The organism is Nitrobacter sp. TKz-YC02 (assembly GCF_049852135.1).
Taxonomy (GTDB): domain Bacteria; phylum Pseudomonadota; class Alphaproteobacteria; order Rhizobiales; family Xanthobacteraceae; genus Nitrobacter; species Nitrobacter vulgaris.
On the sequence record NZ_CP180728.1, the window covers coordinates 1178874 to 1235692 of the forward strand.

The window sequence follows — 56819 nt, forward strand, 5'->3', positions numbered from 1 at the left end:
GGAAGTCTCATATCGGGTTTCTATAGGACCTGAATTCGGGTGGTGTGATCCCCCCGCAACCGAGGAGGGCGTGTCATGGATGTCAGGAAATACGCGGCCGAACTGATTGGCACTTTCTGGCTGACGTTTATGGGATGCGGCAGCGCGGTTATCGCGGCCGCGTTTCCGCAAGTCGGCATCGGGCTGCTGGGCGTGGCTTTTTCTTTCGGTCTGAGCGTTGTCACCATGGCCTACGCGATCGGGCATATTTCAGGTTGTCATCTCAATCCAGCGGTCACAGTGGGTTTGGCCGCCGGTGGCCGGTTTCCTGCAGGGCAGGTGGTGCCGTACGTTATTGCGCAGGTGATCGGGGCGGTCGCTGGCGCGGCGCTGCTCTATGTGATCGCCAGCGGTGCGGCAGGATTCGACGTAACCAAAGGTTTCGCATCGAATGGCTACGGCGAGCACTCGCCCGGTCACTATAACCTCATGGTTTGCTTTATCACCGAGGTGACAATGACGGCCATGTTTCTGTTCGTCATCATGGGATCGACCCATGGCAAGGCTCCGGCGGGTTTCGCGCCGCTGGCGATCGGACTTGCGCTGGTGATGATTCACCTTGTCAGCATTCCCGTGACCAACACGTCGGTGAATCCGGCGCGCAGCACCGGTCCCGCACTGTTCGTCGGCGGCTGGGCTCTGGAGCAGCTCTGGCTGTTCTGGGTAGCACCGCTGATCGGCGGCATCATCGGCGGCGTGGTCTATCGCGGGCTGAGCACTGAGCCGGAAGGCGTCGTCGCGGGAAAGTAGCGGGTTATTCCTGAGCGTCATTGCCGGGCTTGGCGCGGCAATCCTCTCCCCGGTGAAGATTCTTCTCCGGGCATGATGAGCGTTTCGGCGTAAGCACCGTTGTCAGTCGCGGCCCTTCACCTCTGTCACATGCCCCATCTTGCGACCGGGGAGCGGGAGGCCCTTGCCGTAAATGTGAACGGCAGTGCCGGGCACGGTGAGCCACCGCCCGTAATCGAGGACGTCCTTGCCGATCAGGTTTGTCATGACGGCGCTACCCTGCCGGACTGGCTTGCCGAGCGGCCAGCCGGCGACTGCGCGAATATGCTGCTCGAATTGCGAGACCGAGGCGCCATCGAGCGTCCAATGACCGGAGTTGTGGACTCGTGGTGCGATCTCGTTGACGAGCAGCGTTGGCCCGCTCGCGCCGGGTACCACAAACATTTCCACGGCCAGTACACCGACATAATCAAGCGAAATGGCAATTTTCTCTGCCGTGTCGCGAGCCTGCGCGGCGAGCGCATCAGGAATCGCGGCCGGCGCGCGCGAATATTTCAAGATGTGATCGTGGTGCTCGTTCTCGGTTACGTCGAAACATTCGACACGCCCATCGACACCGCGCGCGGCGATTACGGAAATCTCACGCTCGAACGGCACGAAGGTCTCGACGATTGCGGACTTGGTGCCGAGATCGTCCCACACCTGATCAAGATCGTCGCCCGCGCGAATGATGGCCTGTCCCTTGCCGTCGTATCCGAAGCGACGGGTCTTGATCACGGCGGGAAGGCCGATGACGTCGATTGCTTCGCGAAGACCCTGCGCCGACGCCACGTCGGCATAGGCGGCGGTACCGATCCCAAGACCCGCGACAAATTTCTTTTCAAGCAAACGGTCCTGCACCGTTTCCAGGATACGATGATCTGGCAGCACCGGCCGGCGTGCGGCGAGGATCATCGCGGTGGCCGCCGGGACGTTTTCGAATTCATAGGTGATCACGTCGACATCGGCTGCGAACAGTTCGAGCGCCTCGACGTCGGCGTATTCTGCGCAGGTGGCGTTCTGCACAACGTCGAACGCCGGGGAGTCCGGGTCCGGCGAGAACACCTGACACTTGAGGCCGAGGCGTGCGGCCGCCAAGACCAGCATCCGGCCGAGCTGACCACCGCCGAGAATTCCGATGGTGCCTCCCGGTTTGAGCGTCGGCCGCCGAGAACCAATCACGCTGTTTCCTCCGGGCGCTCGGCTACCGCATCCGTCTGCCGCTTGCGCCAGGCGGCAAGGCGGCCAGCGAGCGATGGGTCATTGAGCGCCAGCACGCTTGCCGCCAGCAGCGCCGCATTGATGGCGCCGGCCTTGCCGATCGCGAGCGTTCCCACTGGAACGCCGGCCGGCATCTGCACCATGGAATAGAGCGAGTCGATCCCGGCAAGCGCCCTGGACTCGACGGGCACGCCAAGCACCGGAAGTTCCGTCAGCGATGCAGCCATGCCGGGCAGGTGCGCCGCGCCGCCCGCGCCCGCGATGATGACCTTGAACCCCTCGGCCTTGGCGCCCCTGGCGAATGTAAACAGTCTTTCAGGTGTGCGGTGCGCGGAGACGATCCGGCTTTCACTGGTGATGCCGAGCGCGGCCAGCGTTTCCGCGGCGTGGCGCATGGTCTCCCAATCCGACTGGCTTCCCATGATGATGGCGACAACGGCGGTCATTTATCTATTTGTTTGTTCGGGAATCCAGAAATCGATCCGAATTATAGGAAGGCGTCTTGACGAGGCAAGCAGCTGGGAATGAACTATCCTTTCTTGGTGAACGGCGGCAAGCCTTGCGACGATGAAAAAGACACCTAAAGCGGCTCGGTCCCCGACCGTCAAGCGGAAGGCTAGTCATCGCAAGGCAGCGTCTGCCGCGCAGCTGGCAGCGCTCGGACCCGAGCGCCAAACGGCAAAACCTGATCTGGCGGTAGATGCTAGGGCGGCCGTCCGCCGCCTCAAATCCCGGCTCGCGGCGGCCCAGGCGCGGATTGCGGATCTCGAGGCCTCTGCGGATACCGATCATCTTTTGGGCGTTCTCAATCGCCGCGGCTTCGAACGCGAGGTGCACCGCTCGGTAGCCTACATCCGACGTTATCATGCAAGCGGTGCGTTGTTCGTGCTCGACGTTGATCGCTTGAAGCCCATCAACGACGCCTTCGGTCATGCGGCGGGAGATGCGGTGCTGAAAGCCGTGGTCGGGGCACTGTCGCGAGACGTGCGATCCTCCGACCTGATAGGGCGGCTCGGCGGCGACGAGTTCGCGGTGCTATTGTGGAATCTCAGCGAGACCGACGCCAAAGCGAAGGCGTCGATGCTCGAAGAAACCATCGACCGGCTGACACTGACTTTCCGTGGAGAGGCGATCACAACCGGAGCCTCGATCGGGGTCGCCATGCTCGGACCGCACATCGACGCGGCGAGCGCGCTGGAGCAGGCCGACTGCGAAATGTATGTTCGCAAGGCGCAGCGGCGCTGTCGTTGAACGGGTCATGCCTTGCGGCCGGTTGGGGAGTCACTGACGTTTATCTCCGACGACCGCAGCGTTCAGGCAATAATATCCGGCGTGATCTGGTCTTCGATGAAGGAGATGCGGTCACGCAACTGCAGTTTACGCTTCTTTAGCCGCTGTAGCCGCAGCAAATCGGGTGCAGGCGATTGATGCAGCGCATCTATGGCGGCATCCAGGTCGCGGTGTTCCTGTTGCAGACGGGCGAGCTCGGCTCCGAGTTCACGCTCTTCTTCGTCGGTCATGATGACGTACTGACTTGAATCGCGAAGAGTTTGCGAAGGGTTGGGGGAGTTTCTACTCCGCGAATTATCTCCCGTGCCCGCGCTGCGCGCAAGTCGCCGGGTTCCATGCGGGCGGGTTCATTTTGGAATCTCACAAATATGATCGACGGGCCTTTCTGCCCCATCGACAGTCGTCGCCATTCATGTAGACTTTACTGTTCGGAGCGAATCTGGGGGTCTAATCTCACCTAGGAGGTTCGAATGGCAATTCAGGCGCATCTCGCTGAACTGGAACGGAAACATCGAATCCTGGAAAGCGAATTGCACGATGCTCTCAGGCACCTTTCCACCGACGACACGAGGATTGCCGAGTTGAAGCGCCGAAAACTGATGCTCAAGGACGAGATCGAACGACTCAAGTTCTCCACAGCCGGGACCGTCCACTAAACTCTCGACCTCTCCTCTCACTTTTAGGGTCATGGAGTCAGTAGCCGTTTTGCTGCTGCCGGTTCGCGCGGGCGGAGCCCCAAACGATAGTGCCAGCTATCGCCTAAAGGGGAGACGCTCCGCTCGATAACTGTTGCCTGTTTTCAATCAGCCTTGTTCGCTATTTCACGGCCAAGGCAGCGACATGGTCGGCAATCGCAAGTGACGAGGTCAGGCCGGGCGACTCAATCCCGAACAGGTTGATCAGCCCGGTCAGGCCGTGGTCTGCGGGTCCCTCGATCATGAAGTCCTGCACCGCAACCGCCGGCGGCACGATCTTGGGACGGATTCCAGAATACGCGGGGATCAGGGCACCATCAGGCAGGTCAGGCCAGTAGCGCCGGATTGCCGGGTAAAACTGGGTTGCCCGCCCCGGATCGACGTCATAGTTCGGTATCTCGATCCATTCCACATCGGGGCCGAAGCGGGGCTGGCCGGCAAGGTCGAGCGTGAGATGCACGCCAAGGCCGCCGGGCTCCGGGACCGGATAGATCAGGCGCGAAAACGGCGCACGGACGCTGCAACTGAAATAGCTTCCCTTGGCGAGATAAGCGGGTGGAATCCGGTCTACGGGCATGCCTTCGATACGGCGTGCCACCGCCGGAGCGCCCAAGCCAGCGGCATTGATCAGCAGATCGCAGCCGAGTGTCATCGGCGAGTCGCCGCCGGTTTCGATTTCCAGCCCATGAGGCGTCGCCTTGGCGCCCAACAAGGGGGTAAGAAATGCGAACGTCGCACCGTCCCGCTCGGCGTCACCGCGCAAGGCAAGCATAAAGGCGTGACTGTCGATAATGCCTGTCGACGGAGATAGTAGCGCGGCCACGCAGTGCAGCGCCGGTTCGAGCGCGCGGGCATCGCCGCCGCTCAGGAACTCTAGGTCTTCGACGCCATTGGCCTCCGCGTGAGCTCTGATGGCCCGCAGCCTGTCGACCTCACGTTCGGTGGTCGCAACCACCAGCTTGCCGCAGGTGCGGTGTGGAATCCCGTGTTCCCGGCAATAAGCGTAGAGGGCGGGGCGTCCGCTGACGCAAGTCCGCGCCATCAGACTGCCGGCGGGATAGTAGATACCGGCGTGGATCACCTCGCTGTTGCGCGACGACGTTTCCGTTCCGATGTTGTCCGCAGCTTCGAGAACGATAACCTCGCGGCCGGATCGCGCGAGCTGTCGCGCGATCGCAAGCCCGATCACGCCTGCGCCCACAACCACGCATTCAACCCTGTCCATTTGTAATCCGGACGTTTTCTGATCGCCCCGCGTAATTCCCGCTGGTCCGTCGCCTGGAATCCGATTCAACGTCTCCACGTTTCGGCATCATGCTCTAGCGGGGCCATTAATCATGAGAGATCTATTGTGGCAATCCAGGACATATTTGCCAACCAATCTCAATCAGGCGCGATGATGCAGGTTTGTGCCATCGGATCTGTAACGACCAATATTCCGATCTATGGGTTACATCGAGGAGCATTGCTAGCGCGAGTGCAATCTCCGAGCCCGAATGCCGCATCCAAAACTCTGCCGACAACGTGTATTGCCGTTGGTCGGTTGATTTCGACATTCGCAAGCAGATGATGCGATCACTGCAATCGGATCACTAGAGCCTTTCCGCTTTTGATGGAATCAGAAGCGGGGTTCTATCTTTGTGTTTTGATGCGTTTCTTGACGCGAACCGGTATCCACCTCGAAAACGCTATAGCCTTCATCGCGAAACGAGACGGGATGGAATGACGAAAGAAGCGAGACCTACCTCCGATGCGGCCGCGCCGTCCGACCTGCCGCTGTTGCAGGTCGATGCGGTCGTCAAGCGCTTTGGCGGGTTTACCGCTGTTGATCGCCTGTCACTCGACATCAAGGCGGGGGAGTTTTTTGCGCTGCTGGGGCCAAGCGGCTGTGGCAAGACCACGCTGCTTCGGATGCTGGCCGGGTTCGAGACACCTGACAGCGGGCGCATCCGTCTCGGTGGTCAAGACATATCCGGCGTTCCGCCGCATCGGCGTCCCGTCAACATGATGTTTCAGAACTATGCGCTGTTTCCCCATCTGTCCGTGCGAGACAACATCGCGTTCGGGCTGAGGCGGGCGAGCCTGTCGCGCGCCGAGATCGATGCCCGCGTCGCAGAGATGGTGGCACTGGTGAGTCTCGAGGGCATGGATAAGCGCAAGCCGGAGCAGCTTTCGGGCGGTCAGAGGCAGCGCGTGGCGCTGGCGCGCGCGCTCGCGCGGCGCCCGCGGCTATTGCTGCTCGATGAACCGCTGGCCGCGCTCGACATGAAACTGCGCGAGAACACTCAAACCGAATTGATGCGGCTGCAGCGCCAGCTCGGCATGACCTTCATCATCGTCACTCACGATCAGGAGGAGGCGATGATGATGGCGGATCGCATCGGGGTGATGAATGCGGGGCGTCTGGAACAGGTGGCGACGCCGCGCCAGCTCTATGAAGCGCCGAACTCTCGCTGGATTGCCGAGTTCGTTGGCGGAATCAACATCATCGATGGCGAAGTGGAGTCGTGCGACGCCGGCCGCGTAACGGTCGCAACGCCAGCGGGACAGGTGACGGCTGCGGCACCCGTGCAGGCGCTAACGACGGATCAGGTCTGCGTTGCAATACGCCCGGAGAAGGTTCGCTTGTCGCGAGGCGAGGCGACATCCGATGCGGGCCACGCGGCCGGGATCAACCGCTTGGAAGGCGTCATTTCCGGCATCAGCTATCTTGGCGGTCAGACTCGCTATCAGGTCAGGCTTGATCGTGGCGCGCTGCTGTCCGCGTCGGTTGCTAACAACGTTCGGCGGGAGGTTGACGCCTACGATAAGGCGGAGCGTGTGGTGGTGTGTTTCGCGTCAGACGATTGCATGGTGCTTGACCGATGAACGGGCGAGGTCTTTTCTCCGTTCCCGCGCGCAGGGCGGCGATTGCGCCGTTTCTGTGGATGTTGCTGTTTTTCTTGCTGCCGTTCGGCTTCGTGCTCAAGATCAGCCTGTCACACACGGTGATGGCGCAGCCGCCGTATCTGCCCGTGTTTGATCCAGCTGAGGGCATAGCTGCCCTTAAGGCCGCCATCGCGGCGCTGTCGCCTGAAAATTTCAAGCTGCTTGCGTCGGACCATTTTTACGTCCTGTCTTACCTGCGAAGCGTTGTCGTCGCCCTGATATCGACGTCGATCCTGCTCGCGGTCGGCTATCCCATCGCCCACGGCATGTCGCGCCTGCCGGCACGCTGGCAACCGATTGCGATGATCCTGGTGATCGTGCCGTTCTGGACTTCGTTTTTGATCCGCGTCTACGCGTGGATCAACATTCTCCAGCACGATGGCATCCTGAACAACGTGCTGATGGCGCTGCACCTCGTCAGCGCTCCCGTCGTGTGGCTGTCCACCGATGCGGCGATGTATATCGGGATCGTCTATTCCTATCTGCCGTTCATGATCCTGCCGCTCTACGCGACATTGGCCAAAATGGATCCCGCGCTTCTTGAGGCTTCCGCTGACCTCGGCGGTTCGCGTCTGACCACGTTCTGGCTTGTGACGGTGCCGTTGTCGCTGCCGGGTATCGGCGCGGGCGCGCTGCTGTGCTTCATTCCGATTGTTGGCGAGTTCGTGATTCCGGATCTGCTCGCGGGGTCAACCTCGCCGATGATCGGGCAGACCTTATGGCTGGAATTTTTTACCAACCGCGATTGGCCGGTGGCGTCGGCGATCGCCGTCGTGCTGCTGGTGCTGCTGCTGGCGCCGCTTCTTATTAACGAGCGAGTGCAGCGTCGCCAGCTGGAAGAACTGCGATGATGGCAAGGCCCGCGCTCGCCAGACTGTCGCCTTTCAACATTACCGCGCTCGCGCTCGGGTTGGGGTTTCTGTATCTGCCTATCGTCGTTCTCGTGATCTATTCGTTCAACGCCTCGCGGCTGGTGACGGTCTGGGGCGGATGGTCCGTGCGCTGGTACGTTGAACTTTTCAACGACGAAGCGATGTTGTCCGCGCTTGCGATGAGCCTGCGGGTTGCCGCAGTGTCGGCCACGGCCGCTACCGTTCTGGGAACGCTGGCTGCGGTCGCTCTGACGCGCGCCGGCGCCTTCCATGGACGCGCGCTGTTCTCGGGAATGCTGTACGCCCCGCTGGTGATGCCCGAGGTGATCACCGGACTGTCCTTGTTGCTGCTGTTCGTTGCGGTCGATGCGCAGCGCGGGTTCTGGACGGTCACGATCGCGCATACGACGCTGACCATGTGCTTCGTTGCCGTGGTGGTGCAGTCGCGACTCGGATCGCTCGATCGAAGCCTGGAGGAAGCTGCGATGGACCTGGGCTGCGACCCCCTCCGGGCGTTCGTCAAGGTGACGTTGCCGCTGATCCTGCCGTCGGTCATCGCGGGCTGGATGCTTGCCTTTACGCTGTCGATGGACGATGTGGTGATCGCGAGTTTCACCACTGGTCCCGGGTCTACAACGCTCCCGATCCGGATTTATTCAGAGGTGCGTCTTGGCGTGAAGCCGGAGATCAATGCGATCTGCACGCTGATCGTCGGATCGATCGCTGTGGTTATCGTGGTCGCTTCGCTGGCTTCGAAACTCTCGAGCCGGCAAGGCGAAAACGCCGCACCCCTGTAGACGTTGGTTGAAGAAGGGCTTGGGATTGAGGAAGAGGCTTGCGGACGATGTCAGTTTGTACGCGACGTTCCGGACCCGGTCGGGGTATCCGGAACGGTCGCCTCGGGAACTGCCTTCTGATCCGTTAGATGCTCGATCACCGAGCGAACCGCGTCGCGGGTTTTGCGGTCCCTGACCGCGTCGAGCAGCGGTGCCGACGCCTTGGACCGCCGTATCAGGCTTTCCGGATCGGGAAAGACCAGCGGATCGTCCCATGGTCCCTGGACCACGAACGGTAACTCGAAATTGTCGGCACCCGCTGACGACGTCAGGCTTGCGACGCCCTTGAGATCGTAGTCTCGCGAAGGCACCGAGGCAGTGCCGGTCAGGGTGAGACGCGCTGCCGGCCCTTCGACGCGCACGTCCGTCGCAACGGCGACCCCGTCGTCGAAATCGAGGGCGATATTCAGCTTGTCGAATGGTGTCTTTCCGTTGCGGAAATTTCCGCCGCCGGAGAGCGGCCGCCGCTCCAGCCGCTTCAGCAGTTGCTCGACATTGAATCCGCTGATCGCGCCGTCATGGCCGGTCAGAACCGCCGTCCCGTCGAGCGATTGCGCCAGCCCGTACGGACTCGATCCCTTGGCCTCAAGCGAAATATTCAGGTTGCCGCGCCCGGAGAGCCGACCGGTGCCGAACAGATCGCTGACGCAGGCTTGCAGATCGACGTCGATCAGCTGAAACTGCGCCTTCACATCGGCGGCCGCCTCGGCGTGCGAGATGCCGAACGATCCCTTCGCGATACCGTCATAGATTTGCGCTTCGCCGATGCTGAGCGCGAGCGATCCATTGCGGAGGTTGGCGCCGAGTGCGGTTTTGCCAAGCCTAGTGGAGCCGACGATGACCTTTGCTGCCGAAAGCCGCATGTCGAGGTCGGTGGCGGACAGCGCGTGCAGATCGAACAGTTGCCGATTCCAGTCGCGGGCTCCGCCGGCGAGCAGCCGGATCGTCTTGACATAAGGGGTGAAATCCAGCGTTCCGGCGGCAAGCGTGGCCTGCAGGGTCTGCCGTCCGTTATTGGCGTAGGTCATTACGCCCTCGGCGACATTACCATCGATTTCGACGTTGACGTTCGTGAGCGCGATCGACGAGCCGATCATGCTGGCGCGCGCCTTGAGCGCGAAGCGATCGAACCCGCCGTCGCCGGGAGGAGGCTGTCCGATCCAGCGCAACGCCTCGCGCAAGGAAGTGCTATCGGCGGAGAGCGTACCTTCCATCATCCAACTGATCGGGTTGGCGACCGTACCGTCAAACGCGAATTTCAGCGGTGCGCTGGCGACCTTGATCTTCAGGCCGGATCGATCGCCCGATAGCGCTGCGAGAAAATCACTGAGGCTTATGCTGCCGTCGACGCGTTCGCCGCGCCAGTCGAACTGTCCTGTCGCCGCGAACGAGCGGGAAATCGAGGGCCACGCCAGCGACAGATCGAGGTCGCGGAGGTTTTCGGAAATCTCACCGGCCGTATCCTCATAGCTGAGTTCGCCATTCTGGATTTGGATTTCCGAGAACGAGACCGGGCTGTCGGCTCCGGGTCTCATATTTCGCGCAATCGTTTCCACGAAGGGAGTCCAGTTGCTACGGCCGTCGGCAGCGCGCTTAACGCGGATGTGAGGGTGCAGCATCATGACGTCGTCGATCTGGAAATGCTGCATGAGAAGCGGAATCAGGCGCAGATTGGCGGTCAGCACATCGACGCTGAGTGCGGGAGCCTCGGCGTCGCTACCCTTGATGCGGACACCATGGAAGGAAACATAGCTGCCGGGAAAAACCGAGACGTCGATGCGGCCATCTGCGACGAAGTCGAGTCCCGTCACCGTGCGGATCTGACTTTCGACGGCGTCTCGCAAGGCGTCGTGGTCGAGCAGTCGCGACATGGAGATCAGCCCCGACAGGCCGATCACCGCAACTCCCAGAATGGCCGCGACCGATATTCCCAGGCGCTTCATTCCTTGGGCCATCGTCAATGACATGTCCGGGGTTGGTTGACGCTTTGCCGACCGGTCGAACGTCGTCCGGCAGCGCCCGCAACTTGATTGGTTTTCTTGACGCTTTCAAGGCCGCCGACAGTCCGATTTTGACATTTACATGCCACTACGGCGAGAGTTTTGCTGGTGCAAATGTGAATAGCGAATGTCAAATTCGCTCCGCCAAGCCGACCATAGCTCCAATTGACGCCCCACGAGGATTTTGCCTAATACTTCCCTTTAACCCTGCCCGCGCGCCGTTAAGCGGCGCCTTCCTCCTTGCAGGTCGCAGCTCATGGACAAAGTCTACCCCGACGCCAAATCGGCCCTCGATGGTCTTCTCAGGGACGGCATGATGATCATGTCCGGTGGATTCGGCTTGTGTGGCATCCCGGAAACGTTGTCCGATGCCATTCGTGACTCTGGAGTCAAAAATCTGACCTTCGTGTCCAATAACGCCGGCGTCGATGGCATCGGACTGAGCCGTTTGCTCGAAACGCGGCAGATTAAGAAGATGATCTCGTCCTACGTCGGCGAGAATAAGCTTTTCGCCCAGCAGTATCTTGCCGGCGATCTGGAACTTGAATTCAATCCGCAGGGCACGTTGGCTGAGCGCATTCGCGCGGGCGGCGCCGGCATTCCGGCGTTCTACACAAAAACCGGCGTCGGCACCCTCATTGCCGAGGGCAAGGAGGTGAAGGAATTCGACGGCCAGAAATATCTTATGGAGCGAGGGCTATTCGCCGATCTCGCCATCGTCCACGCTTGGAAGGGCGACACCGCTGGCAATCTGGTCTATCGCAAGACTGCGCGAAACTTTAACCCAATCATGGCGACCGCCGCGAAGGTTACCATCGCAGAAGTCGAACATCTGGTACCCGCTGGCGAGATCGATCCCGATCACATCCATACTCCCAGCATCTTCATCAAGCGCATCGTCGAGGTGGGGAGCGCCAGGAAGCACATCGAATTCCGCAACACCCGTCCACGCCCGGTGGCATAGGCGCTTCTAGGCTCAGAACAGTGCTGGATCGCTTCCGATAAGCTCCTTGCAACGACAACAATATGACAGGAGAGCCCCATGGCCTGGACCCGCGAGCAGATGGCAGGGCGTGCCGCCAAGGAATTGCGCGATGGTTATTACGTCAATCTCGGAATCGGTATTCCGACGCTGGTATCAAACTTCATTCCCGACAATATCGACGTTCAGCTCCAGAGCGAGAACGGCATGCTCGGCATGGGTCCGTTTCCCTATGAAGGCGATGAGGATCCCGATCTTATCAACGCGGGCAAGCAGACCGTCACAGAATTGCCGACCTCCAGCTTTTTTTCTTCGGCCGACTCGTTCGGCATGGTGCGCGGTGGCCATATCGACCTCTCGATCCTCGGAGCGATGCAGGTGGCGCAGAACGGCGATCTCGCCAACTGGATGATCCCGGGCAAGATGGTCAAGGGCATGGGCGGCGCGATGGATCTCGTCGCCGGTGTCAAGCGTGTCGTCGTCGTGATGGAGCATTCCGCCAAGGATGGCCCGAAGTTGCTCAAGCGGTGCACGCTGCCGCTGACCGGCGAAAGGGTTGTCGATATGGTCGTTACCGATCTTGCGGTGTTCACCATCGACAAGCACGGCAAGGATGGCATGACGCTGATCGAACTCGCCGACAGCGTCACGCTGGACGAGGTCAGGGCCAAGACCGAAGCCGAATTCGGCGTCGCGCTGCAGAGCGCCTGAGGACGATGCGCGACAGCGGCCAGAAGCCAATACCCGATGGCGTCAGGCGCTACAGACCCAGCCGCAGGGTTTCAGTCATAGAGTCTTTCACCGTTTCGGGGAAACGGTGAAAGACACGCGTTTTCTTCACGCGAACCGGATTCCACTTCGCTCGAAAACGCTCTAGGATAGCGCGTTTGTTTGCGCAAATACCACTTCGATCAGCGTGCCGGAGTGTGGCCCCGTTTTGATGTGGAATTGGGCACGATTGGCCTCCACCAACGCTTTGGTGAGCGACAGGCTGACGTCTGCGCTCTTCGAAGCCTGATCGCTCGGCGCCGGTGTGCGGAATGGCTCCGTCGCCGCGGCCAACTCGTTTTCGCTGAGGCCGTGTCCGGTGTCCCGGACGCGCAATGCCACGTCACCGAAATCATTGATTGTCGTCGAGACGATCACCTGCCCGCCGGCATTGGCCAGATGGATCGAATTTCCGATGAGATTAAGCGTGATCTGACGTAGCGCCTGTGCGTCCGCGACGACCGGCGGCAGCGTGTGCGCAAGCGAGGTTCGTATGATGATGCGCTCGCGATTGGCCTGCGGCTGCATCACGGCGACGCATTGCTCGACGATTTCGTTGAGATTCTGGTTCACGAAGGCGAGATCAAGTTTGCCGGTCTCGATCCGCGACAGGTCGAGCAGGTCGTCGATGAACGCGATGATGCGTTCGCCCGAAGCACGGATGTCCTTCATGTACTCGACATAGCGCTCGTTTCCGAGCGAGCCGAATTTTTCATCGATCATCACCTCGGCAAACCCGATAATGGAGTTCAGCGGCGTTCTGATTTCGTGGCTGATCCGCGCCAGCACGTCGGCTTTTGCATTCGCTGCGCGCTCGGCCTGCCGTCGCGCCTGCGACAACTCGGTCTCGATTTTCTTTGACTGCGACAGGTCGCGGAACACGGCGAAAAAGTTGGGGCCTTCAGTCTGGGTCCGGCCCATCGTCATCGCTAGCGGGATCAGCCTGTCCGCGCCCACGCGGCCCAACACCTCGCGGCCGTGATCGAGCAGGCTTGCGGAATCGTCCACGAGGCCCTTGAGATAGTCGCGCACCGCGCCCTGGCTTTCCGGCGCGAAGAGATCGGCGAGATTGCGCTGCGTGAGACTGTCGCCGGAATGTCCGAACAACGCTTCGGCGCTGCGGTTGCAAGCAGTGATGTGTCCGCCGTCGTCAAACATCAGGATGCCTTCGGCTGCGGTGTCGACGATGGTGGCAAGCTCCTCGGCGTTGGCATGGCCGACGCGAGAGGGCGCCGATGTACCACCGCATATCAAGGCATGCGCGGGCTCGCCATCCCAGGGGACCACGAAAAGACGGGCGGTGATCGGCTGTTGCGGCGCGCCCGACGGTGGCGTTGCCGAGACCGTGACGGGAGAGCCGGTGGGCGGTGTGCTGTCGGTGGCGGGCATGTCGGCTTGGACCAGGAGGGCATCGAGTCCGCCGGCCTCTTGCAGCGCCTGAAGACTGCTGTAGCCGACCTGCGCGAGAAACGCCGGGTTAGCGTACAGTGCGCGGCCAGCTCGGTGGATCATTACACCGCCTGGAAGTAAGTCGAGGATCAGGCTGTCGCGCGCGATGGTGGCCTGCGGAGTCGGTTCGGGGGGTGACAATCCATCCACCTGCGTTTGGGCGACTTCGGACGGCTCCTGCACAACCGGCTGCTCGGCGTTAGTTCCAGGCTCGGCGGCGTCGGGCTCGCCCTCCAGCCGGGCCGAGAGCTGGCGCGCCAGTTCGTTGAAGGCATTGTTCTCGACAGGCGTGAGAGGAGGCGGTTTCAGATCAACCGGAGGCCTGAACGGCAGGACATTCTTGGGCGTTTCCACGGTGGTGTCCGGTTCTGTTGGTTGTTGCAAGAATTCGGAGGGCTCGGCGTCGGCAGAACCCGCTGGGCCCGCCGGCGGTGGATGGGAGGTCTCGCTGAACGAAAATTCGTGGCGTCGATTTGCTGCGAGCCGCGCCAAACCCTCCCGATCACGGCAGACGCCGAAGCCACGATAGCCGACGAAATTGCGTGCGCGGTCGTAGATCGGAAGCCCCGACAATTCGACACGCAAACGTGCATCCGATCCATCGACGGGCCAAAGGAGCGTGATGCCGCTCCAAGTGTCGCGGGTTTCGACCGCTTTCGCAACGCGGCCTTCAGGATCGAATCCGAATACGTCCGTGATCTCGCTCCACAACCGGCCGAATTCTGAGGCTGTTCGCATTCCGATGATGCGGGTGAATTCGTCGGATCCGAACGAGAAGCGGCCTTCGGCATCCATCCGCCACATGAAGCGCAAGGGATGGTGGCGCCTCTGCGGTGGAGGATCACGCGACGGACTATTATCCGGGTCGGGCGGCGACTCGACGGCTTGCGTGGACGGCGGAACGGTCGCGGTGTTCCGCAATGGAAATTCGGCGTCCGGTTCAGTCAACGGTGTCGGGTGAGTCGAAGAGCGATCTGAGACGTTCGGCTCCAGCAGGGCGACAAGTCCTATGTCGTCGCCGCTTCCGACACGTTGCAGCACCAACCGCCAAAGTCCGACCGAGGTCTCGGCACGACCCTCGCGTAGTGCGTTATCGCGCAAGCCATTGAGCCCGCCTTCGGCGAGACTGCCAATGCTGAACAGCGGCCGGCCCCTGTTGCTGGCGGCGACGAACCGGCCGTCGCGCGCGAATGCAGCCACCGGCATATCCACGCCATCCACCAGTCGCTGCAATCGTTCGACCAGCGGCATGCTGCGACCGGCCGGCTCAACAACGGCCCTCACGAGGATGGCGCTGCCGACGCCCCGAATTTCGAGCCGCGAGCAGGCGCAGGTGAGAAGGCTTCCTAGGCCGGCATAGCCCCGCATTCGTTCTAGCTGCACTGCGCCGGTGGGCGGCAGACGGCGCGCGAGCTGAACCACCTGCCGTCGGCGCGGGTCGTCAGGGTCGACGTGTCGTGAAGCAAGAGCGGAGGTGTTGGTTGCCCCGACAATAGAGACGCCCACCGGATTGGCCCACAGGATGCAGGTGCCGTCCAGCGACCACAGCCACGCGGGCAGGGCGCCCGCCGCATGAACGGCCAGCTGTGGGTCGGTCATACCCTGCAACTGGAAATCGGCGCTATTCATGGGCACCGCGTGTCAGATGTCTTGGGCTTTTGTCTTCGGCGGCTGCGCATGTCGGCTTTCATTGGCCGCAGTCCTAACAGATCGTCAGTATCGTGTCCGCCATGTCGGAGGTCCACGGCCGCTCTCCTGAAATCCCCGGCAAAGCCGAGATAACCTTAATTTGGCCGTTGTCATGGGACCTCCGCGATCGGTGGCACGTTGAGGTGGTGGGGACCGGAGGACCGGGACCCATGAAAGAGCCACCACAGGGAGCGGCGACCATGAGCAACCAGGGACGGCATTTTGAAGTTTCGAACGAGATGCAGTCGCTAGCGGAGGCAGGTTTCGAGCAGGCACGCAAGGCGCTTGAGAGTTTTCTCGACGGCGCCCAGCAAACCGCCAATTCGATCGAGGGTCGCAACGAGGCGGTTCGCGACAGCGTTCGAGATATCAGCAGCAAGGCAATCTCCTTTGCCCAGCAGAATATGACCGCATCACTGGACTATGCCGAGCAACTTCTCCGCGCGAAGGATCTCGCGGAGGCGATGCGGCTGAATACGGAATATGTGCAGGGTCAAATGAAGGCCTTGACCGAGCAGGCCAGCGAAATAGGGCAAAGCATGGGCCGGGCCGCCTGGGGAACCCGCAAGCCTCAAGTCTAAGGGGCCCAAGGCCGCTATTCGAGTTTTCGCGCTCGGCGGGGTAAGTTTTGCGTCGCAATATATTGTTGCGTCGCACAAGGAAGTCATGGTAAGAGTGGATCAGATGCTGGCCCGATCAGTTCGCAATCAAGCTACGTTGCAGGACGATCGTCGTTGCAGGTCACACTGCGTTCCCAACTGCAAAGGATGACTGCCATGGCTAATCCAACCGAGGCTTTTGAAGTTCCCGAGGAAGTGCGTGCATTCGCCGAAAAGGGCGTTTTGCAGGCGCGCGATAACTACGCGAAGTTCAAGGAAGCCGCGCAGGACGGCAACGGCGCTGTTGAGGCCGTGTTTAACGCTGCAACTAAAGGGGCGCATGCTTATTCCGCTAAGCTGCTCGATTTCGGTCAGGCCAATACCAATGCCAGCTTCGATTTTTTGCAGGCCCTGGTCGGCGCGAAGTCGTTGTCTGATGCGACCGAATTATGGAGTACCCATACCCGCAATCAATTCGGAACGTTCGCGGTCCAGGCCAAGGAATTGACCGAACTGACCCAGAAAATTGCGGCGGAAACTGCCGAGCCGATCAGGACTGGCGCGTCGAAACTGTTCCAGCCGACCGTCTGATAAACGCCCGTTCGCGTTAAATCTATCAACCCGGGCCCCTCGGTCCGGGTTTGTTATTTTCAGTGTCGTCTCCGCCGCGATCAGATCCGGCCTGTGCCCACGCTCGACTGCCGTGGAGCCAAAGCTCGCGATAAGATGCAAAGACCAAAGGATTGCTGTCCGAAACGACTAAAGCGGCGCGATAACGGACCGTTGTGGCCTTGCCAAAGCGGGGCGTTGCACCTAGTTTCCGCCCCGTTCGCATTGCGTTTTGGGCGCACGAGCATGATGCAGTTGTAGCTCAGTTGGTTAGAGCGCCTGTCTGTGGAACAGGAGGTCGGTGGTTCGAGCCCACCCAACTGTACCATATTTTTATCATTAAAATCAGATAGTTGAATGGCGGCTGCATATCGGAGGCTCGCCTAGTCACATCTTTGTGCAAGCATAATGCAAGCACGCGAACGAATTTCGAGGCCTGATCTACTATTCCCACACCCTCACTTCACATCTCTCCGCACGGATGGCGGGGGCTGGCGCCGCCAGCGCGTCATGCATTCAAGCATGACCCTACGGTCATACAATCCGTCTTTCCTGCTATTTTTTCTCAATAAGAAATTGAGCCGTCCGAGCCGTCCGGGCCGTCCGAAAATCAATAGGCATGCGGGTTTGTCATGCGTGTGGAGAGTCGTCCGCTAGTGTCCGGCCGTCCGCTCTTTTCTGGTTGCGATTGCGCGACCTGACGGACGAAAGCGACGTTCGATCCGAGTTCGTCAACCTCGTCAGGCCGGATTTTCAAATCTGTGGCTAGCGGCTTTTCGGGAGCCCTAGTGCCCGTAGGGGGCGGGGTACCGGGAAGGACCCATTGCCAGGCCATCCTCATCGTCCGACCGAGGATCACCCGATCGCGAACGCGACGCGCAACGGAGCACCCAAGGCGGTGGCCCATCAGCGGACAGCGTGCGGTCGGAAAGCGAAAGGGGACGGGGGCGTAGCGCGCATACCGCCTCGGTAAGGATGCCCCGCCGCAGCGACACAATCCACCAAGGCCAACACCCGCATCTGCGAACGTGATTGCCACTGTTTCCATCACACACAGGAAAACGCACGCTAACGCGGTATGATCAAGGGATCGAACGATGCGTCTATCGGCAATCTCATTTCAGTTGAACTTCTTTGAAGACGCTTTTTGGTCGGCACCTTTTGCCAGGGCGCTCTTCCGGCTCGCCGAGTACCAATGCTTTCGCGCAACTTCGATGACCTCCGCGACTGCATCCGCACCTGAAATGTATTTCGCTGCCTGCGGCAACGCCAGTTCGTCAAAGCGCTTCTGGTCCTTCTCAAATAGCTCGTAGATAGCGCGCGCTCTGGTTGCCGAGGTGGGCACTTCGACATTTCCAACCCCATTTTTTCTGGCGTTTATGGCCCCGCTACCACCTCGGGCATCGATATGCCGGTTGATCCGGCGGTGCCGGTCGCGGGGACGCCGCTCAATCGGAACGCGTTGATCTTGTTGTCGACACGCTGATCGACCCTCGCCAAAAAATCCGGAGATGGATCGACGGCGACTCGTACGTCCAACGTCGCGTTACCCTCAACCTGCGCCTTAACGGGCACGTCGCTGTAGTTGAAATGGCCGGCGGCGTTGCCGAGATACCCAAGCACGCCACCGCCGAAAGCTGGCGGTGAGAACCGCTCGAACGATGATGACGCCCCGAATCCGAATGTGCGATCGGACCCGAGCGTGAAATCTCGGCCGCGCCGGAATCGTTCGATGTCGCGCTCGACCTGCCTGTGCAACAGATCGCCTTGACCATCCAACGTATCGCCACCGAGAAACAACGGCGCCGTCAGGGCCGTTACCAGCGGCACCACCGGCATCTTGCGGCCGGTCGATCCGCCGGGCTTAAGATTGTCCGAAAGCGAGCCGCCGCCGGACGCCGCCAGCCGGGCCGCTGCCGCCGTCAGGGCCGCCGCCGATTCGTTGAGCGCAACTGCGCTACCGGACAACGCGCCGGCGCCGGTGAACCACTGATAGGCGCCACGGGCCGCCAGAACGCCGCCAACCGCAGCGCCGCCGGCCAGGACGGTGCCGCCGATCACGCGGCCCGCCTGTTGTCCCGACCGCGTATCTTCCGCGAACTCATTGGTTATACGGCCGACCGAACGGGCGAAGCCGTTCATCAGGTCGATCACCGGCTGTAACCCGATCAGCGCGGTAGCAAAATCTCCCAATTGCTTCTTCACAGCCTCTTGCGCGAGAAAGGCATCCTTGGACTGCAAATCCGGGATGTGATCGAGGTCTTTTGTCCGGCGCTGGCGAGCACGCTCGACAAGCGGCGCATCGAGCAGCATCGAAAGCACCAAGTCGGCCGCATTCTTCGCCGAAAATGTCCGAGTTGCCCAAGCGGCCGTGGTGCGCTTGTCATCTTCCGACATGTGCTCGCTGAATTTCACCCCCTTAGATTCGAGGATCGGCCGAATATGCTGTTGCACCCACTCAAAGGGATTGTTCTGGTACCCGGCCGTATCGACGAGATTGCCATTTTTATCCAACAGCCCCGCCTCTCGCATATGACGCTTCGACGCCTGAGTCGCGCGGGTGCCAATTAATGCGGAGTTCGCCGTCGCTAGCTTCACACCAAAACCGGGAGTGTGCGACGCGAGCACTGGAAAATCAGCCTCCATGAAGTCTCGGCCAAACCCGTATTTCGCCGCGCCGGCCGCGCGGAAATCCTTTGCGAATTCTTCGCCCGTGTAGTCCGGATTTGCCGCCTTAGCCCTAGCGAAGGCATTCAGGAACCCGCCGAACTGGCCTGCGGTGTTCGCCGCGCCCGCACCTTCCGCCGCCCGCACAAGCTGTTCCAATTCATGCGCGTCACCACCCGAGATCGCGTTCGCGATCTTGGCGCGCGCATAGATGTCGGCAACCTCCTTAGCTCGATCGAAACCGCCGAGCCGGGCCGCATTCTTGCGCAGGTCCGCGAGGTGCTCGGTGCGCGAGATCGACGGATAAGCCAGGGCCAACCGATCGGCCGCAACATTGGCGTCGGCCTGTTCCGCCGGATTGAAGCCCATCTGATCGTAACGGACCCGCTCGCGCTGCCGTTCAGCGGCGCTGCGGGCCGACGATCGAATGGCGTGTTCGGTCGCATAGGCGCCGCTGTAGAGGCCAGCGGCGCCAAGAGCGAAGTGGCCGGCGCGCCGGAAAAATCGGCTCTGGACGCGTTCGGTATCGGAATAGCCGGCCCGCACCTCGCGCAATGCGGAAAGCGTTTGCGATTTCCATTGATCGATCGCACCGAAGTAGGCCGAGGCCCGGATCGGGCCTCGGCTTTTCAGCGCCGCGTCGAACGATTTGAAGCTGCGCGCGATAAGCGCGAGTTCCTTTTCGGTCGCGCGCAGATCGGCAAGTTCGCGTTGAAAGTTTCGGCCCAACGGCGTGATGCCGTCGAGAGCCTTGGCCGCGCTGGCGACGTTCTTGATCTTGCCGGCGACCTGATCGAAGGCGTTGCCGGTCGCATCCTTGCCCTTGATGATGGCAACTGCTTCGAGAATACTACTCATGTTTGTCCGGGATCAGCGCCTATGGCACAGAATTGAAGGTATGATTTAAGGAGAGTTCGGTTCTCGTCGATGACGAAGGAACGAACATGACTACGAAGTCTCGCAGCAGGAAAAGTTCTGCCGAACGGGTTGTCAAAGACATTCGCCGCGCCACCCGGCGCCATTTCTCGGCGGAAGATAAAATCCGGATTGTGCTTGATGGCTTGCGCGGTGAAGACAGCATCGCTGAACTGTGCCGCAAGGAAGGGATCGCTCAGAGCCTTTACTACGTCTGGTCGAAGGAGTTCATGGAGGCAGGCAAGCGGCGGCTGGCCGGTGATACGGCGCGAGCTGCGACAAGTGGTGAAGTGCAAGACCTTCGCCGTGAGGCGCATGCCCTGAAGGAGGTGGTTGCCGATCTGACGCTGGAGAACCGTCTGCTCAAAAAAAGCATGATCGCGGATGGGGGCGAAGGCGAATGAGATATCCCGCATCCGAAAAGCTTGAGATCATCAGGCTCGTCGAGCAATCGCATCTGCCGGCGAAGAAGACACTCGACAAACTGGGCATTGCACGTCGAAGCTTCTATCGCTGGTATGACCGTTACCTTGAGGGCGGGCCGGAAGCGTTGGAAGATCGTCCTTCCCGGCCAGGTCGCGTGTGGAACCGCATCGATGCCGATATCCAGGGTCAGATCATCGAGATGGCGCTGGAGCAATCCGAACTTTCATCGCGCGAACTGGCAGTGCGCTTTACCGATGAGAAGCGCTACTTCGTCTCCGAAGCCAGTGTCTATCGCCTGCTCAAGGCCCACGATCTCATCACCAGCCCAGCCTTCATTGTGGTCAAGGCGGCTGATGAGTTCAAAGACAAGACGACAGCACCCAACCAGATGTGGCAGACCGACTTCACCTACTTCAAGATCATCGGCTGGGGGTGGGTGTATCTGTCCACCGTACTCGATGACTTCTCTCGATATGTCATTGCCTGGAAGCTGTGCTCGACCATGCGCGCCGAGGACGTCACCGATACGCTCGAACTGGCCCTTGCAGCTTCAGGCTGCGACAACACCAAGGTGTTGCACAAGCCCAGACTGCTCAGCGACAATGGTCCCAGTTACATCGCCGCCGAGCTTGCCGAATGGATCGATGCCAACGGCATGAGCCATATCCGCGGCGCACCGCTGCATCCGCAAACCCAAGGCAAGATCGAGCGATGGCATCAAACCCTCAAGAACCGCATCCTGCTCGAGAACTACTTCCTGCCCGGCGATCTCGAGTGTCAGATCGAGGCATTCATCGAGCATTACAATCATCGCCGTTATCACGAGGGCATCGGCAACGTCACACCCGCCGACGTCTACTTCGGACGTGCACAATCCATCATCAAACAGCGTGAAAGGATCAAACGACAGACAATCAAATATCGGCGCTTGCTCCACCGCAAAATCGCCGCTTAACATCAACCAACAAATGAGGCCCGCTCTCCGCTAAATCTCGCCGCTCTTTGCGCCAAATGTTTTGATGACGGACAGGAAAGGTTTTGCCGGGTGCGAGGAAGATTTGACGTGCGAACTCCGCTAGCTCGGATGGAGTCCATGCGTAAGCACTTCGACAAGCAGAGCAGGAAACAGGTAGTGATGAGCTTCAAGACAGTATCAATGATATCAAAGGCCCTGCACCCCGACAGCAAGCCGAGCGATCACGACAGGGCGGAAGCCTTCAAGGCGTTCTCGGGATGGAAGGCCGACAGGAACGCGGCAGAGCGCTAAAGGAAGCGTGCAGCAACGCGAGGACAAAGCGCGCGCTGTCTGGTTGGAGACGGCGGTCTACCGGATAAGTCTGATTTGCCACCGCGCGCACCGATGCTGAATACAGTCAGCGGCCCGACCACGATCTGAGGAATAGACCCCGCTCCGGCGGGGTTGCTATTTCAAGGACGTCGCGAGGCCTGGCAAAGGCCAACAGCCCGACCAGAACAACAAACCGACAGCGATGACGAGCGGGTAGGCAAAACGAAGTAAGGTTAGCCAGTGAGGTTAATCCCTTCGATCAATTGCCGGCTCATTTCCATGGGTTAATCTATCGTCATGTTCGTTCACGACAAAAGCACAAACCGAAAAACCATGCTTGTAGGTCTGCTATTCTGCGTCGCCTTTGTCCTCGTCAGTTTCTTCGCCCGGCCCCAAGTCGGGAATGACCGCGTGCTCGTCAAGGCCGACCGCCTCACGTTGACGGCAGGAAAGCCTATCGCCGCACATTAGTGCTGATCGACTCCTATCTGCACGCACGATCATTACATCTTCAGCGTCGCATGTGGAGTGTCGCGATGCCCCGGACCCCAAGAGACCTGGCGGACCGGGATGGCGGCTCGACGTCGGCAGTCAAAGGCCGATGATGGCTACGTGCGGGAGACTTTCACTCAACCACGAGACAAGGCCCGGCAGACGGCGAGAGCGTTTCTGGATCGCTGGGCCGTCGTTTCGTACATGAGCGCCGTCGAGACAGGAAGCGTGGATTAATGCGCAAAAAGACACTCCGGCGAGGAGATCACCGGCTGGTGGGGTAGAAGCTCGAACAGATGGCCTGGGGTTTCGGAGGAAAAATCAATGACGCGCGGCGATGTCTCGCGTCCTCTAGTAACTCACCCAATATCTCGAAGCGCAGATAGCCAAATACATCGTCCCCGAAAGACCAAAAAGAACACTTGCAAACCAGAGGCCACCCTCAACCAGCAGATCACGGAAAGCTGGCGAAGTGTCTTGTTCTATCGCCAGCAAAATCCGCTTGTGCCTTATGTGAGCAAGTACAGCGAAGGCGCATGAAAGGCCCGCTGTGATAGACACAAATGCAATTTGGCCTATCACTTTGGCTCATCCTTCAACGTGGTTGGCTGCTGGTTGCAATCATCCTAGAACGCCGAATACAGAGATATATTGCGGTTTAAGCTCACCTCTGCGGTTGCGTGTGCGTTGGGCTATTCGGCGCATTCTCGCCGGATTTAGGTGGCGTGCCGCGCCCGGTGAAGACGGAGAGACTGAGTAGCATCACGAGCACTGCACCTCCGATAGCCCAGCCGATCGTGGTGTTGTTGACGCGCCTTATATGGTTCGTCCCCCTAGGGGGATTGTCGTTTGGGGATGCCATGTTGCCTGCGCTCCATACCTGTCTAGGAACAACACTGAGCCTGACGGACTAAGGCGAGAGGACAAAACATCGGTTTCGTGAATCACTTCGGCGGTTGAAGCTCCGGCGAGTTGATCCACTTGTAAAGTTTAGTGGCTTCGTCGGCCTGTGTGATTTTCTTGAGTAGGCGCCTTGTTCCGGCCCGGGCCATCATCCCAGCCTGCTCCCGAACCTCGTTGGCCCAGGCTGAAAGACCATCCTCAAGTGTGAGATGCTTCAAACTATGATGCTCGGCCATTGCCGCACCTCCACCGTTTGAATCGATGGAAATTCTAGCGCCGAAGAAATCTCCCGAGCGAGCTATTTCTTGCCGGTGCGGCCAATCCGGGGGTGCGGTGGATTGTCTCGCTCATCGATTCTGCGGCTTTAAGTGGATCCAGCGCGGATTGGCGTGCGCCGGTTGGAGTCATAGCGGGCCAATTTGGGTTCGGATCACACGGGCGGGAGTGAATCGACCGTTCCGGCGATTCAATACGATTGGATGAAAGTTGTTCCGGCTTGAGCAAAGCGCGGCCGAGTGGACCACACAACGAAAGGCCCACCGGCATAGCGGCTAGCTAAAGGGCCTTGCGACAACCCCGCATCGTCGGGGTTTCATCGATACCGCCTCGTCGGCCTGACTTGGGCGCCTACGACCTACTTCACCTATTGACGTTTACGATCGCGCCGGTGCGCGCATCCACATCAACTTCCATGTAGCTTCCGGCAACGTCATAGCCCTCGACCTGCCACTGGTTGCCCCATTTGTTCGTGTTTGACACGGAAACCAGCCCGATTCCGTTGGCGATATCGACTGCCGCCTGAAGCGGCAGCGGTCCAGCCTGAGTGTAGATCTCGGTCACCGGTTCCTGAACGTAGCCGACGTCGGCTGCCGACGCGGGAACACTGAATCCGATCATGGCCAAAGCGGCGGCGGGAATCAGATTATTTCGCATGATCGTTCTCCAAAGCGCGTTCAGTTGACACACCTCAGCAAAACGCATGTGTCGGAAGACCGTTCCGCATTCATCGCTTCAACCGGGTCGAGGGGCGGTTCCGGATAGCTGATGAGATTGATCTGGGTTGGCCGCGGCCCAGAAGCACCACAGAACCCCGCTCCGGCGGGATTTTATATTTCTGGTCTCGGGGCCGGCCGTTTAGAATTACGCTCCGAAGATCGCTTCGGAGGGGTTTTCTGGCCCGCTCGGCAAAGCCTTATCCACGATCGTCAGGATCATCTTTAAATCGCGCTTCATGACGGCGGTGTCCTCACTCTCTATGGCAACACGGGCCAGTGTCCGGATATCCACCAAGGCTTCCCTGGGATCGAGGGAAGGCTTTTTATCCCCCTGTCGAGAGGGGACTTCCTGCCCACGCGCCTTTATCAGTGTTCGGATGTGAGACAAGTTCTTACGCTTGTTCATCAAACCCTCCTTTTGTCGCGGCGACGTCTGGGGCGACGGCGTCGACCAACTCAGATGTAAATGGCGACGAAGACGACCGTCCCCAAATGCAGAAACGGCAGATGAACCACTAGCGACCGTATCGGAGTCGCCTGCATTCCCGCGGTTTCGGCTTCTCTTTCCGTGCAAAGCCATCGGCGGTGCGGCGAATTGCGTATGTCCTCCCACTTCGATGACGGCTCCGGCACTCAACTCAGGCGTCCTCGAACTCGTCCAGCTTCTTGCCTAAACTCTCGCAGCTATGGTGGCGCGTACACGCGCTCCACCTGGCGGTCGTATCGCCGAGTAGCTTGCCGACGAAGATTGTCTCGACCGCCGTCTTCATGTTGTCGTAGATGCCGCGGCTGCAGGTACCCTTGAACAGTGCGAACGCCCGGTCGTGGGCGTCGAACACCATCTCCTGCGTCTCCCGCGGATAGGCCCAACGTCCAAGCTTGGGCCGTGGCTGGACCGAACGCTCATATTCGAATGATGTCTCTCCCGACCTCAGCACCTTCCGGACCGTGTTTCGCGACACCTTCAGGTCGCGGGCGATCTCCTTGATCGTTTTGCCCTTGACGAAGTGCTCGCGCCGAATCCGCGCAATCGTCTCCACGATCAGCATCCCCGACCACCTGCTTCGTTACAAAGCAGGCAGCCCAACAGACCAATCTATAGGGGGTCCCTTTTGGGCTCTGACTCACATCTGATGATTTTTCTGCCGAGCTTGCGGTTCTTCAACGGGGGAACAGCGCCATGCGAGCCGGTATTCGAATTTCGTCGCTTGTCCCGAGCGGGTTGGTTATCGAGAGCGTAAGCGATTCATCTGACTCGATTATTTTAGCCGTCCGATCCGAAAGCGACGTGGCCGAGTGTCCATTATGCGGGGCGAGATCGCGCCGAATCCATAGCCGATACGACAGACAGGTCGCGGATTTGCCATGTGCAGGCAAGCAAATACGCCTCCGCGTGATCACGCGACGGTTTGTTTGCGAACTACCTCGTTGTCGGCGGCGGATTTTCGCTGAACGGTTCGGGGACGACGTTCTCCCGACCCGGTCGCGCCGGACGGCACGGCTGGAATGCATCGTCCACCATCTGGGGCTGGCACTCGGCGGCAGGCCGGCAGCGAGCTTTGCCAAGCGACTGATGCTGCCGGTGAGCAACGATACTCTGCTGCGGGTTGTTAGGCGACGAACGCGCCCGCGAATGGAGCCTCTGATCGTCGCCGGCATTGACGACTGGGCTTTTCGCAAGAACCATCGCTACGGAACAATCGTGTGCGATCTGGAGAGACGGCGGATCGTAACCCTGCTTCCAGATCGCGAGATTGCAACGGTGCGGGCTTGGCTTTCCGACCATCCGGAGATCAGGGTCGTATCGCGCGACCGTGGCGGCGGCTACGGTGAGGCCGCGGCAAAGGCGCTGCCGGACGCGGTCCAGGTCGCGGACCGTTGGCACCTGATGGAGAACGCAAGCGCGGCCTTCCTCAACGCGGTGCGCCGTTCCATGCAGGTGATCCGCACCTCCATCGGTGCGACGACGATCAATCCAAAACTGCTCACTTGCGCGGAACGGCTGCAGTATGAAGGGTATCTCCGACGCAAGCGGACGAATGCCGCGATCATGGCGCGCGTCGGAGACGCAGTGCCACTCAAGGAGATCGTCCGTCGAACAGGACACAGCCGTAAACTCGTTCGCCAAGTCAGTCGCGGCGAGAGTACGGATGTCTTCCGGACACGGCAGAGCACGCTCGATGCCCACTTGCCCTTTCTGGATGCGCAATGGAACGAGGGCTGCCGTAACGGCGCAGAGCTCTGGCGTCGTTTGCAAAGGCAAGGCTTCCAAGGCTCCTTGCGTGTCGTCAGTGAGTGGACGGCACGGCGACGACGGGCCGAGAAGGCGATCAATCAACAACTGCAAAAAGTGCCATCCGCGAGAACAATCTCACGATTGATGACCACGGCGCGTGACAATCTCAGCAAAGCAGATACGGTCACCATCGCTGCTATCGAGGCGCGCGTTCCCACACTCGTCGAAGCCCGCATGCTCGTCGAAAGCTTCCAGACCATGGTGCGCAAGAAGCTCGTCGCTGATCTCGATCCATGGATCGCCACCGCCAGCTTGAGCCTGATCGGCTCTTTTGCGAGTGGCATCATCAGGGACAAGGCCGCCGTCCGTGCTGCCATCTCCGAGCCTTGGTCCAATGGCCAGACAGAAGGGCAGATCACGAAACTAAAGCTCGTAAAACGCCAGATGTATGGGCGGGCGAAAATCGACCTCCTGCAAGCTCGGCTGATAGGCGCGACCTAGTTGCGGTAAGCCGTCATCGAAGTTGCGTCAGAGCCAATATTGCAGGCCGAATAACAACTCACCGCGCAACCCAGGTGTTAGGCGATGGCCCGCGCGCCCTAGTCTCGCGATGTGATCGACGGTGAAGACTCTATCCCGTTGGACGACGCCCGTTACTTGGCTGGCCTGGCGTTCACTTGCGAGTCCGTTCCCTCGCGGAATTCCACCGTGACCCCTTTCTTCACCATCTGCGCCAGGTGCGCCGCATCCCAATTGGTCAGCCTCACACAGCCGTTGGACTCAGCCTTGCTGACCTTAGAGGGTTCCGAAGTGCCGTGGATACCGTAGCCCGGCTCCGATAGCGCGATCCACGTCGAACCGACGGGATTGTTCGGTCCGGGATTGATGGTGAAGGCGCGGCGTGCTCTTACGCCCTTGAACTTGTAGTCCGGATTGTAGCGGTAGAAAGGGTTGCTACGCACTGCGAGCACCTTCAGCGCCCCGCTCGGCGATGGCTTTTCCTCGCTACCCACGGTCGCAGGGTAAAACGCGACGAGTGCATTGTCTTTGGAGAAAGCCTTGATTGTTTGGAGGTCCTTATTGACCTCAATTCGGGTGACCATGGTGGATGGCTTGGCTTTGAGCACGTTCGCGACCATGAGGGTTGTGCCGGCCTGTGAGAATTCCGCATGCGGGTTAAGCGCCACTAAGAGTGCCTCGCTCATGTGGTGGCGCTCAGCAAGTGCTTCCTTGGCGTCGCGATAAGCGAGGCGTTCGAGGTCCTTCATCTCGTCAAGGCCCTTTGGCTGCCGAGAGAGAAAGGGCCCTTTGACATCGTCCTCGGTGACAGTGATCTCGACGAGCAAGGACTCATTCATGTTCGCGGTCAGCCGTTCGAAGACGTCGTGATTCAGCGTCATCGTCGAAGGTAAGCCGTTGGCCTCCGAATAGGCGCGTAGCGCCTTCTTAACATTCTCGCCGAGCTTTCCGTCGATTTCGCCAGGCGAGAAGCCTGCGCGGTCGAGCAGAATCTGCGTTTTCACCACCAGGGCATCGATGTCGGAATCATCCGGCTGGACGCCCAGGAATTGGGCGCTCTCTATTGCGATACCGTCCAAGGTTTTCGCATTGGCGGATAACAGTGAAAGCGCAAACGCGCCAAACAGGATCAGTGCACGCACGAGATTGAGTGACATGACATATCAAAGCTCAGCGCAGTCGCAAGTTCCCGCGGATTCCGCAAAGGTCGGTCCATCTGTTCCCGTGAAGGGGTCGCAGCAGCAAGCTGCGGGAGTCGCGTCGCTGCGATCGATTGAAATGCCGCCAATCTCATCTGGCCATATTGGGCAGACCTGCCAGACGAAGACGAGAACGAGGTAGTTGGGCCACAATCCAATTCCCGCGCACTCTGTCTTCAATCATACTGACGGCAGCAGGCCGCGCCGCAATTCGCGGGTGCTCCTGAGGATGGGGAATGAGCAAACACCGCGCTAGAAAGGGCCGCGCTTACGCCGCCGGGGCACGTGATGCGCTGGACAGGCTGCGCGATGAATTGCGCTGGGTGAAACCGTCGCCGTCGATCATGTCGAGCATGGATGTGTTGATCAGCCGTACACGCACGAAGTTTCCGATGCCTGAGCCTGATGGAGGGAGAGAGGACAAAACATCGGTCCCGTGAGCCACTTCGGCGGTTGAACTCCGGCGAGTTGATCCGCAACAAATCTCGCCTGAGATCAAGTCCCCCGACGCGCGGTCCTGGGAAGCGGCGCGCCGGGGCCGCACCGGATCGGTTCTAAACCGCCAACACGGAAGTCCACCCTAAAACTATCAACGGGCATCACAAGGCAATTCGATGATCATTCGAACCATTCTAACGCCCGCGCTGCTATGCGTCCGGACAATTCAATACGGCTCAGGCGGAAGAGGCGCTTCTCTCGTGCGTGACTGGTCCGCGGTGGCGAAGAAGAAGGCCGGCAGAAACGCCGGCCTTTAGAACGGTGATCGCACAATCAAGTGAGGAAGATCGCCATCAACGCGACAATGGTAGCTACGGCCGTTGTGGCGGTCGCCCCTACCTTAATGAACGCCTTGTACTGCCGCTCATGAGCCGGATAGTCCATTCCATCCGACGTTGAGTACACAATCTCGCTATGGTCTGACATTTCAAGTCTCCCAAGGCACGTTGAGCTTGCATTGAGAGATTAGCGCAATCTCTACTGCCGTCGATCCTTCGGTTTGTCACGATCATGTGAGGCGTTGGGGTGGAGTTGGGGTGGAAGGCGGCGTGGCACGGCGCAGTATGCGAGATTGGAACAAACCAGCGATAGAGAATGTTTTGCGCGGGGAGGAGGATCTCCAATGCGCAGAATCTTCTCAGAATTGGATGAACATGAGAGGCAATTTTTGCTGATGGTGACGGATTTCGGCATCGCGGTCTGTGGGGCAAAGCTGATGATCCATTTGATCAGCCTTTTCGTCGCGTGAGGAGTGTTCGTCGAAGTCAGCTGTCCTCAGCCGGACCGCCTAAACAATAGTTCGTTGCGAATGGCAGGCGCGTTGTTGACGCTGCGGTCAACCTGGGCAGCTTTGGAGAACTTCGCAGGGTACCCGTTAACGGGATGCCTTGAGGTGGCGCTGGCGCAGGAAACGACCCAGCAGGCGGCGTTTTCCCTTGCGCGGAAGAGGTCAATATCGCTTACTAGCTTCGCGCCACCCTTGCCTCGCTCCAGAACGATTTTTCGAGTATGAAAGGCTTCGAGTTCGACGCGATGCGCCACGCTGACGACGGTAGCATTAGGGAGCTCCTTATTGAGGAGGTCCATCATCTTGTCCTGGCTCTTTGCATCGAGCGCGGATGTTGCTTCGTCCAGCACGACAATATCGGGGTTATGCAAGAACAGCCGGGTGAAAGCGAGCCGTTGCTTTTCGCCCCCCGACAGCGTCTGGTCCCAGGGCGCCTCTTCCTCAAGTCGCTCCTTGAGATGAGCAAGTCCTACTTTGTCCAGAGCAGTGCCAATTTGTTCGAGAGTCCAGTCTTCCGCAGCCGCGGGGTAGGCGGCAGCGCGACGTAACGTTCCAGACGGCACGTACGGCTTTTGCGGGAGCATGAATAACCGGCGGTCTGGATGGAAACTGACACTGCCGCCACCCCATGGCCAAAGACCAGCGATAGCACGCACCAGCGTGCTTTTGCCGGTCCCGGACTCGCCCGCCACCAGCACGCGCTCGCCGGCCTCGATGATCACTTCCGCTTCTCCCACCACTGCGGTGCCGTTGTCTAGCGTCACGGACAAGTCGTTAAGGCTGAGCATCGCGTCGTTCTCGGTCTCACCGCGCTGGATGCGGCCGACGCCGTCGCCACGTTCGGCCCGGTCCAGCCCGTCGATCGACATCATCAGCGACGCAATCCGCCGCGCGCAGGCATTCCAGTCAGCCAGACGGGGATAATTGTCGACAAGCCAGCCGAACGCGCTTTGCACGATGGTGAAGGCCGATGCGGCCTGCATCACTTGTCCTAGCGTCATGCTGCCATCGAGGAATTTCGGCGCGCATAGTAACAGCGGGATGACCGGAGCGATCAGGCTCGATCCCTGCGATACGATGGTGGTGCGCATGTGCTGACCGCAGAGGAGCGCCCATTGCTTGATGACGCTGGCGAACGTTCTGTCGATTCCGCTGCGCTCTTCCTCCTCGCCACCCAATAGGGCGATGCTTTCACCGTTCTCGCGAACGCGCGTCAACGCATAGCGATATTCGGCTTCGGCCTGGTTTTTACTCTCCGAAACCGCGACGAAGTGACGTCCGATGTAAACCATCGAACTGCTGGTTACTCCGGCATAGATCACCGCCGCTACCACCAGGAAGCCGGGCACGGTAAATGTCGACCCGCCGACTGTCAGGGTCAGAGCGCCACCGATGGTCCAGAGCACAACAATAAAGGTTGCAGCCGAGAGGAAGGCGGATATCACGCCAGAGGCGAAATCCACCGGCGCGTCGGTAGCAACTCGCAGATCCTCCGCGATGCGATATTCCGGGTTTTCGTGATCGCCGCCGACAAGATTGAGTTGATAGTAGCGGCCGTTGGTTAGCCACCGCGACACCACTGAATCGGTCAGCCATGCGCGCCAGCGGCGCTGGATGCCCATGCGTGCGAATACCTGAAAAACACCGAGCGCCACGCTGCCGATCGCGAGCGGGAAGAATACCCCCGTTAAATAATAAACCGTGGCCGAGTCGCGCTTCTCGATGGCGTCAAAGATCGCGCGATTCCAGACGTTGATGGCGTATTGAAATGCGACATTTGTAATAATCAAGGCGATCAGGCCGAGAGACAACACCCATGCCAGCTCGCCGCCATTGGCACCCCAAAATCCTTTGGCGCTGATCCAGAATCGCGTGAGCAGATAGTCCCTGCGTGCCTGCTCAATCTCTTCCGGCGAGAGATCCGCGTTTGGCTCCAAGATTTCCGGAGGCGGAGGCTCAACTGCTTGTCCGGTCTCTGCGACAACTTCAAGGATCGGCGGCTTCGGCATTCGCTCACGATCTCGGTTATACGGGTATCGTCAATGTTTGTGGCGTACCGCGCCCGGTCGGGATGGCGCTCAGATGGGTCTGCTCGCAAAAGGAAGCGCACCCAAAAAGCTGCGGTCGTCGCAGCCATGTGCGCGGCTATGATCTCTTGTTCAGGATTTAGTTTTTCGATCATTAGCTAACCTCCCTTGATCGCGGGAGGGTAGCGTCTGGTCAGAAATAGAAAACCCCGCTGGAGCGGGATATGCGGTACCCGGAACACTCACCCCCCATCAGCATTCTCCAGACACCATCCCTTAAGCCCGCCTGCTCGGCGGGCTTTTCTTGGTGAAACACTTTCCGTCCACCAACAGTCGGCGACACGCATACGAAGTTTACATGCCGTGGCTTTGAAAGACTTTCTGACATTTCTGGCTAAGTTTCGCCCGATGCTGCTGAAGGCACTGTTGAACGGCCATGTCATCGCCTAGCAGCTGTCGGCAAAAGCGTGAGGCGTCTCGGGAGCATGCTTTTTGCTCCTGCGGCGTGCCCATATGTTGCGCGCCCTGAGCAAAACAATATGTGCTTGTAAGCATGAGCGAGACAATCAAAAGCATCCTTCGCATTGTGGAGTCCTCTTTCTCGGCCGTTTGCCCGGCGCCATTCCACAACTCGCGAGCGAAGAGCAGGTTCCACCCGAACTGGTCGGTCGCTGCTTCGTCTACACCCGGACGCGGCCCGCATCCGCGTATACCGCAACGCAATTCCAGCTCCAAAGATGGTCTTCTCGTAGATGCGCCACCATTCCAGAACTCGCAAAGTTAGAGGCGTCACTTGCGTACCGCATGCTCGATGAGACGTATTGATCTCGTTATCGCCGTTGAAACCTAAGCTGCTCGTGCGCTGACGCGCATCGGAACCGAAAGATCCGCGTAGCGGAAGCCGTAATTCTTCTGGCTGGAAGATGAATCACGCGAGAGATGAAAAAACCTTCACGAAGGAATGGCAGCTCCGTCGGAACGCATGCCAGAGGCATGGGTTATTTCCCAACGCGAGCAGCAAAGGAGAACGGATATGTCAGACGCTACCGGCGTCAAAACAATATTTCGGGTGGAACGCTTGAGCAGGACGCGAAGAAAAGACTGGCAAAACGATGCAGGAGCTGACCGACGAGAAACGGAAAGAACTCAACAAGAAGGTTGAAAATGGTGGGGACGAAAACATCAAAATCCGCACAAATCAGATCCTGCCTGAAGCAATTAAGAACTCGCGCGAGTGGCCAGTCCCTAATGGGCTGGCGCTCGCGTGCTAGAGCACGAGTCGTGGTTCAATCGCACGAACATGTCTTGCGAGTAAGTCTTTGAATTAAAGATTCGTCCGGTCAGCGTTGTCTGATCTTCTAATCTCGAGAGCGCCTTCCGAATGCTTCAACCGCCTTAGACAACAGGATCTTTACTTCGTTCGGGGCGCGTGTGAAAGGCAAGAAAAATCCCAGCCAGAAGAAAGACAAGCTGAATAGCACGCCCAAGTTCACGATATCCGACTGGTCGGCCCTTCCCAACTGGACGTAGGCAAACGCAAAGTAAAAACAAAACAATACGCCGACGCTTAGAATGAGAAACCTTTTGGGTCGTGGCCTGACGAGCCGGCCAACAAGTTGGCCAGCCTGATATCCCACCATAACTCCAACAGGTGCTAAGAGCCGAAATGCAGAGAGCTCTGGAACAAAAAATCCATAGCTCAGAACAAGTCCGATAAGGCCAAATACGCCGGTCAGCATGAGGTTCATTGGTTTCTTGAGTGCTCTTGTCTCGTAGAGAAGTTTTCGCTGGCTGACCTGCGAACAAGGATCCTAAAATACGGCGTGCGTGATTTGCACGATCGACTCGAGGAGTGGCCCGCAATTTCTACCGCGCCGCAGCTTACCATAAGGCTGGGGCCAGTAACAGCGGTGAGCGGAGCCATTGCTCGTCGTCATAAGCGCGGCTTGTCCCGCAGTCCCTTGAGCGTTTGGAACCATAAGGCCCGCCGCACATTGACAGGCGTCAATGCACGCGGCCCCCAGCGTTCATGGCACGCGGACATAGCTCAACCTCCTGGAAAAGCGAAAGGAGAGAAAGCCATGACTCATCGGCGCCGTTACAAACAGACCAAGCCTTTTCAGGACCGTCTCTTTGATTTCCTTGCGGAATCGCGACAAAGAGCCGACGAAGCCCCAGACGGCATAGAGCGAGAAAAGATAATCAAGAAAATCGAGAGTGCCAAAACGGCAGCAAGAATCGATGCATGGGCGAACTCGCCAAAAATGCAGCGGCCGAAGTAGCGGCCATCAGGCGCGCGTCGCCGGAGCCGTGATGCGTGACGAGATGCAGACGATCTTCGGGCGGCTGACGCCTTGCAGTCCGCTTCAGGTCAAGCGTTGGAAATCGGACTAAATGCGCAATGCACTCCGAAGGAATCGAAGACGCGAAACGACGACCAGCGCGCATCCGAACAGTGTATTGTCTGATTTGCGCTCGGGACACACGCTAGCTACTAATTCGAGCATTCTCCCGGCTAAAACGGATTTCCACTTAGCCGGGAAAAGTCTCGTCCACTTCGCCGGAAAGGGATTCTAATATCCCTGCCAGCGCGGCGGTTCTTTCGTGTCAGGCCAGGACTGCGCCTTCGCATACCAGTTATCGACTTGCTTTTTCGCGAAGTCGTCCTGGTACCCGTAGCGCTCCTTCAGTTTCTTTTCGAGTTGCTCGCGATGGCCGGAGATCTCCCAGAGGTCGTCGAAAGTGAATTTACCCCACTGATCTCTGACCTTGTACTTGACCTGATCCCAGTTTTGTTCAATCCGGTCCCAGTCCATAGTTCCCTCCTTCGCGCGATTTCCGCGAAAGGGAAAAACTTAAAAACTCGAACTTCGTTCCGCCGCTGCGAAGGACGAATGGTCGCACATGGACCGCATGGCCGGTTTATCCAAGGAATCCAAGGAGCAGAGTAGAATAGGGCTGTGCCGCCAATGCCTTGATGGCAATGCGCCGGCGCAAATTCCCGATACGCCGCTGCTGTTGACTTGTCTGGGACCGACTCGAACGGCAATCTGTAGCTGTCTGGTTGAATTCGCGGTTTCACGTTCTGCGCGTTGAAAGCGCCGGGATGTCGTCTGTGGTTGATCAGGCTGCATATTAGGAGGCGTTCGCATGGGACAGAAAGCTGGAAGCGGAACATACAGAACGTCTTTCCCCGATCCTGACTCGACCGAATTCACGCACGACGTTGAGGAATACCGTGCGCCTGATTTTCCGGAACGGTTGAGGGATCCTATGCGGGTTGACCTGGCATTGCTGGCGCGGATTGACGCTGCCCAAAAAGCTCATGGTGGGCTTGGCCAGCTCTCCGTCTGGTCTCGTTGGTATGCCTGCCAGGTCGAGGAATTGCGTGGCCGGTGGACGGAGCTGTTCGACTTCTACAAAATTGCAGCGCGCACGCCGGAGGACGCCTGGATGCAACTGGCGACTTCCCTGGCGCGAGACTTCGTTCCCGGCCTGCTGGTGGACAATGTTTTTCCGACTCAGGATATGCTCGTGGAACAGGCGCGACTGTTTTCCCTGATCACCGAAGTATCGGAAGCCGTGCTCGCCAGGCACGGTGAGGCGGAGGGCCAGGACGTATCGGAACGAATGGTCCTCGAGCAGGATTTTTTCAACGAGGAGCCGTGGAATGACGAGCTGTTTGGCAAGAAACCGGACAGCATCGATACACTCATGGCAAGGTTCGCGCGAGAAAAGGAACGTTTCGCCAGATTGCTCATCGAGCAATATTGGTCAAAGACGGCGGTCATGTCCTTGTTTGCCGACTCTGGTCTTGAGGTGCCCGAATTCGTCGCGAATCTGCCCGCCTGACGAAATGCCCCTGCGATCCAGCGGGAGGGTCAAAAGGGAGGCTGCACACGCCGGGAACGGGTTAGACAAAACGCGTGCCAATGCGTTGGTGCCGCAGCCTGAAACCGGCAAAATAGGCTACGTCCATCATCCCCGTCGCGGCCGGTTGTCACCCGGCGTGTGCCATTGAGAGAAATGGTACGACTCTTCCGCTGGGTTTTCCATCGCTATGATGCACGCCCCACGAAACGTTGATAGGTGGAACCCGCAACGCTGGAATCGATGACAGCGCTCAACAGCCTTGTCGGGTGGGGTTCGAATATGCTCTCAAGCGCGCGGCTTGAAATCTGCGCGCCACCGGTGGCTCCGGCTTTTAGCTGATGTCCTGGGACGTCGCGATGGTTGGGACGGGCAGGCTTTCAAGCAGCGCTCGCAGCGTGGTCAACGTCGATTGATCGGCGACGCCGTCAACCTTTTCAGGCCGGAAGTGGCGCTGAAAAGCTGTGACCACTTCCATGGTCGGGTTATCGAATTTGCCGCTTGCCTTGATGCCATAACCGTACCGCGCCAGCGATTGCTGTAGCGCTCGGACGCTCTCGCCCTCGCTGCCGGTCTTCAGTACGTCGCCGTCCACGATTGGCGCCGGCCGGACCCAATGGCCGACGCCTGAATCCGCCAACGAATGCCATGGAAATTTTTCGCCAGGATCCTTCTTGCGCGCAGGTGCGACGTCCGAATGGCCGACAATGCGATGAGCCAGGATATCCCTTCGATGAATGATGCCGCGACATAGCGCAATGACAGCGGCGATTTGTCGTAGCGGGAAAGCCGGATAACCCCAGTCGTGGCCGCGGTTGACGATCTCGATACCGATCGAGCAGGAGTTGATGTCCTCTTCGCCCGCCCATGAGGAAACACCGGCGTGCCAGGCCCGCTTCGCTTCCTGAACGCATTGCACAATGCGACCGTCCTCGAGCACGACGTAGTGTGCGGACACCTCGGTTCCAGACGTGCATAGCCGCGCCAGCGCGCCTTCAACGTCGGGCATCCCGGTATAGTGCAGCACGATCATATCCGGCCGCCGCCCTTTGGCGCGGTCGCCAAAGTTTAAGGATGGCACCGTGTCGGAGACGAGGGATGAGTCAGGGACGAAGGTCGGCATTCCAACGATGGCCTTGGGGATCGGGAGAGGGCGTCGGCGTTTTAAGTCAAGACTGACGGACGCGAACATGCAACGATCCAAAACAGGCATTAGAAATCGCGGAAAACGGGAGCGCGTGCCCGATTTGTCGACGAATCATTAGGATCATTATCCGGAGGCGCCATGCGGCATGCAATCGAATGCGTGACTCCTTTTCGTTTTTTCCTGTTAACGGCTTTGGCTTTTCCGTTCACTGTGTGGGTGTTGCACCACCCAGGGCCACCACAGGGAAGGGATAGCTCGATTGCCGTGTAGGCTATCAACGCTTTCTTAACGCTAAACGCCGTTACTAAGTGGTGAAGAGCCGAACCGGCATCGGGACGGCCGAGGTCCCATTTGCGTTCGAAATCCCCATGGCAACCCTTCAAATTCCATGCGGAAGCCCGGGTTTGTCAGCTCATCTCCTTGTGGAGAAGCGATTGGGGGCCGGTCCGAGCGGTTTTACGGTGGTGAGCTGGCTCCAGGACCGGAAAAGGCGGAATTCCGGACGGTCGGAGTCGGATGGGCACACACGCGGCGAGAACGAGACATTTGCGGACAGAGGCCCGATCATGACGGCGCAGCCGATTCGTCATGTGCCTGTGCTCGGCCGCGAGGCTGTCGCCATGCTCGAGCCGCGGGCCGGCGGCGTCTATGTCGATGCAACGTTCGGCGCCGGAGGCTATTCACGCGCCATTCTAGCAGCTGCGGATACCCGCGTGATCGGAATCGATCGCGATCGTACCGCCATTGCTGGCGGCTTCGGTCTGGTGGAGGAGTCCGGCGGCAGGCTGACGCTGGTCGAGGACCGCTTCTCCAATCTCGCCGCGGTCTGCGCGGCGCAGGGCACAGCCGTTGTCGACGGCATCGTCATGGACGTCGGCGTATCCTCGATGCAGCTCGACGAGGCCAATCGGGGCTTCTCCTTTCGTCTCGACGGTCCGCTCGACATGCGCATGAGTGGGCAAGGGCCAACTGCCGCCGACGTGGTGGCGCGCGCGTCCGAGACCGATCTCGCCAATATCATCTATATCTTCGGCGAGGAGCGTCGCTCGCGCGCCGTCGCCCGCGCCATCGTCACGGCCCGGCGGCTCGCGCCAATCGCGACCACACGGGCGCTGGCCGATATCGTGTCGAAGGTGGTTCGCGCAAAGCCGCATGAGATTCATCCCGCGACGCGGACGTTCCAGGCTCTGCGGATTTTCGTCAACGAGGAGCTCGACGAACTGATCGCGGCGCTAGCCGCGGCGGAACGCGTACTAAAGCCGGGTGGCCGGCTTGCTGTGGTGTCCTTTCATTCCCTTGAGGACCGTATCGTCAAGAATTTCCTGGTCAGGCGCGGCAAGACGGGCGGCGGTTCGCGCCATCGGCCGGAAATCGAACGGGCGTCACTCAGCTTTGCCATTCTAACCAAACGCCCGCTGACGCCGGGTGAAGAAGAAATGCACGCCAATCCGCGCGCTCGCTCAGCCAGGCTGCGCGGTGCCGAACGCACCGATGCGGCGGCAATCGATGACGGCGCCGAGCGTCCGGCCTGGCCATCGCTTGCAAACGTGATGCGGGGAGGCTGATAGGTGCGGATCATCCATTTCCTCGTCGTCTGCGCGCTTATCTATGCGGCATCGTATGTCTATCGCATCAAGATGGATTCGACCGCCCGTACTGAGCGTGTGTCGCGGCTTCAGGCTCAGGTGCGCGAGCAGCGCGAGGCCATCGCGGTCCTGCGCGCGGAATGGGCAAAGCTCGATGCGCCACGGCGTCTGCAAATTTTGGCCGAACGACATCTGAAATTGAAGCCGATTGAAACCAGACAGTTCGATTCTCTGAAAAACCTGCCGGAGCGACCGCCGAGCCTGGTGCCGCCCGGCACGTCCGATCCGATCGGCGCCATGATCGAGATCATCGATCCCGACGTCGTCACCGGTTCTCTGCCGTTGCAGGAGGCCCCGCAGTGAGTGGTCAAAACAGGCTTCCGCCGGCGTCTTGGAGTCAGCGCGTGATCCGTAACCTGCTCTATGGGCAGAACGTCGATCGCGCCGCCAAGGCGCGGGTGCGCGTCGGCTTCGTCATCATCTTATTCGGGCTGATCTATGCGGTAATCGCAACGCGTCTCGTCATGTTTGCAACATTTTCGGACGACCGGGGAGGGCATCGTGCCGCCTCGCAGGACGCGATCGCCACAGCGCGACCCGATATCATCGATCGTAACGGCCAGGCTCTTGCCACCGATATCAAGGCGCCGAGCTTGTTTGGCGAACCGCGACGCATCATCGACAGGGACGAGGCGGTCGAGTTGCTGACGGCGACGCTGCCAGATCTGGAGACCGCCGAGGTTCGACAGCGTCTTGGCACCCGTAAGGGTTTTGTCTGGTTGAAACGCGAAATCACCGCTGCCCAGCAAAAGGACATTCATGGTCTCGGAATTCCTGGGATCGGCTTTCTGCGCGAGAACAAACGCGTCTATCCAAGCGGGCGGGAGGTTGCGCACCTGATCGGGCTCGTCAACATCGATAACCAGGGCATTGCCGGGATGGAGAAGTGGCTCGACAGCAACGGGCTCGCGGACCTGCACCGCGCCGGCTTCGCCACCGACCGCCTGCAGCAGCCGGTGGAATTGTCGATCGACCTGCGTGTCGAGCACGCGTTGCGCGACGAGCTTATGAATGCCAAGGAACACTATCAAGCCAAGGCCGCCTCGGGTATCGTCTCCAACGTGCGAACCGGTGAGATCGTCGCGATGGTCTCCTTGCCGGACTTCGATCCCAACAATCCGAAAGAGGCGCATGATCCCGATCGTATCAACCGTCTGACAACGGGCGTGTACGAAATGGGATCGACCTTCAAGGCGTTCACGCTGGCGATGGCGCTTGATTCCGGCAAGTACGATCTGAATTCGATGTGGGACGCGCGTGCGCCATTGCATTTCGGCCGCTTCGCGATTCATGATGACCATCGGCTCGGCCGCTTCATCAACATGAAGGAAGTGTTCACCTACTCATCCAACATCGGCGCGGCGCGGATCGCGCTGGCGCAAGGCGTCGAGGCGCACAAGGCGTTCCTGCGCAAGATGGGCCAGATGGATCGCCTGCGTACCGAGTTGCCGGAAAGCGCGTCGCCGATCCTGCCGCGCAAGTGGGGCGAGTTGAACACCGTCACCATCGCTTTCGGGCACGGCATGGCGGTGGCTCCGTTGCAGGCGGTGATGGGGATCGATGCGCTGGTCAATGGTGGCTGGTTGATTCCGCCCACCTTCCTGAAGCGCACCGAAGAGGAAGCACGGGCGGTCGCCAAGCGCGTCATCAAACAGGAAACCAGCGACAAGATGCGCTTCTTGCTGCGACTGAACGCCGAGATCGGAACCGCAAGGAAGGCCGACGTCAAGGGCTACTATGTCGGCGGCAAGACCGGCACCGCCGAGAAGGTGATCAACGGTCGCTACGCCAAGAAGCGCGTGCTCAATGCCTTCACCGCGATCCTGCCCGCGGACAATCCTCAATACCAGCTTCTCGTGATGTTGGACGAGCCGCAGCCGCTCAAAGAAACCCATGGTTTTATCACCTCGGGATGGAACGCAGTTCCGACCGGCGGCAAGGTCATCGCGCGCATCGCTCCGATCCTGGGCGTGCAACCGCGGTTCGATTTGCCGCCGTCCGAGCGCCTCATTCTTGCGGCATCCCGTGCGACGCAATAGAACGACCGGGCCTTTCCGGCGTCTCGAATTGGAAGTTCGCCTCATTTTTAGCGCGCCACGCAGCAACCTTCGGACTTAAAAAGCACACCGGCAACTTGATATTCGCCGGTGGTCCTTTGATGATTCTGACGTTTGCCGGAAACTTGCTTAAATGGGATGTTAGAGTTGAACCACCGGGCTGGGAGACCATGAAACTTCGTGAGCTTTTCGGTGACGATGCCACCATGGACGCGCCGACTGGCGAGCTTGCCGTCACGGGTCTCGCGGTGGATAGCCGCGCGGTGAAGCCCGGAGACCTTTTCTTCGCGCTTGCCGGTACGAAGACAGATGGCGCGCGGTTCATCGATGTCGCGATCGCGTCGGGCGCCGTTGCGGTGGTCGGCGACCACGCGCCCGCGTCCGGGCGCGTTCCGTTCATCGCAACGCCGAATCCGCGGCGCGCGCTGGCGCTGGCCGCCGCTAAATTTTACAAGCAGCAGCCCACAACCATTGCCGCCGTTACCGGGACCAGCGGCAAAACCTCGGTCGCGGCATTCACGCGGCAGATCTGGCAGCGGCTCGGCTATTCGTCGGCGAGCATCGGCACCATCGGCGTGGTCGCACCGTCGCGCACGGTCTACGGCTCTGTGACGACGCCCGATCCGATCGAGTTGCATCGGGAGTTGGATCAGCTCGTGAGCGAAGGCGTGACGCATCTTGCGCTGGAAGCGTCCTCGCATGGTCTTGATCAATATCGACTCGATGGCGTGCGGGTGCGTGCCGCAGGCTTCACTAACCTGTCGCGCGATCACATGGATTATCATCCGACAGTCGCGCACTATCTCGATACAAAGCTGCGGCTGTTCCGCGAGCTGGTCGAGCCGGACGGGGTTGCGGTGATTTCCGCGGATCATGACTGTTCGGTTATCGTGATCGAAGCGGCGAGCGCGCGCAACGTGCCGGTGATGCGTGTGGGCCGCCGCGGCGACGGTGCGCGCATCGGCATTCGTCTGGTCGCGGCCACTATCGAGGGCTTTGCGCAACGGGTGACCCTCGAGCACGCCGGACGCGAGCGTGTCATACGTCTGCCTCTGGTCGGAGAGTTCCAGATCGAGAATGCGCTGGTGTCGGCCGGTCTCGTCATCGGGAGCGGTGGCGACGTGGATGGAGTATTCGCGGCGCTCGAGCATCTCGAAGGCGCAAGGGGACGGCTTGAACTGGTCGGTGAGCGCAATGGAGCTCCGGTCTTTGTTGATTACGCCCATAAACCGGATGCGCTGGCGAAGGCGTTGCAGGCGTTGCGGCCCTATGCCAAGCGCAAGCTCGTGGTGGTGTTCGGAGCGGGCGGCGATCGCGATGCAGGCAAGCGTCCGCTGATGGGCGCAATCGCCGCCGATAACGCGGATGAGGTTATCGTAACCGACGATAATCCGCGCAGCGAAAATCCCGCCGCGATCCGCGCCGCGATCCTCGCCGCCGCCACGGGCGCCCGCGAGATCGGCGATCGAGCCGAAGCGATAAGTGCTGCGATTGCGGGGCTGCAGCCGGGCGACGCCTTGCTGATTGCCGGCAAGGGGCACGAGACCGGACAGATCGTGGGTGATCGCGTGCTGCCGTTCAGCGACCACGAGGCAGCTATCGCGGCACTGACATCGAGGCAGATATGAGCGCGCGCCCGTTGTGGACTTTGGACGCGATGGTTACGGCGATGCGGGCCGAAAGGCGCGGGGCTTTGCCGGCGGTGATTACCGGAATCTCTATCGACAGCCGCACTATCGCGCCGGGCGAGGCTTATTTCGCGATCAAGGGCGACGTGCACGACGGTCACGCTTTTGTCGATGCCGCCTTGAAGGCGGGTGCGGCGCTGGCGGTGGTTGAGGCCGCGCAACGCGATACGTTCGCCCCCGGTGCGCCCCTGCTGATCGTCGAGGATGTGCTTGCCGCTTTGTGCGATCTGGCGCGGGCATCGCGCGCGCGACTTTCCGCGCAGGTGATCGCGGTGACGGGCTCGGTGGGGAAGACTTCGACCAAGGAGGCGTTGCGGAGCGTCCTTGGCGCGCAGGGCGAGACACATGCCTCGGTGGCTTCGTTCAACAATCACTGGGGCGTACCGCTGACGTTGGCGCGCTGCCCGGCGGATGTGCGTTTCGCCATCTTCGAGATCGGAATGAATCACGCTGGCGAAATCGAGCCGCTGGTGAGGATGGTGCGGCCGCATGTTGCGGTCATCACCACGGTCGAACCGGTGCATCTTGAGTTCTTCTCCGGCATAGAGGCGATTGCCGACGCCAAGGCGGAAATTTTCGAAGGCGTCGAGCCGCGCGGCGCCGTCGTGCTCAATCGGGACAACGCTCAGTTCGCGCGGCTGCAAGAACGTGCAAAGAAACTCGACATCGCGAACATCATCTCGTTCGGCTCGGACGAGAAGGCCGATGCGCGCTTGCTCGACGTGGCGTTGCATCCGGCGTGCTCTGCTGTGCACGCCAAAATTCTCGGCCATGAGTTGACCTATAAGCTCGGCATGCCCGGCCGTCACATGGCGATGAATTCGCTGGCGGTGCTGGCGGCGGCGTCACTGGCGGGCGCCGATCTTGCGCTTGCGGGGCTTGCGCTGTCGCAGGCGCTGCCGGCCGCTGGACGCGGCGTGCGCCGTGCGCTGACCGTGCCGGGAGGCGAGGCGACCCTGATTGACGAAAGCTATAACGCCAATCCTGCTTCGATGGCTGCGGCGCTGGGCGTGCTTGGCGGGGCCAGGGTCGGGACGCAGGGTCGCCGCATCGCCGTGCTGGGCGATATGCTGGAGCTCGGCCCCAAAAGTGCGGACCTGCATCGTGGCCTGACCGAGGCGATCAATGCCAATGCGGTCGACATGATTTTTTGCTGCGGCCCTCTGATGCGCAACCTGTGGGACGCGCTTTCCTCCGGCAAGCGGGGCGGTTATGCAGAGGACTCGGCCGCGCTCGAATCGCAGGTGGTGGCGGCGATCCGCGCCGGCGACGTCATCATGGTCAAGGGCTCGCTCGGATCGCGAATGAAATTGATTATAACGGCGCTTGAAAAGCGATTTCCCGACAACGCCGCGCACGACGGAGTCGCGGTTTAGGGTTTCATGAAATGTTTTACTGGCTGATCGATCTTTCTAACACGGTTCCGGGGCTCGGCATTTTCAAGCCGCTGCTGAACGTCTTCCGCTACATCACCTTCCGCACCGGCGGCGCGATGGTGACGGGCGCGTTGTTCGTGTTTCTGTTCGGCCCCTGGATCATCGACAATCTTCGCCTGCGTCAGGGCAAGGGACAGCCGATCCGGACCGACGGGCCGCAGTCGCACCTCGTCAGCAAGAAGGGCACGCCGACCATGGGCGGCCTGATGATCCTGTCGGGACTTGTCGTGTCGACCGTGCTGTGGGCCAATCCCCTCAATCCGTATGTCTGGATCGTGCTCGCGGTGACGCTCGGTTTCGGCTTCATCGGCTTCTATGACGACTACCTGAAGGTGACGAAGCAGACCCACGCCGGATTCTCCGGGCGCACCCGCCTGCTGCTCGAACTGTTGATCGCGCTGGCCGCGTGCTATGCGCTGACGCGGCTCGGCCGCGAGCCGTTCTCGACGGCGCTGGTGATCCCGTTCTTCAAGGACGTGGCGCTGGACCTCGGCTGGTTCTTTCTCGCCTTTGGTGCTTTCATCATCGTCGGAGCCGGCAATGCGGTGAATCTCACCGACGGCCTCGACGGTCTCGCCATCGTGCCGGTCATGATCGCGGCGGCGAGCTTCGCCATGATCGCCTATCTCGCCGGCAACGCGGTCTTCGCCGACTATCTTCAGATCAACTACATCGCGGGGGCGGGCGAACTGGCAGTGCTGTGCGGCGCGGTGCTCGGGGCCGGCCTCGGCTTCCTTTGGTTCAACGCCCCGCCGGCTTCGATCTTCATGGGGGATACTGGTTCGCTGGCGCTCGGCGGCATGCTCGGCTCGATCGCTGTGGCGGTGAAGCATGAGATCGTGCTGGCCGTGATCGGCGGGCTGTTCGTGCTGGAGGCGGTGTCGGTGATCGTGCAGGTGGCGTCGTTCAAGCTCACCGGCAAGCGCATTTTCAAAATGGCGCCGATCCACCACCACTTCGAGCAGCTCGGCTGGACTGAGCCGCAGATCGTGATCCGGTTCTGGATCATCTCGGTGATGTTGGCGCTTGCCGGCCTTTCGACGCTGAAGCTGCGGTGATGATGGATATGCGCGCTTCGCTCGTCTCGACCCCACATGGGGGAAGGGAACAGGTGTGCGGTGCGTGGAGTGCCTTGCCATGATCCCCGCCACCTCCTTTGCCGGCAAGACGGTCGCGGTGTTTGGCCTCGGCGGCTCGGGTCTTGCAAGCTGCCACGCGCTGAAGGCCGGCGGCGCTGAAGTGATTGCGAGCGACGACAACGTCGACAATCTTGCGAAAGCGGCGCAGGCTGGTTTCATCACCGCGGATCTGCGAAACGTATTGTGGACGAATTTCGCCGCGCTGGTGCTTGCGCCCGGCGTGCCGCTGACCCACCCGGCGCCGCACTGGAGCGTGCTTGCGGCGCGACAGGCGGGTGTCGAGGTGATCGGCGACATCGAACTGTTCTGCCGCGAGCGGAAACGCCATACCCCCGACGCGCCCTTCGTCGCCATCACCGGCACCAACGGCAAATCCACCACCACAGCGCTGGTCGCACATCTGATGCGCGAGGCCGGGCACGATGTGCAGATGGGCGGCAACATCGGCACCGCGATCCTGTCGTTGGAGCCTCCGCGCAGAGGACGCGTTCATGTGATCGAGATGTCGTCGTACCAGATCGACCTCGCCCCCTCGCTCGATCCGACCGTCGGCATTCTGCTCAATGTCAGTCCCGATCATCTCGATCGTCACGGCAGCATCGAACATTATGCGGAGGTGAAGGAGCGACTCATCGCCGGTGTGCAGACGCAGGGCACGGCCGTCGTCGGTGTTGACGATCGCTGGTGTGGAGCAGTCGCCGACCGTCAGGAGCAGGCCGGCCGCAACGTCGTGCGCGTGTCGGTGAAGCGGCCGCTAGCTTACGGCATCAGCGTCGAACAGGATAGGATCGTTCTTGCGTCTGGTGGTGCGCGCAGCGAAATCGCTGACATTGGTGGAATCGGGTCACTGCGCGGGAGGCACAACGCGCAGAATGCAGCCTGCGCTTCGGCGGCGGCGCTGGCGCTCGGGGTTAGCCGGGAGATTCTGCAGCAGGATTTACGCAGTTTCCCCGGTCTCGCGCATCGCATGGAGCAGGTGGGGCGCAAGGCTCACGTACTGTTCGTCAACGACTCTAAGGGCACCAATGCCGACGCCACCGAGAAAGCGTTGTCGTCCTTCACCAATATCTTCTGGATCGCCGGGGGCAAACCGAAGAGCGGCGGCATCGCCTCGCTCGACGCGTTCTTCCCGCGCATCCGGAAAGCTTATCTGATCGGAGAGGCGGCGCAGGAGTTTGCGGCGACGCTGGAAGGCAAGGCGGCTTACGAGATCAGCGCCACGCTGGAGGCCGCAGTGCCTGCCGCCGCGCGCGATGCGGAAGCCTCCGGCCTTGCGGACGCCGTGGTGCTGTTGTCGCCGGCCTGCGCCTCGTTCGATCAGTTCCGCAATTTCGAGATTCGCGGCGACCGTTTCCGCGAGCTGGTTCGGGCGTTACCGGGCGTCACACCCGTCGTGTAGCTCGTGCCGTCACAGGCCTTTGGCGAGCGATGACGAAGATATCGCAACAGCCTTAACTCTCCGGTAACCACGATGAGGGACCAATGGATTATCTCCGCCCGCAGGACCCGCCATGATTTCACGCGAACAACGCACACCGCTCTCGGAATGGTGGTGGACCGTGGATCGGTTGCTGCTGGCGGGCATGGTGCTTCTGATGCTCACCGGCGTGGTGCTGTCGCTGGCGGCGAGCCCGTCGGTGGCGACCCGGATCGGGCTTGATCCATTTCACTTCTTTCATCGTCACGTGCTGTTTCTGCTGCCGTCGATCGTCGTGATGGTCGGCGTGTCGTTTCTGTCGCCGCGTCAGATCCGCCGCTCGGCGCTGATCGTGTTCGCGCTCAGCGTCGTGTTGATCGTCGCCACGCTCGGGTTCGGTCCGGAGGTCAAGGGCGCGAAACGCTGGATCACGATCCTCGGCGTCAACATCCAGGCTTCGGAATCCGCGAAGCCCGCTTTCGTCGTACTGGCGGCCTGGCTGTTTTCGGAATCCGCGCGCAAGCCTGAGATGCCGGCGACCTCGATGGCGCTGACGCTGCTGCTGGGCCTCGTCACACTGCTGGTGATGGAGCCGGACTTCGGCCAGACCATGCTGATTCTGATGGTATGGGGAGCGCTGTTCTTCATTGCAGGCATGCGCATCGTCTGGGTATTCGGTCTCGCAGGCGCGGCGATTGCCGGCTTGTTCGCCGCCTACATGATGGTGCCGCACGTCGCGCTCCGTATCCGGCGTTTTATGGATCCGGCCTCCGGCGACACCTTCCAGGTCGACACCGCGATGGACGCTTTCGCCAACGGTGGATGGTTCGGGCTCGGCCCCGGCGAGGGCATCGCCAAGCGGAGTCTTCCGGATAGTCACACCGATTTCGTGTTCGCGGTCGGCGCCGAGGAATTCGGCATCATCATGTGCCTCGGGCTGCTGGCGCTGTTCACCTTCATCGTCATGCGCACGCTGTCGCGCGCTTATGCATCGGAGGATCTGTTCTCGCGTTTTGCCGCGTCCGGGCTCGCGATCATGTTCGGCGTGCAGGCCGCCATCAATATGGCGGTCAACCTGCATCTGATTCCCGCCAAAGGCATGACGCTGCCGTTCATTTCCTATGGCGGCTCGTCGATGGTCTCGCTCGCCTACGGCGTCGGCTTGATGCTGGCGCTGACGCGCGAACGGCCGCGCACGGAAATGGAATCAATCAGCGACGCCACTGCCGCCGCGAGCTATGCGTGATCTGGTCCTGCTGAAGCAACTTCGTCATTGCTTCGCTACGCTCGCAATGACGTTCGGAACGCAAATCTTATGACCACCACGCCTCTCATCCTGCTCGCCGCTGGCGGAACTGGGGGACACCTGTTTCCCGCCGAGGCGCTGGGCGTCGAGCTGATGAAGCGCGGCTTGCGCGTGCGGCTGGTGACGGATGCGCGTGCGCTGCGTTATAGTGGGCTGTTCTCGAAAGACATGACCGACGTGGTCCCGAGCGAGACGGTGCGCGGCCGCTCGCCGTGGGCGCTGGCGCGCACCGGCCTGACGCTCGCGGTCGGCACAGCCGTCGCTCTCAATCTGATGCGCGTTCTAAAGCCCGCCGCCGTAGTCGGATTTGGTGGCTATCCGACCTTGCCCCCGCTGATCGCGGCGCAACTCAAGGGCATTCCGACGTTGATCCATGATTCCAACGCGGTCATGGGCCGCGCCAACAGTTTTCTGTCCAAGCGCGTCAGCGCCATCGCCACCTCGTTGCCGGGCGTGCTCGACAAGGAGCCGTCGCTGATCGGTAAGACCACGACGACCGGAACGCCGATGCGGCCTTCGATTCTCGCTGCCGCCATGGTGCCGTTCGCAGCACCAGGCTCGAACGATCCTTTGCGCGTTCTTGTGGTTGGCGGTAGCCAGGGTGCTCGCGTCATGAGCGACATTGTGCCGGACACAATTGAAAGACTCGAACCGGCGCTGCGGCAGCGATTGATATTGACCCAGCAGGTGCGCGACGAAGATGTGGCGCGGGTGCGCCTGGTCTATGACCGGCTGAAGATCGAAGCGGAGCTTGCGCCGTTCTTTGCCGACCTTCCGGCGCGGCTGGCGTCGAGTCACATCGTCGTATCCCGCTCGGGGGCGGGTACGGTGGCTGAACTCGGTGCGATTGGGCGCCCCTCTATTCTTGTACCGCTGCCCGGCGCGATCGATCAGGACCAGTTCGCCAATGCCGGTGTGCTCGCTGATGCCGGGGGCGCGATTCGCATCGTGCAGTCCGACTTCACTCCAGACCGGCTCGCGGCGGAATTGTCCGCGCTCGCGGAGGAACCGTCGCGGCTCGCGGCCATGGCGGCGGCGGCGCGCAAGGTAGGCCGCCTCGACGCAGCCGAACGGCTGGCGGATCTGGTGATGAAGGTGGCGCGACTTGATTCGCCGGCGTGACGGCTTGACATTTGCCATCATGCCCGGACTTGTTCCGGCCATCCGCGTTTTGCATGAATCGGTTCGAAAGCAAGACGTGGATACCCGTGACAAAGCCATGTGCCGGCGAGTGCCGGGTAAGTGGGCATCAGGACTTTTGCGAGAAGACGACCCATGAGATTGCCGCGCGAAATCGGCCCTATCCACTTCATCGGCATCGGCGGCATCGGCATGAGTGGCATCGCCGAGGTACTGTGCAACCTCGGCTACACGGTGCAGGGCTCGGACGCTTCCGAAGGCGCTAATGTGGTGCGTCTCCGTGAGAAGGGCGTCAAGGTCACGGTCGGCCATAAGGCCGAGAACGTAAACGGCGCCGACGTGCTGGTCGTTTCGACCGCGATCAAGCGCGACAATCCCGAGCTGATGGCGGCGCGCGCGCAGCGCATTCCGGTCGTGCGCCGCGCCGAGATGCTTGCGGAACTCATGCGGCTGAAAAGCTGCGTCGCCATCGCCGGCACTCACGGCAAGACGACGACGACATCGATGGTTGCAGCGCTGCTCGACGCCGGCGATTTCGATCCCACAGTCATCAACGGCGGCATCATCAACGCCTACGGCACCAACGCGCGGCTGGGGGCCGGCGAGTGGATGGTGGTGGAGGCCGACGAGAGCGACGGTACCTTTTTGAAGCTGCCGACCGACGTTGCTATCGTCACCAACGTCGATCCCGAGCATCTTGATCACTTCAAGACCTTCGATGCAGTCCAGGATGCATTCCGCTCGTTCGTGGAGAACGTGCCGTTCTACGGCTTTGCGGTGATGTGTATCGATCATCCGGTCGTGCAGAGCATGGTCGGGAAGATCGAGGACCGCCGCATCATTACTTACGGCGAAAATCCGCAAGCCGACGCGCGGTTGATCGATCTCGCACCGAACGGCGGCGGCTCGCATTTCAAAGTTGTGTTCCGCAATCGCAAGACCGATGCCGCCCACGAGATTTCCGATCTGGTGCTGCCGATGCCGGGTCGTCACAACGCGCTCAACGCCACAGCGGCAATCGCGGTGGCGCACGAACTCGGCATTCCCGACGCGACAATCCGCAGCGCCATCGCAGGGTTCGGCGGCGTCAAGCGGCGCTTTACCAAGACCGGCGAGTGGAACGGCGTCACCATCATCGACGACTACGGTCATCATCCAGTCGAGATCGCAGCGGTGCTGAAGGCGGCGCGCGAGTCCACCGGTGGCAGGGTCATCGCCGTGGTGCAGCCGCATCGTTATACGCGATTGCAAGCGCTGTTTGAGGAATTCTGCACCTGCTTTAACGACGCCGACACGGTTGTCGTCGCGGACGTCTATCCGGCGGGCGAGGTGCCGATCGCGGGCATCGACCGCGATCACTTCGTACTCGGTCTGCGCGCCCACGGCCACCGTGAGGTGGTACCGCTGCAGGAGTCCGCGGCGCTCGCGGGTGTTATTGCAGGCCTTGCGAAGCAGGATGACTATGTCGTGTGCCTCGGCGCCGGCAACATCACGCAATGGGCTTATGCGCTGCCCGGTGAACTCAAGGCCCTGAGATGAGCACGCTCGCACCGAGTTTGCGTCCGTTTTGGCCGGGCTTGTCCCGGCCATCCACGTCTTTTGAGTCATAGCGTCGGGCGGTGGTTTTAATGACCTTCCCCGACATCGTTCCAAAATTGAAATCGCAAATGCCGGAGTTGCGCGGGCGGCTGCTGGCGAATGAGTCGCTGGCGCCGCTGACATGGTTTCGCGTCGGTGGCCCGGCGCAGGTGCTGTTTGCGCCTGCGGACGAAAACGATCTCGCCTATTTCCTGCTCCATCTGCCGCAAGAGATCCCGGTCTATTGCATCGGCGTCGGCTCCAATATTGTGGTGCGCGACCGCGGCTTACCGGGCGTGGTGATCCGCCTGTCTCCGCGCGGATTCGGCGACGTTACGACCGATGGCGACATCGTGCGCGCCGGCGCGGCCGCGCTCGACAAGCGTGTTGCGGAAGCTGCGGCTGCGGCGAACATTAGCGGGCTTGAATTCTATTTCGGCATTCCCGGCACCATCGGCGGCGCGCTCCGCATGAACGCGGGCGCCAACGGCAGCGAGACCAAAGATGTTCTCTTCGAAGCCCGCGCAGTCAGCCGCCGTGGCGAAAAGATGGTCTTCGATAATTCCGGCATGGCGTTCGAATATCGCAGCAGCAGAGTCGATCCCTTCGTCATCTTCACCGGCGCGATATTTCGTGGCCGTATCGCCGAGCCGGAAACAATCCGCGCGCGTATGAACGACGTGCAGACTCACCGCGAGACGGTGCAGCCGATCCGCGAAAAGACCGGTGGTTCGACGTTCAAGAATCCGCCGGGCCAGAGTGCCTGGAAATTGATCGATGCCGCCGGGATGCGCGGCCATCGCGTCGGCGGCGCGCAGGTATCGGAAATGCACTGCAATTTTCTCATCAACACTGGAGAGGCCACGGCGCGTGACATCGAAACCTTGGGCGAATCTGTCCGCGAACGGGTAAAACAGCACTCCGGTATCGAACTGCAGTGGGAAATCAAGCGGATCGGGGTTGGAGTATGACCCCCGACAAAGGAAGCCTGGCTTTCGGATAAGATCATGTTCGATCATAAAGATAAGGCGAGCAGTTGATTCAACGCAGTTGATCAGGCTCTCGAGAAGGTCGATGCGCATCACCATTTTGTTCGGCGGCAGCAACAAAGAGCGTCTCGTTTCGGTCGCGAGCGCGCAGGCGCTGCATCACGCTTTGCCGGAGGCCGACCTTTGGTTCTGGAACCATCGCGACGAAGTCATCGACGTGCGACCCGACGCGCTGAGAAATCATGCTCGGCCGTTCGAGGACGAGTTCATCCCTGTCGGCGCCGGCACGCCGCTTGAACGGGCGCTGGACAGGGCGAAGGCCGAGGGCCGCCTTCTGGTGCTCGGCCTTCACGGAGGTCGCGCCGAAAATGGCGAACTGCAGGCGATGTGCGAACTCCGTCACATTCCTTTTACGGGGTCGGGCTCGGCCGCCTCTCATCTTGCGTTCGACAAGGTTGCGGCCAAGCGGTTCGTGGCCCTGGCCGGTGTCACTACGCCGGCGCACGTCTTGCTTGAGAACATCGATCGCGCGTTCGCCGAACACGGCCGGCTGGTTGCTAAACCTGCATGCGACGGCTCGAGCTATGGCCTGATCTTCATCAATGCGTCGCAGGACCTCGTCACCGTTCGCGACGCAGCGAAGACAGAAGACTATGTGATTGAACCGTTCGTGTCCGGCATCGAGGCGACTTGCGGCGTGCTGGAGCATTCCGACGGTTCGGTCGTCGCGCTTCCACCGGTTGAGATCGTGCCAGCCGAGGGCGCGTTCGACTATGCCGCGAAATATCTGGCGAAGACGACACAAGAGATCTGTCCGGGGCGTTTTTCGCCGGAGATAGCCACGCAGATCATGGATCACTCGCTGCGGGCGCATCTCGCGTTGTCCTGCCGCGGCTATTCTCGCAGCGACTTCATCGTGACAGGCAAGGGGCCGGTCTATCTTGAGACCAATACCCTGCCGGGCATGACCGCGGCGTCGCTTTACCCGAAGGCGCTTCATGCACACGGGATCGGGTTTGCGGATTTCCTCCGGGATCAAATCGTGCTTGCCGAAAAGACAGTACGTCCGATTTGAGGAGCCTGGCGCAGCGCGCTGAGGGAACCGCGAAGGGTGCACGGCAATCCGACGGGCTGATCCCGAAAAGCCGCAAGGCATTCTTTTATCGCGTCAAAATGCGGCCTGTCCGCACCGCATTTACCTTTTGTTTACCAGGACGTCCCAAGGTTAACACTGGCGGCGCATGTGGCGTTTGGCTGCCGGGGCGCGAGCTGTCGCGGAATTTTCCGCTTCCGATCGCATCGAGGGAATAGCGGACCTGCCGGAGGTCGGCGCCCCGCCCGGTATCGCTAAAACGTTGGGCGCGCTCCCAAATTCGTGTTTCTGCGTTCAGCACCGCGGTTCAAGCGGGGCGGGGCGAAACGGTGACGAGCTCGCGCAATGAATGGTGGAGGACACCTCGATCGGTCGTTGAGATTGCCGAGGTTCAAGTCTGGCCTGTTGAAGGAGGTCGGCCTGCTCGGGTTGGCCGCCAGCGGTGCCGCCATCTTGCTGCGTGAACAGATCGACAAGCTGAAGCGCGCACGGGCGGAACGTCTGGATGCGCGTGCCAGGAATCCCAACCGCGCGATTGCCTTTATCGAACGCCACGTTCCGCGCCGGCTTGGTGCGGTCATGACCGTTGTCGTCGTCGGTGGCAGCGCCGCGTTCGGCGTGGTCGCGGGCGGCCATGTCGATGAAGCGATCGCGGCTTTGGACGACACGCGCAATGCACTCGCCAACGCCGCGGGCTTCGGGATCACATCCGTTACCATCAATGGCCGCACGCAATTGACGCAGGATGAGGTGTTGGCCGCAGGCGGTGTCAACGGCCGTTCGTCCCTCCTGTTCCTCGATGCCGCTAGCGTGCGTGACAGCCTAAAAGCCAATCCGTGGATCGCGGATGCGACCGTGTTGAAGCTTTATCCAGGCGCGCTTCAGATCGACATCACCGAGCGTCTCCCCTTCGCGCTTTGGCAGGAGAACGGCAAGCTCGCGGTGATCGCCGCCGACGGAATGGTGCTCACGCCATACGTCGCGCAGCGCTTCGCGTCGTTGCCGCTCGTGGTCGGCAAAGGGGCGGAAACCCGCGCCAAGGATTTTCTCGCGCTGGTTGCGAACTATCCGGTTGTGAATAGCCAACTCAAGGCCGCGATCTTCGTCGGCGAGCGGCGCTGGAATCTGCGTCTCAAGGACGGACTCGACATCCGGCTTCCGGAGAACGACGTCGGTCTCGCGCTCGCTTCGCTCGTAAAATATGACAGAGAAAACAAGTTGCTGTCGCGCGACATCACCGCAATCGACCTGCGGCTGCCCGATCGCTTGACCGTGCGGCTTTCGGAAGAGGCCGCAAAGGCGCGCGAAGAGCAGGTCAAGAAGTCCAGCAAAAAGGCCGGCAGCGCATGACGGTCCTCGATCGCGACCAGGCCCCGAAAACCCGGCCGATGCAGCGCAATCGCAGCGCGCTGGTGGCGTCGCTGGACATCGGCACCAGCAAGATCGCCTGCATGATCGCAAGGCTGCGGCCGAGCGCACCGAACGATGCGTTGCGCGGACGAACCCACGCAGTGGAGCTGATCGGCTACAGCCAGATTCAGTCGCGCGGCATGAAGGCCGGCGCGGTGACCGATCTCGCTCAATGCGAGCAGGCGGTTCGCCAAGCCGTTTCACTGGCCGAGCAAATGGCAAAGGTCCGGGTCGAATCCGTGTTGCTGTCGGTCTCGGCCGGACGGCTGCAAGGACAGTTGATTGAAGCGGCCTCCCACATTCAGGGTGGCGCGGTTACCCCGTCCGATGTCAGCCGGGTTACTTCGACCGGAATGCATCACGCCACGGCCCCCGGGCGCACCGTGCTTCATGCGCTGCCGGTCGGCTATTCGCTCGACGGCGTAAAGGGTATCCGCGATCCCCGCGGCATGGTGGCGCGCCGATTTGGCGTCGATATGAACGTCGTGACCTCGGAGGCGACCGTCGCGAAAAATCTGATGCTGGCGGTAGAGCGCTGCCATCTCACCGTCGAAGCCATGGCTGCCAGCCCTTATGTTGCCGGCTTGTCGGTATTGACCGACGACGAGGTCGATCTCGGCGCCGCGGTCGTGGAGATGGGCGCGGGAACCACCACTATCGCGATCTATTCGGCTGGGCGCTTTATTCATGCCAGCGGTTTTGCCATCGGCGGACATCACGTCACGATGGATCTCGCGCGCGGATTGGGTGCGTGCATTGCGGATGCCGAGCGAATCAAGACGTTATATGGCACGGTGCTAACGGGCGGCTCGGATGTCCGCGAACTGATGACGGTTCCGGCAGCCGGAGACAGTGACAGTGATGCGCCGCAGGTCGTGTCGCGTGCGACCATCGCCAACATCGTTCGTCAGCGTGTTGAGGAGATTTTTGAGATGGTCAGGGACCGGCTCGCGGATTCCCCATTTGCCGCCGAGCCGCGTGCGCGGGTTGTGTTGAGCGGCGGTGCGTCTCAGCTTACTGGCATTCCCGAACTCGCCCGACGCGTCCTCGGTCGCCCGGTCCGCATCGGCCGTCCGCTCGGCTTCGGCCGCCTGCCCAATGAGGCCAAAGGCGCTTCGTTCGCCGTTCCGACCGGGCTGCTGGTGTATCCGCAATACGCGCATCTGGAACATGTTGAACCGCGGCGCACGCGGCAGGTCCGGACAGGGACGGACGGCTATTTCGGAAAGGTCGGACGATGGCTCCGGGAGGGCTTCTGATGAATTTTCCGCCAATTTGCAGATTTCCATCAATTCCCGCGGTCGACGACCGCCGGCATAGCGACACCGCGCGTGTAATCGAGAGGCAACCATGACCATCAATCTCAACGTTCCCGACATTCACGAGCTGAAGCCGCGGATCACTGTATTCGGCGTCGGCGGCGCTGGCGGCAACGCGGTCAACAACATGATCACGGCCGGACTGGTCGGGGTCGATTTCGTGGTTGCCAACACTGATGCGCAGGCGCTGACTATGTCCAAGGCGCAGCGCATTATCCAGATGGGCACGCAGGTCACTCAGGGTCTCGGCGCCGGTTCGCAGCCCGATGTCGGCGCTGCCGCGGCGCAGGAAGTCATCGACGAAATTCGCGATCACCTCTCGGGGGCGAACATGGTGTTCGTCACCGCCGGAATGGGCGGCGGCACTGGCACCGGTGCTGCGCCGGTTATCGCCAAGGCCGCGCGCGAAATGGGGATCCTGACCGTCGGCGTCGTCACCAAGCCGTTCCACTTCGAGGGCCAGCGCCGGATGCGCACCGCCGACTCGGGGATCGGCGAGCTGCACAAGGTGGTCGATACGCTGCTGATCATTCCCAATCAAAACCTGTTCCGGGTGGCTAATGAGAAGACCACCTTCGCCGACGCCTTCGCGATGGCCGATCAGGTGCTTTATTCGGGCGTGGCCTGCATCACGGACCTGATGGTGAAGGAAGGCCTGATCAATCTCGACTTCGCCGACGTCCGCGCCGTGATGCGCGAGATGGGCAAGGCGATGATGGGCACCGGAGAGGCTTCCGGCGAGAAGCGCGCGCTCACTGCCGCCGAAGCGGCGATCGCCAATCCGCTGATCGACGACAGTTCGATGAAGGGCGCCAAGGGGCTCCTGATTTCGATCACCGGCGGCAAGGATCTCACCCTGTTCGAGGTCGACGAAGCCGCCACGCGGATTCGTGAGGAGGTCGATCAGGACGCCAACATCATCGTCGGCGCCACCTTCGATGAGAGTCTCGACGGCATCATCAGGGTATCGGTGGTCGCGACCGGCATCGACCAGGGCACGATTGCGCGTGCTGCGGCCACCCCGGCCGTGAAGACGGTCTCCGCAGCGCCCGACCCCCGTGCGGCCGAATTGACTGCAAAGCTCCGTGAGGACAACAAGCGTGCTTCCGCTAATCTCGCTCAGAAGCCCATCGAGCCCCGGCCTGCCGTCCAGCCGGTGCAGCCAGCGCAGGCTCCGACCGCTCAACCCGCCGCTAATGTAGAGCGTGCAGCGTTGGAGGCGATTGCTGCGGCGGTTGCCGAGCCAACGCCGCCACCGCCTGCTCCGGCTCCCGTGCAGCCGGCCTCGTACGGCGACGTTACTGTTCGGCCGATTGCGCAGAAGCCGACGCTGTTCCCGGATCATGATCCCGCGCCGCGCGAGCAGCACGAGACGCCGCCGCCGGAAAACTTCATCCCGCAGCCGGCCGAACGTGCCCCGGTCCGCGTTCCTCGGATGCCGAGGATGGAGGAACTACCGATGCCAGCGCAGAATGAAATTCGACAGGCCCGGGGCGAGGTCGACGGAGAGCATCCGCAGAAGAATCGGCTGTCACTCCTGCAACGTCTGGCCAATGTTGGTCTCGGCCGGCGCGATCAGGACGCCGAGCCTCCTCTCGCGGGTCGCGAGGCCGGGCCAGCCATGGCTCAGATGCCGCCATTGCCGGAGCGCCGGCCGCAGCGCAGCGTTGCCGAGCAGATGGGTAACGAACCGGTATCAGAGTACGCGCGCCGTCCGTCGCCTCAAGGACTGGATTCTCACGGCCGTCCGGTTCCCGTTACGCCGGCCCCGCAAGGCGATGATCACCTGGATATCCCCGCCTTTCTTCGCCGCCAGGCTCACTGAAGTCTGTAACAATTGAAAATTGGAAAGGGCTCCGACCTTTTAGGGTCGGAGCCCTTTTCTCT

General features: G+C 60.7%; 50 protein-coding genes, 1 tRNA gene and 2 pseudogenes. 34 read left to right on the forward strand and 19 right to left on the reverse strand.

Annotation, left to right across the window (positions count from 1 at the left end):
* Positions 1 to 75: 75 nt before the first annotated feature.
* A complete protein-coding gene (aqpZ, locus tag ACM561_RS05565; RefSeq protein WP_425908651.1) occupies positions 76 to 789 on the forward strand; it encodes an aquaporin Z in 714 nt (237 codons plus the stop codon).
* 102 nt (positions 790 to 891) lie between these two features.
* Here the strand turns inward: aqpZ and ACM561_RS05570 are convergent, their stop codons facing one another.
* Together ACM561_RS05570 and purE are read right to left on the reverse strand one after the other, a co-directional pair.
* A complete protein-coding gene (locus ACM561_RS05570; RefSeq protein WP_425908652.1) occupies positions 892 to 1989 on the reverse strand; it encodes a 5-(carboxyamino)imidazole ribonucleotide synthase in 1098 nt (365 codons plus the stop codon).
* Complete coding sequence (purE, locus tag ACM561_RS05575) at positions 1986 to 2474, reverse strand: 5-(carboxyamino)imidazole ribonucleotide mutase (RefSeq protein ID WP_425908654.1); 489 nt, start codon at positions 2472 to 2474, stop codon at positions 1986 to 1988. Before purE ends, ACM561_RS05570 begins: the two co-directional genes overlap by 4 nt.
* A gap of 121 nt (positions 2475 to 2595) precedes the next feature.
* Between purE and ACM561_RS05580 the strand changes: the two genes are divergently transcribed.
* On the forward strand, positions 2596 to 3279 hold the full coding sequence (locus tag ACM561_RS05580) for a GGDEF domain-containing protein (protein WP_425908656.1): 684 nt from the start codon (positions 2596 to 2598) through the stop codon (positions 3277 to 3279).
* A gap of 62 nt (positions 3280 to 3341) precedes the next feature.
* Here the strand turns inward: ACM561_RS05580 and ACM561_RS05585 are convergent, their stop codons facing one another.
* The gene (locus tag ACM561_RS05585) at positions 3342 to 3548 is read right to left on the reverse strand and encodes a YdcH family protein (protein ID WP_009799179.1); all 207 of its coding nucleotides are present in this window, start codon (positions 3546 to 3548) and stop codon (positions 3342 to 3344) included.
* Between the two features lie 240 nt (positions 3549 to 3788).
* Here ACM561_RS05585 and ACM561_RS05590 point away from each other — a divergent pair, with 240 nt between their 5' ends.
* Positions 3789 to 3974, forward strand: coding sequence for a YdcH family protein (locus ACM561_RS05590; RefSeq protein WP_079446071.1), 186 nt, complete (start codon positions 3789 to 3791; stop codon positions 3972 to 3974).
* Between the two features lie 160 nt (positions 3975 to 4134).
* On the opposite strand, the gene ACM561_RS05595 is transcribed toward ACM561_RS05590, so the two are convergent.
* The gene (locus tag ACM561_RS05595; protein ID WP_425908658.1) at positions 4135 to 5238 is read right to left on the reverse strand and encodes an NAD(P)/FAD-dependent oxidoreductase; all 1104 of its coding nucleotides are present in this window, start codon (positions 5236 to 5238) and stop codon (positions 4135 to 4137) included.
* A 497-nt stretch (positions 5239 to 5735) separates the two neighbouring features.
* Here ACM561_RS05595 and ACM561_RS05600 point away from each other — a divergent pair, with 497 nt between their 5' ends.
* Genes ACM561_RS05600 through ACM561_RS05610 form a run of 3 tightly spaced genes read left to right on the forward strand, consistent with a single transcriptional unit; the run spans position 5736 to position 8610 of the window.
* Complete coding sequence (locus ACM561_RS05600; RefSeq protein WP_425908660.1) at positions 5736 to 6881, forward strand: ABC transporter ATP-binding protein; 1146 nt, start codon at positions 5736 to 5738, stop codon at positions 6879 to 6881.
* Positions 6878 to 7792 (forward strand): ABC transporter permease, encoded by a 915-nt coding sequence (locus ACM561_RS05605; protein ID WP_425908662.1) that lies wholly within the window; start codon positions 6878 to 6880, stop codon positions 7790 to 7792. The genes ACM561_RS05600 and ACM561_RS05605 overlap by 4 nt, the downstream gene beginning before the upstream one ends.
* On the forward strand, positions 7792 to 8610 hold the full coding sequence (locus ACM561_RS05610) for an ABC transporter permease subunit (protein ID WP_425908664.1): 819 nt from the start codon (positions 7792 to 7794) through the stop codon (positions 8608 to 8610). The genes ACM561_RS05605 and ACM561_RS05610 overlap by 1 nt, the downstream gene beginning before the upstream one ends.
* A gap of 50 nt (positions 8611 to 8660) precedes the next feature.
* Here the strand turns inward: ACM561_RS05610 and ACM561_RS05615 are convergent, their stop codons facing one another.
* Positions 8661 to 10604, reverse strand: a complete 1944-nt coding sequence (locus ACM561_RS05615; protein ID WP_425908665.1) for an AsmA family protein — start codon at positions 10602 to 10604, stop codon at positions 8661 to 8663.
* Between the two features lie 301 nt (positions 10605 to 10905).
* On the opposite strand from ACM561_RS05615, the gene ACM561_RS05620 reads away from it, so the two are divergent.
* Together ACM561_RS05620 and ACM561_RS05625 are read left to right on the forward strand one after the other, a co-directional pair.
* Positions 10906 to 11613, forward strand: coding sequence for a CoA transferase subunit A (locus ACM561_RS05620; RefSeq protein WP_425908666.1), 708 nt, complete (start codon positions 10906 to 10908; stop codon positions 11611 to 11613).
* A 78-nt stretch (positions 11614 to 11691) separates the two neighbouring features.
* The gene (locus ACM561_RS05625; protein WP_425908668.1) at positions 11692 to 12342 is read left to right on the forward strand and encodes a 3-oxoacid CoA-transferase subunit B; all 651 of its coding nucleotides are present in this window, start codon (positions 11692 to 11694) and stop codon (positions 12340 to 12342) included.
* 162 nt (positions 12343 to 12504) lie between these two features.
* On the opposite strand, the gene ACM561_RS05630 is transcribed toward ACM561_RS05625, so the two are convergent.
* Positions 12505 to 15477, reverse strand: a complete 2973-nt coding sequence (locus ACM561_RS05630; protein WP_425909649.1) for a PAS domain S-box protein — start codon at positions 15475 to 15477, stop codon at positions 12505 to 12507.
* A 260-nt stretch (positions 15478 to 15737) separates the two neighbouring features.
* Between ACM561_RS05630 and ACM561_RS05635 the strand changes: the two genes are divergently transcribed.
* The 3 genes from ACM561_RS05635 (at position 15738) to ACM561_RS05645 (ending at position 17073) form a co-directional block, all read left to right on the forward strand.
* Complete coding sequence (locus ACM561_RS05635) at positions 15738 to 16118, forward strand: phasin (RefSeq protein WP_425909651.1); 381 nt, start codon at positions 15738 to 15740, stop codon at positions 16116 to 16118.
* Between the two features lie 186 nt (positions 16119 to 16304).
* Positions 16305 to 16727 (forward strand): phasin, encoded by a 423-nt coding sequence (locus tag ACM561_RS05640; protein ID WP_079446079.1) that lies wholly within the window; start codon positions 16305 to 16307, stop codon positions 16725 to 16727.
* A 269-nt stretch (positions 16728 to 16996) separates the two neighbouring features.
* Positions 16997 to 17073, forward strand: a tRNA-His gene (locus ACM561_RS05645).
* A gap of 792 nt (positions 17074 to 17865) precedes the next feature.
* Here the strand turns inward: ACM561_RS05645 and ACM561_RS05650 are convergent.
* Together ACM561_RS05650 and ACM561_RS05655 are read right to left on the reverse strand one after the other, a co-directional pair.
* Positions 17866 to 18090: a hypothetical protein gene (locus ACM561_RS05650; protein WP_425908671.1), complete on the reverse strand. Its 225-nt coding sequence runs from the start codon at positions 18088 to 18090 to the stop codon at positions 17866 to 17868.
* A 32-nt stretch (positions 18091 to 18122) separates the two neighbouring features.
* Entirely contained in the window at positions 18123 to 20270 is a 2148-nt protein-coding gene (locus ACM561_RS05655; protein WP_425908672.1) for a hypothetical protein, read from the reverse strand.
* 86 nt (positions 20271 to 20356) lie between these two features.
* Here ACM561_RS05655 and ACM561_RS05660 point away from each other — a divergent pair.
* From ACM561_RS05660 to ACM561_RS05670, 3 genes are all read left to right on the forward strand, one after another.
* Positions 20357 to 21708, forward strand: a protein-coding gene (locus ACM561_RS05660) for an IS3 family transposase (RefSeq protein ID WP_425905397.1) whose coding sequence is annotated in 2 segments (ribosomal slippage) — positions 20357 to 20693 and positions 20693 to 21708 — 1353 coding nt in all. Because the reading frame shifts where the segments join, the coding sequence is not laid out codon by codon here.
* 138 nt (positions 21709 to 21846) lie between these two features.
* Positions 21847 to 22020 carry a hypothetical protein gene (locus ACM561_RS05665; RefSeq protein ID WP_425908674.1) on the forward strand — a complete coding sequence of 58 codons (174 nt, stop codon included), beginning with the start codon at positions 21847 to 21849 and terminating at the stop codon, positions 22018 to 22020.
* Between the two features lie 354 nt (positions 22021 to 22374).
* Positions 22375 to 22512, forward strand: coding sequence for a hypothetical protein (locus tag ACM561_RS05670; RefSeq protein WP_425908675.1), 138 nt, complete (start codon positions 22375 to 22377; stop codon positions 22510 to 22512).
* 965 nt (positions 22513 to 23477) lie between these two features.
* On the opposite strand, the gene ACM561_RS05675 is transcribed toward ACM561_RS05670, so the two are convergent.
* The 4 genes and pseudogenes from ACM561_RS05675 to ACM561_RS05690 all read right to left on the reverse strand — a co-directional run.
* Entirely contained in the window at positions 23478 to 23672 is a 195-nt protein-coding gene (locus ACM561_RS05675; RefSeq protein WP_425908677.1) for a hypothetical protein, read from the reverse strand.
* Positions 23673 to 24075: 403 nt separating this feature from the next.
* Positions 24076 to 24369 (reverse strand): hypothetical protein, encoded by a 294-nt coding sequence (locus tag ACM561_RS05680; RefSeq protein WP_425908679.1) that lies wholly within the window; start codon positions 24367 to 24369, stop codon positions 24076 to 24078.
* A gap of 207 nt (positions 24370 to 24576) precedes the next feature.
* On the reverse strand, positions 24577 to 24837 hold the full coding sequence (locus ACM561_RS05685) for a hypothetical protein (protein WP_425908680.1): 261 nt from the start codon (positions 24835 to 24837) through the stop codon (positions 24577 to 24579).
* Between the two features lie 328 nt (positions 24838 to 25165).
* A pseudogene (locus tag ACM561_RS05690) lies at positions 25166 to 25480 on the reverse strand (IS21 family transposase); the annotation flags it as partial.
* A gap of 131 nt (positions 25481 to 25611) precedes the next feature.
* Here ACM561_RS05690 and ACM561_RS05695 point away from each other — a divergent pair.
* On the forward strand, positions 25612 to 27168 hold the full coding sequence (locus tag ACM561_RS05695) for an ISL3 family transposase (RefSeq protein ID WP_425905502.1): 1557 nt from the start codon (positions 25612 to 25614) through the stop codon (positions 27166 to 27168).
* A gap of 152 nt (positions 27169 to 27320) precedes the next feature.
* Here ACM561_RS05695 and ACM561_RS05700 read toward each other — a convergent pair whose 3' ends face one another.
* Both ACM561_RS05700 and ACM561_RS05705 read right to left on the reverse strand, forming a co-directional pair.
* Positions 27321 to 28343: a L,D-transpeptidase family protein gene (locus ACM561_RS05700; RefSeq protein WP_425908682.1), complete on the reverse strand. Its 1023-nt coding sequence runs from the start codon at positions 28341 to 28343 to the stop codon at positions 27321 to 27323.
* Positions 28344 to 29156: 813 nt separating this feature from the next.
* Positions 29157 to 29309, reverse strand: coding sequence for an aa3-type cytochrome c oxidase subunit IV (locus ACM561_RS05705; protein WP_425908684.1), 153 nt, complete (start codon positions 29307 to 29309; stop codon positions 29157 to 29159).
* 196 nt (positions 29310 to 29505) lie between these two features.
* Between ACM561_RS05705 and ACM561_RS05710 the strand changes: the two genes are divergently transcribed.
* On the forward strand, positions 29506 to 29631 hold the full coding sequence (locus ACM561_RS05710; RefSeq protein ID WP_425908686.1) for a hypothetical protein: 126 nt from the start codon (positions 29506 to 29508) through the stop codon (positions 29629 to 29631).
* 126 nt (positions 29632 to 29757) lie between these two features.
* On the opposite strand, the pseudogene ACM561_RS05715 reads toward ACM561_RS05710, so the two are convergent.
* Positions 29758 to 31679 (reverse strand): annotated as a pseudogene (locus tag ACM561_RS05715) (ABC transporter ATP-binding protein/permease).
* A 372-nt stretch (positions 31680 to 32051) separates the two neighbouring features.
* Positions 32052 to 32273, reverse strand: coding sequence for a hypothetical protein (locus tag ACM561_RS05720; RefSeq protein WP_374708866.1), 222 nt, complete (start codon positions 32271 to 32273; stop codon positions 32052 to 32054).
* 536 nt (positions 32274 to 32809) lie between these two features.
* Here ACM561_RS05720 and ACM561_RS05725 point away from each other — a divergent pair.
* On the forward strand, positions 32810 to 32968 hold the full coding sequence (locus ACM561_RS05725) for a hypothetical protein (RefSeq protein WP_425908688.1): 159 nt from the start codon (positions 32810 to 32812) through the stop codon (positions 32966 to 32968).
* Between the two features lie 87 nt (positions 32969 to 33055).
* Here ACM561_RS05725 and ACM561_RS05730 read toward each other — a convergent pair whose 3' ends face one another.
* Complete coding sequence (locus ACM561_RS05730) at positions 33056 to 33445, reverse strand: hypothetical protein (RefSeq protein WP_425908689.1); 390 nt, start codon at positions 33443 to 33445, stop codon at positions 33056 to 33058.
* Positions 33446 to 33778: 333 nt separating this feature from the next.
* On the opposite strand from ACM561_RS05730, the gene ACM561_RS05735 reads away from it, so the two are divergent.
* A complete protein-coding gene (locus ACM561_RS05735) occupies positions 33779 to 33979 on the forward strand; it encodes a hypothetical protein (protein ID WP_079446097.1) in 201 nt (66 codons plus the stop codon).
* A gap of 291 nt (positions 33980 to 34270) precedes the next feature.
* On the opposite strand, the gene ACM561_RS05740 is transcribed toward ACM561_RS05735, so the two are convergent.
* Positions 34271 to 34513 carry a CsbD family protein gene (locus ACM561_RS05740; protein WP_079446179.1) on the reverse strand — a complete coding sequence of 81 codons (243 nt, stop codon included), beginning with the start codon at positions 34511 to 34513 and terminating at the stop codon, positions 34271 to 34273.
* A gap of 457 nt (positions 34514 to 34970) precedes the next feature.
* On the opposite strand from ACM561_RS05740, the gene ACM561_RS05745 reads away from it, so the two are divergent.
* Positions 34971 to 35549: a hypothetical protein gene (locus ACM561_RS05745; RefSeq protein WP_425908691.1), complete on the forward strand. Its 579-nt coding sequence runs from the start codon at positions 34971 to 34973 to the stop codon at positions 35547 to 35549.
* A 352-nt stretch (positions 35550 to 35901) separates the two neighbouring features.
* Here ACM561_RS05745 and ACM561_RS05750 read toward each other — a convergent pair whose 3' ends face one another.
* The gene (locus ACM561_RS05750) at positions 35902 to 36759 is read right to left on the reverse strand and encodes an N-acetylmuramoyl-L-alanine amidase (RefSeq protein ID WP_425908693.1); all 858 of its coding nucleotides are present in this window, start codon (positions 36757 to 36759) and stop codon (positions 35902 to 35904) included.
* A 521-nt stretch (positions 36760 to 37280) separates the two neighbouring features.
* On the opposite strand from ACM561_RS05750, the gene rsmH reads away from it, so the two are divergent.
* The 15 genes from rsmH (at position 37281) to ftsZ (ending at position 56757) form a co-directional block, all read left to right on the forward strand.
* Positions 37281 to 38279, forward strand: a complete 999-nt coding sequence (gene rsmH, locus ACM561_RS05755) for a 16S rRNA (cytosine(1402)-N(4))-methyltransferase RsmH (protein WP_425908694.1) — start codon at positions 37281 to 37283, stop codon at positions 38277 to 38279.
* Positions 38280 to 38282: 3 nt separating this feature from the next.
* Positions 38283 to 38663 (forward strand): cell division protein FtsL, encoded by a 381-nt coding sequence (gene ftsL, locus ACM561_RS05760; protein ID WP_425908696.1) that lies wholly within the window; start codon positions 38283 to 38285, stop codon positions 38661 to 38663.
* Positions 38660 to 40399: a peptidoglycan D,D-transpeptidase FtsI family protein gene (locus ACM561_RS05765; RefSeq protein WP_425908698.1), complete on the forward strand. Its 1740-nt coding sequence runs from the start codon at positions 38660 to 38662 to the stop codon at positions 40397 to 40399. Before ftsL ends, ACM561_RS05765 begins: the two co-directional genes overlap by 4 nt.
* Before the next feature lie 188 nt (positions 40400 to 40587).
* Positions 40588 to 42045, forward strand: a complete 1458-nt coding sequence (locus ACM561_RS05770; protein ID WP_425908700.1) for a UDP-N-acetylmuramoyl-L-alanyl-D-glutamate--2,6-diaminopimelate ligase — start codon at positions 40588 to 40590, stop codon at positions 42043 to 42045.
* Entirely contained in the window at positions 42042 to 43481 is a 1440-nt protein-coding gene (locus tag ACM561_RS05775) for a UDP-N-acetylmuramoylalanyl-D-glutamyl-2,6-diaminopimelate--D-alanyl-D-alanine ligase (RefSeq protein ID WP_425908702.1), read from the forward strand. The genes ACM561_RS05770 and ACM561_RS05775 overlap by 4 nt, the downstream gene beginning before the upstream one ends.
* Before the next feature lie 11 nt (positions 43482 to 43492).
* On the forward strand, positions 43493 to 44599 hold the full coding sequence (gene mraY, locus ACM561_RS05780) for a phospho-N-acetylmuramoyl-pentapeptide-transferase (protein WP_425908704.1): 1107 nt from the start codon (positions 43493 to 43495) through the stop codon (positions 44597 to 44599).
* A 79-nt stretch (positions 44600 to 44678) separates the two neighbouring features.
* Entirely contained in the window at positions 44679 to 46079 is a 1401-nt protein-coding gene (gene murD, locus ACM561_RS05785; protein ID WP_425908706.1) for a UDP-N-acetylmuramoyl-L-alanine--D-glutamate ligase, read from the forward strand.
* 112 nt (positions 46080 to 46191) lie between these two features.
* Positions 46192 to 47343, forward strand: a complete 1152-nt coding sequence (gene ftsW / locus ACM561_RS05790) for a putative lipid II flippase FtsW (RefSeq protein ID WP_425908708.1) — start codon at positions 46192 to 46194, stop codon at positions 47341 to 47343.
* A 69-nt stretch (positions 47344 to 47412) separates the two neighbouring features.
* Complete coding sequence (murG, locus tag ACM561_RS05795) at positions 47413 to 48525, forward strand: undecaprenyldiphospho-muramoylpentapeptide beta-N-acetylglucosaminyltransferase (protein WP_425908710.1); 1113 nt, start codon at positions 47413 to 47415, stop codon at positions 48523 to 48525.
* A gap of 153 nt (positions 48526 to 48678) precedes the next feature.
* Positions 48679 to 50082 carry a UDP-N-acetylmuramate--L-alanine ligase gene (gene murC / locus ACM561_RS05800; protein ID WP_425908712.1) on the forward strand — a complete coding sequence of 468 codons (1404 nt, stop codon included), beginning with the start codon at positions 48679 to 48681 and terminating at the stop codon, positions 50080 to 50082.
* An 89-nt stretch (positions 50083 to 50171) separates the two neighbouring features.
* Positions 50172 to 51092, forward strand: coding sequence for a UDP-N-acetylmuramate dehydrogenase (gene murB, locus ACM561_RS05805; RefSeq protein ID WP_425908714.1), 921 nt, complete (start codon positions 50172 to 50174; stop codon positions 51090 to 51092).
* A 103-nt stretch (positions 51093 to 51195) separates the two neighbouring features.
* The gene (locus ACM561_RS05810) at positions 51196 to 52185 is read left to right on the forward strand and encodes a D-alanine--D-alanine ligase family protein (RefSeq protein WP_425908715.1); all 990 of its coding nucleotides are present in this window, start codon (positions 51196 to 51198) and stop codon (positions 52183 to 52185) included.
* A 363-nt stretch (positions 52186 to 52548) separates the two neighbouring features.
* A complete protein-coding gene (locus tag ACM561_RS05815; RefSeq protein WP_425908717.1) occupies positions 52549 to 53553 on the forward strand; it encodes a cell division protein FtsQ/DivIB in 1005 nt (334 codons plus the stop codon).
* Positions 53550 to 54872: a cell division protein FtsA gene (gene ftsA, locus ACM561_RS05820; RefSeq protein ID WP_079446112.1), complete on the forward strand. Its 1323-nt coding sequence runs from the start codon at positions 53550 to 53552 to the stop codon at positions 54870 to 54872. The genes ACM561_RS05815 and ftsA overlap by 4 nt, the downstream gene beginning before the upstream one ends.
* Before the next feature lie 91 nt (positions 54873 to 54963).
* Positions 54964 to 56757 carry a cell division protein FtsZ gene (gene ftsZ / locus ACM561_RS05825; protein WP_425908719.1) on the forward strand — a complete coding sequence of 598 codons (1794 nt, stop codon included), beginning with the start codon at positions 54964 to 54966 and terminating at the stop codon, positions 56755 to 56757.
* Positions 56758 to 56819: the final 62 nt, after the last annotated feature.

Excerpts from the sequence above, each read along its gene's own strand:
- aqpZ (WP_425908651.1), top strand. The coding sequence starts at position 76 with ATGGATGTCAGGAAATACGCGGCCGAACTGATTGGCACTTTCTGGCTG.
- purE (WP_425908654.1), bottom strand. The coding sequence starts at position 2,474 with ATGACCGCCGTTGTCGCCATCATCATGGGAAGCCAGTCGGATTGGGAG.
- ACM561_RS05580 (WP_425908656.1), top strand. The coding sequence starts at position 2,596 with ATGAAAAAGACACCTAAAGCGGCTCGGTCCCCGACCGTCAAGCGGAAG.
- ACM561_RS05585 (WP_009799179.1), bottom strand. The coding sequence starts at position 3,548 with ATGACCGACGAAGAAGAGCGTGAACTCGGAGCCGAGCTCGCCCGTCTG.
- ACM561_RS05590 (WP_079446071.1), top strand. The coding sequence starts at position 3,789 with ATGGCAATTCAGGCGCATCTCGCTGAACTGGAACGGAAACATCGAATC.
- ACM561_RS05595 (WP_425908658.1), bottom strand. The coding sequence starts at position 5,238 with ATGGACAGGGTTGAATGCGTGGTTGTGGGCGCAGGCGTGATCGGGCTT.
- ACM561_RS05600 (WP_425908660.1), top strand. The coding sequence starts at position 5,736 with ATGACGAAAGAAGCGAGACCTACCTCCGATGCGGCCGCGCCGTCCGAC.
- ACM561_RS05605 (WP_425908662.1), top strand. The coding sequence starts at position 6,878 with ATGAACGGGCGAGGTCTTTTCTCCGTTCCCGCGCGCAGGGCGGCGATT.
- ACM561_RS05610 (WP_425908664.1), top strand. The coding sequence starts at position 7,792 with ATGGCAAGGCCCGCGCTCGCCAGACTGTCGCCTTTCAACATTACCGCG.
- ACM561_RS05615 (WP_425908665.1), bottom strand. The coding sequence starts at position 10,604 with ATGGCCCAAGGAATGAAGCGCCTGGGAATATCGGTCGCGGCCATTCTG.
- ACM561_RS05620 (WP_425908666.1), top strand. The coding sequence starts at position 10,906 with ATGGACAAAGTCTACCCCGACGCCAAATCGGCCCTCGATGGTCTTCTC.
- ACM561_RS05625 (WP_425908668.1), top strand. The coding sequence starts at position 11,692 with ATGGCCTGGACCCGCGAGCAGATGGCAGGGCGTGCCGCCAAGGAATTG.
- ACM561_RS05630 (WP_425909649.1), bottom strand. The coding sequence starts at position 15,477 with ATGAATAGCGCCGATTTCCAGTTGCAGGGTATGACCGACCCACAGCTG.
- ACM561_RS05635 (WP_425909651.1), top strand. The coding sequence starts at position 15,738 with ATGAGCAACCAGGGACGGCATTTTGAAGTTTCGAACGAGATGCAGTCG.
- ACM561_RS05640 (WP_079446079.1), top strand. The coding sequence starts at position 16,305 with ATGACTGCCATGGCTAATCCAACCGAGGCTTTTGAAGTTCCCGAGGAA.
- ACM561_RS05655 (WP_425908672.1), bottom strand. The coding sequence starts at position 20,270 with ATGAGTAGTATTCTCGAAGCAGTTGCCATCATCAAGGGCAAGGATGCG.
- ACM561_RS05665 (WP_425908674.1), top strand. The coding sequence starts at position 21,847 with ATGCGTAAGCACTTCGACAAGCAGAGCAGGAAACAGGTAGTGATGAGC.
- ACM561_RS05670 (WP_425908675.1), top strand. The coding sequence starts at position 22,375 with ATGCTTGTAGGTCTGCTATTCTGCGTCGCCTTTGTCCTCGTCAGTTTC.
- ACM561_RS05675 (WP_425908677.1), bottom strand. The coding sequence starts at position 23,672 with ATGGCCGAGCATCATAGTTTGAAGCATCTCACACTTGAGGATGGTCTT.
- ACM561_RS05680 (WP_425908679.1), bottom strand. The coding sequence starts at position 24,369 with ATGCGAAATAATCTGATTCCCGCCGCCGCTTTGGCCATGATCGGATTC.
- ACM561_RS05685 (WP_425908680.1), bottom strand. The coding sequence starts at position 24,837 with ATGAACAAGCGTAAGAACTTGTCTCACATCCGAACACTGATAAAGGCG.
- ACM561_RS05695 (WP_425905502.1), top strand. The coding sequence starts at position 25,612 with ATGCGAGCCGGTATTCGAATTTCGTCGCTTGTCCCGAGCGGGTTGGTT.
- ACM561_RS05700 (WP_425908682.1), bottom strand. The coding sequence starts at position 28,343 with ATGTCACTCAATCTCGTGCGTGCACTGATCCTGTTTGGCGCGTTTGCG.
- ACM561_RS05705 (WP_425908684.1), bottom strand. The coding sequence starts at position 29,309 with ATGTCAGACCATAGCGAGATTGTGTACTCAACGTCGGATGGAATGGAC.
- ACM561_RS05710 (WP_425908686.1), top strand. The coding sequence starts at position 29,506 with ATGCGCAGAATCTTCTCAGAATTGGATGAACATGAGAGGCAATTTTTG.
- ACM561_RS05720 (WP_374708866.1), bottom strand. The coding sequence starts at position 32,273 with ATGCTTTTGATTGTCTCGCTCATGCTTACAAGCACATATTGTTTTGCT.
- ACM561_RS05725 (WP_425908688.1), top strand. The coding sequence starts at position 32,810 with ATGCAGGAGCTGACCGACGAGAAACGGAAAGAACTCAACAAGAAGGTT.
- ACM561_RS05730 (WP_425908689.1), bottom strand. The coding sequence starts at position 33,445 with ATGAACCTCATGCTGACCGGCGTATTTGGCCTTATCGGACTTGTTCTG.
- ACM561_RS05735 (WP_079446097.1), top strand. The coding sequence starts at position 33,779 with ATGACTCATCGGCGCCGTTACAAACAGACCAAGCCTTTTCAGGACCGT.
- ACM561_RS05740 (WP_079446179.1), bottom strand. The coding sequence starts at position 34,513 with ATGGACTGGGACCGGATTGAACAAAACTGGGATCAGGTCAAGTACAAG.
- ACM561_RS05745 (WP_425908691.1), top strand. The coding sequence starts at position 34,971 with ATGCGGGTTGACCTGGCATTGCTGGCGCGGATTGACGCTGCCCAAAAA.
- ACM561_RS05750 (WP_425908693.1), bottom strand. The coding sequence starts at position 36,759 with ATGTTCGCGTCCGTCAGTCTTGACTTAAAACGCCGACGCCCTCTCCCG.
- rsmH (WP_425908694.1), top strand. The coding sequence starts at position 37,281 with ATGACGGCGCAGCCGATTCGTCATGTGCCTGTGCTCGGCCGCGAGGCT.
- ACM561_RS05770 (WP_425908700.1), top strand. The coding sequence starts at position 40,588 with ATGAAACTTCGTGAGCTTTTCGGTGACGATGCCACCATGGACGCGCCG.
- ACM561_RS05775 (WP_425908702.1), top strand. The coding sequence starts at position 42,042 with ATGAGCGCGCGCCCGTTGTGGACTTTGGACGCGATGGTTACGGCGATG.
- mraY (WP_425908704.1), top strand. The coding sequence starts at position 43,493 with ATGTTTTACTGGCTGATCGATCTTTCTAACACGGTTCCGGGGCTCGGC.
- murD (WP_425908706.1), top strand. The coding sequence starts at position 44,679 with ATGATCCCCGCCACCTCCTTTGCCGGCAAGACGGTCGCGGTGTTTGGC.
- ftsW (WP_425908708.1), top strand. The coding sequence starts at position 46,192 with ATGATTTCACGCGAACAACGCACACCGCTCTCGGAATGGTGGTGGACC.
- murG (WP_425908710.1), top strand. The coding sequence starts at position 47,413 with ATGACCACCACGCCTCTCATCCTGCTCGCCGCTGGCGGAACTGGGGGA.
- murC (WP_425908712.1), top strand. The coding sequence starts at position 48,679 with ATGAGATTGCCGCGCGAAATCGGCCCTATCCACTTCATCGGCATCGGC.
- murB (WP_425908714.1), top strand. The coding sequence starts at position 50,172 with ATGACCTTCCCCGACATCGTTCCAAAATTGAAATCGCAAATGCCGGAG.
- ACM561_RS05810 (WP_425908715.1), top strand. The coding sequence starts at position 51,196 with ATGCGCATCACCATTTTGTTCGGCGGCAGCAACAAAGAGCGTCTCGTT.
- ACM561_RS05815 (WP_425908717.1), top strand. The coding sequence starts at position 52,549 with ATGAATGGTGGAGGACACCTCGATCGGTCGTTGAGATTGCCGAGGTTC.
- ftsA (WP_079446112.1), top strand. The coding sequence starts at position 53,550 with ATGACGGTCCTCGATCGCGACCAGGCCCCGAAAACCCGGCCGATGCAG.
- ftsZ (WP_425908719.1), top strand. The coding sequence starts at position 54,964 with ATGACCATCAATCTCAACGTTCCCGACATTCACGAGCTGAAGCCGCGG.